At 44.0% G+C, this 57671-nt stretch carries 49 protein-coding genes and 2 tRNA genes (1 of these 51 running past the window's edge); 28 read left to right on the forward strand and 23 right to left on the reverse strand.

The features are described from left to right. The 7 genes from BCU75_RS00005 to purF form a co-directional block, all read left to right on the forward strand. Nucleotides 1–1289: FimV/HubP family polar landmark protein (locus BCU75_RS00005; RefSeq protein WP_277868890.1), on the forward strand; the 1289-nt coding region annotated here is incomplete at its 5' end. 193 nt (nucleotides 1290–1482) lie between these two features. Beyond that, nucleotides 1483–2277, forward strand: coding sequence for a tRNA pseudouridine(38-40) synthase TruA (gene truA, locus BCU75_RS00010; RefSeq protein WP_004734161.1), 795 nt, complete (start codon nucleotides 1483–1485; stop codon nucleotides 2275–2277). A gap of 176 nt (nucleotides 2278–2453) precedes the next feature. After that, entirely contained in the window at nucleotides 2454–3380 is a 927-nt protein-coding gene (gene accD / locus BCU75_RS00020; RefSeq protein WP_076674393.1) for an acetyl-CoA carboxylase, carboxyltransferase subunit beta, read from the forward strand. A gap of 42 nt (nucleotides 3381–3422) precedes the next feature. After that, complete coding sequence (gene folC, locus BCU75_RS00025; RefSeq protein ID WP_076674394.1) at nucleotides 3423–4685, forward strand: bifunctional tetrahydrofolate synthase/dihydrofolate synthase; 1263 nt, start codon at nucleotides 3423–3425, stop codon at nucleotides 4683–4685. Further along, on the forward strand, nucleotides 4686–5261 hold the full coding sequence (locus BCU75_RS00030; protein WP_076674396.1) for an SPOR domain-containing protein: 576 nt from the start codon (nucleotides 4686–4688) through the stop codon (nucleotides 5259–5261). It abuts the gene before it with no gap. A gap of 61 nt (nucleotides 5262–5322) precedes the next feature. Further along, nucleotides 5323–5814, forward strand: coding sequence for a CvpA family protein (locus tag BCU75_RS00035; RefSeq protein ID WP_009848678.1), 492 nt, complete (start codon nucleotides 5323–5325; stop codon nucleotides 5812–5814). Between the two features lie 33 nt (nucleotides 5815–5847). Beyond that, nucleotides 5848–7362, forward strand: a complete 1515-nt coding sequence (gene purF, locus BCU75_RS00040) for an amidophosphoribosyltransferase (RefSeq protein WP_017106165.1) — start codon at nucleotides 5848–5850, stop codon at nucleotides 7360–7362. A gap of 185 nt (nucleotides 7363–7547) precedes the next feature. Here the strand turns inward: purF and BCU75_RS00045 are convergent, their stop codons facing one another. Further along, nucleotides 7548–8423 (reverse strand): LysR family transcriptional regulator, encoded by an 876-nt coding sequence (locus tag BCU75_RS00045; RefSeq protein ID WP_004734167.1) that lies wholly within the window; start codon nucleotides 8421–8423, stop codon nucleotides 7548–7550. Between the two features lie 228 nt (nucleotides 8424–8651). Between BCU75_RS00045 and BCU75_RS00050 the strand changes: the two genes are divergently transcribed. From BCU75_RS00050 to recR, 7 genes are all read left to right on the forward strand, one after another. Next, nucleotides 8652–9755, forward strand: coding sequence for a response regulator (locus BCU75_RS00050; RefSeq protein WP_102472617.1), 1104 nt, complete (start codon nucleotides 8652–8654; stop codon nucleotides 9753–9755). Between the two features lie 148 nt (nucleotides 9756–9903). Beyond that, nucleotides 9904–10041, forward strand: a complete 138-nt coding sequence (locus tag BCU75_RS24305) for a hypothetical protein (protein WP_004734169.1) — start codon at nucleotides 9904–9906, stop codon at nucleotides 10039–10041. Nucleotides 10042–10143: 102 nt separating this feature from the next. Next, entirely contained in the window at nucleotides 10144–10515 is a 372-nt protein-coding gene (locus tag BCU75_RS00055) for a YbaN family protein (RefSeq protein WP_029225617.1), read from the forward strand. Between the two features lie 161 nt (nucleotides 10516–10676). Continuing rightward, nucleotides 10677–11222, forward strand: a complete 546-nt coding sequence (apt, locus tag BCU75_RS00060) for an adenine phosphoribosyltransferase (RefSeq protein WP_017072536.1) — start codon at nucleotides 10677–10679, stop codon at nucleotides 11220–11222. A gap of 18 nt (nucleotides 11223–11240) precedes the next feature. Further along, complete coding sequence (dnaX, locus tag BCU75_RS00065; protein ID WP_102472618.1) at nucleotides 11241–13523, forward strand: DNA polymerase III subunit gamma/tau; 2283 nt, start codon at nucleotides 11241–11243, stop codon at nucleotides 13521–13523. A gap of 167 nt (nucleotides 13524–13690) precedes the next feature. Beyond that, nucleotides 13691–14020, forward strand: coding sequence for a YbaB/EbfC family nucleoid-associated protein (locus BCU75_RS00070; protein WP_009848672.1), 330 nt, complete (start codon nucleotides 13691–13693; stop codon nucleotides 14018–14020). An 81-nt stretch (nucleotides 14021–14101) separates the two neighbouring features. Beyond that, a complete protein-coding gene (recR, locus tag BCU75_RS00075; protein ID WP_102472619.1) occupies nucleotides 14102–14701 on the forward strand; it encodes a recombination mediator RecR in 600 nt (199 codons plus the stop codon). A gap of 94 nt (nucleotides 14702–14795) precedes the next feature. On the opposite strand, the gene aqpZ is transcribed toward recR, so the two are convergent. Both aqpZ and BCU75_RS00085 read right to left on the reverse strand, forming a co-directional pair. Continuing rightward, on the reverse strand, nucleotides 14796–15485 hold the full coding sequence (gene aqpZ, locus BCU75_RS00080) for an aquaporin Z (protein ID WP_102472620.1): 690 nt from the start codon (nucleotides 15483–15485) through the stop codon (nucleotides 14796–14798). A 100-nt stretch (nucleotides 15486–15585) separates the two neighbouring features. Then, the gene (locus tag BCU75_RS00085) at nucleotides 15586–15834 is read right to left on the reverse strand and encodes a YkgJ family cysteine cluster protein (RefSeq protein WP_017106172.1); all 249 of its coding nucleotides are present in this window, start codon (nucleotides 15832–15834) and stop codon (nucleotides 15586–15588) included. Nucleotides 15835–15993: 159 nt separating this feature from the next. On the opposite strand from BCU75_RS00085, the gene BCU75_RS00090 reads away from it, so the two are divergent. Beyond that, a complete protein-coding gene (locus BCU75_RS00090; protein ID WP_017067609.1) occupies nucleotides 15994–16431 on the forward strand; it encodes a YcgN family cysteine cluster protein in 438 nt (145 codons plus the stop codon). 127 nt (nucleotides 16432–16558) lie between these two features. Here BCU75_RS00090 and BCU75_RS00095 read toward each other — a convergent pair whose 3' ends face one another. The 8 genes from BCU75_RS00095 to gap all read right to left on the reverse strand — a co-directional run bounded on the left by BCU75_RS00095 (nucleotide 16559) and on the right by gap (nucleotide 27539). Next, complete coding sequence (locus BCU75_RS00095; RefSeq protein WP_102472621.1) at nucleotides 16559–18136, reverse strand: alkaline phosphatase; 1578 nt, start codon at nucleotides 18134–18136, stop codon at nucleotides 16559–16561. Nucleotides 18137–18329: 193 nt separating this feature from the next. Next, nucleotides 18330–20216, reverse strand: a complete 1887-nt coding sequence (locus BCU75_RS00100) for a BCCT family transporter (RefSeq protein WP_102472622.1) — start codon at nucleotides 20214–20216, stop codon at nucleotides 18330–18332. A 170-nt stretch (nucleotides 20217–20386) separates the two neighbouring features. Continuing rightward, nucleotides 20387–20740: a hypothetical protein gene (locus BCU75_RS00105; protein ID WP_102472623.1), complete on the reverse strand. Its 354-nt coding sequence runs from the start codon at nucleotides 20738–20740 to the stop codon at nucleotides 20387–20389. Between the two features lie 269 nt (nucleotides 20741–21009). Further along, nucleotides 21010–21969, reverse strand: coding sequence for a ChaN family lipoprotein (locus tag BCU75_RS00110; RefSeq protein ID WP_102472624.1), 960 nt, complete (start codon nucleotides 21967–21969; stop codon nucleotides 21010–21012). A 75-nt stretch (nucleotides 21970–22044) separates the two neighbouring features. Next, nucleotides 22045–22860 (reverse strand): 23S rRNA (guanine(745)-N(1))-methyltransferase, encoded by an 816-nt coding sequence (rlmA, locus tag BCU75_RS00115; RefSeq protein WP_102472625.1) that lies wholly within the window; start codon nucleotides 22858–22860, stop codon nucleotides 22045–22047. 191 nt (nucleotides 22861–23051) lie between these two features. Beyond that, complete coding sequence (locus BCU75_RS00120) at nucleotides 23052–25088, reverse strand: methyl-accepting chemotaxis protein (RefSeq protein ID WP_102472626.1); 2037 nt, start codon at nucleotides 25086–25088, stop codon at nucleotides 23052–23054. Between the two features lie 298 nt (nucleotides 25089–25386). Further along, complete coding sequence (locus BCU75_RS00125) at nucleotides 25387–26271, reverse strand: D-hexose-6-phosphate mutarotase (protein ID WP_102472627.1); 885 nt, start codon at nucleotides 26269–26271, stop codon at nucleotides 25387–25389. Between the two features lie 272 nt (nucleotides 26272–26543). Continuing rightward, nucleotides 26544–27539 carry a type I glyceraldehyde-3-phosphate dehydrogenase gene (gene gap / locus BCU75_RS00130; RefSeq protein ID WP_009848658.1) on the reverse strand — a complete coding sequence of 332 codons (996 nt, stop codon included), beginning with the start codon at nucleotides 27537–27539 and terminating at the stop codon, nucleotides 26544–26546. Nucleotides 27540–27858: 319 nt separating this feature from the next. Here gap and msrB point away from each other — a divergent pair, with 319 nt between their 5' ends. Then, complete coding sequence (gene msrB, locus BCU75_RS00135) at nucleotides 27859–28296, forward strand: peptide-methionine (R)-S-oxide reductase MsrB (protein ID WP_076674416.1); 438 nt, start codon at nucleotides 27859–27861, stop codon at nucleotides 28294–28296. Nucleotides 28297–28468: 172 nt separating this feature from the next. On the opposite strand, the gene BCU75_RS00140 is transcribed toward msrB, so the two are convergent. Continuing rightward, on the reverse strand, nucleotides 28469–29275 hold the full coding sequence (locus BCU75_RS00140; RefSeq protein WP_076674417.1) for a DUF2989 domain-containing protein: 807 nt from the start codon (nucleotides 29273–29275) through the stop codon (nucleotides 28469–28471). A 113-nt stretch (nucleotides 29276–29388) separates the two neighbouring features. Between BCU75_RS00140 and BCU75_RS00145 the strand changes: the two genes are divergently transcribed. Next, nucleotides 29389–29670: a YeaC family protein gene (locus tag BCU75_RS00145; RefSeq protein ID WP_076674419.1), complete on the forward strand. Its 282-nt coding sequence runs from the start codon at nucleotides 29389–29391 to the stop codon at nucleotides 29668–29670. 251 nt (nucleotides 29671–29921) lie between these two features. Here the strand turns inward: BCU75_RS00145 and ansA are convergent, their stop codons facing one another. Together ansA and sppA are read right to left on the reverse strand one after the other, a co-directional pair. Next, on the reverse strand, nucleotides 29922–30938 hold the full coding sequence (gene ansA / locus BCU75_RS00150; protein WP_004734091.1) for an asparaginase: 1017 nt from the start codon (nucleotides 30936–30938) through the stop codon (nucleotides 29922–29924). Between the two features lie 118 nt (nucleotides 30939–31056). Beyond that, on the reverse strand, nucleotides 31057–32907 hold the full coding sequence (gene sppA, locus BCU75_RS00155; RefSeq protein WP_102472628.1) for a signal peptide peptidase SppA: 1851 nt from the start codon (nucleotides 32905–32907) through the stop codon (nucleotides 31057–31059). Between the two features lie 279 nt (nucleotides 32908–33186). Here sppA and BCU75_RS00160 point away from each other — a divergent pair, with 279 nt between their 5' ends. The 3 genes from BCU75_RS00160 to BCU75_RS00170 all read left to right on the forward strand — a co-directional run bounded on the left by BCU75_RS00160 (nucleotide 33187) and on the right by BCU75_RS00170 (nucleotide 38780). Next, on the forward strand, nucleotides 33187–35196 hold the full coding sequence (locus BCU75_RS00160) for an NADPH-dependent 2,4-dienoyl-CoA reductase (protein ID WP_198593380.1): 2010 nt from the start codon (nucleotides 33187–33189) through the stop codon (nucleotides 35194–35196). 220 nt (nucleotides 35197–35416) lie between these two features. Further along, nucleotides 35417–35965, forward strand: coding sequence for an NAD(P)H nitroreductase (locus tag BCU75_RS00165; protein WP_102472629.1), 549 nt, complete (start codon nucleotides 35417–35419; stop codon nucleotides 35963–35965). Between the two features lie 853 nt (nucleotides 35966–36818). Then, the gene (locus BCU75_RS00170; RefSeq protein ID WP_076674426.1) at nucleotides 36819–38780 is read left to right on the forward strand and encodes a DNA topoisomerase III; all 1962 of its coding nucleotides are present in this window, start codon (nucleotides 36819–36821) and stop codon (nucleotides 38778–38780) included. Between the two features lie 53 nt (nucleotides 38781–38833). On the opposite strand, the gene BCU75_RS00175 is transcribed toward BCU75_RS00170, so the two are convergent. Together BCU75_RS00175 and BCU75_RS00180 are read right to left on the reverse strand one after the other, a co-directional pair. Then, entirely contained in the window at nucleotides 38834–39835 is a 1002-nt protein-coding gene (locus BCU75_RS00175) for a DUF3080 domain-containing protein (protein WP_102472630.1), read from the reverse strand. Between the two features lie 7 nt (nucleotides 39836–39842). Next, nucleotides 39843–40529, reverse strand: coding sequence for an SDR family oxidoreductase (locus BCU75_RS00180; protein ID WP_102472631.1), 687 nt, complete (start codon nucleotides 40527–40529; stop codon nucleotides 39843–39845). A gap of 261 nt (nucleotides 40530–40790) precedes the next feature. Between BCU75_RS00180 and BCU75_RS00185 the strand changes: the two genes are divergently transcribed. Further along, entirely contained in the window at nucleotides 40791–41711 is a 921-nt protein-coding gene (locus BCU75_RS00185; RefSeq protein ID WP_102472632.1) for a histone deacetylase family protein, read from the forward strand. Nucleotides 41712–41904: 193 nt separating this feature from the next. Next, on the forward strand, nucleotides 41905–44031 hold the full coding sequence (locus BCU75_RS00190; RefSeq protein WP_076674433.1) for a methyl-accepting chemotaxis protein: 2127 nt from the start codon (nucleotides 41905–41907) through the stop codon (nucleotides 44029–44031). 75 nt (nucleotides 44032–44106) lie between these two features. On the opposite strand, the gene BCU75_RS00195 is transcribed toward BCU75_RS00190, so the two are convergent. Beyond that, a tRNA-Ser gene (locus BCU75_RS00195) sits at nucleotides 44107–44197 on the reverse strand. A 324-nt stretch (nucleotides 44198–44521) separates the two neighbouring features. On the opposite strand from BCU75_RS00195, the gene BCU75_RS00200 reads away from it, so the two are divergent. Together BCU75_RS00200 and BCU75_RS00205 are read left to right on the forward strand one after the other, a co-directional pair. Continuing rightward, nucleotides 44522–44965 carry an RrF2 family transcriptional regulator gene (locus tag BCU75_RS00200; protein WP_102472633.1) on the forward strand — a complete coding sequence of 148 codons (444 nt, stop codon included), beginning with the start codon at nucleotides 44522–44524 and terminating at the stop codon, nucleotides 44963–44965. A 38-nt stretch (nucleotides 44966–45003) separates the two neighbouring features. Continuing rightward, nucleotides 45004–46188 carry an NnrS family protein gene (locus tag BCU75_RS00205; RefSeq protein WP_102472634.1) on the forward strand — a complete coding sequence of 395 codons (1185 nt, stop codon included), beginning with the start codon at nucleotides 45004–45006 and terminating at the stop codon, nucleotides 46186–46188. 655 nt (nucleotides 46189–46843) lie between these two features. Here the strand turns inward: BCU75_RS00205 and BCU75_RS00210 are convergent. From BCU75_RS00210 to BCU75_RS00220, 3 genes are all read right to left on the reverse strand, one after another. Beyond that, nucleotides 46844–46934: transfer RNA gene (locus tag BCU75_RS00210), tRNA-Ser, on the reverse strand. 138 nt (nucleotides 46935–47072) lie between these two features. Then, complete coding sequence (locus BCU75_RS00215) at nucleotides 47073–48881, reverse strand: DUF3413 domain-containing protein (protein ID WP_102472635.1); 1809 nt, start codon at nucleotides 48879–48881, stop codon at nucleotides 47073–47075. A 28-nt stretch (nucleotides 48882–48909) separates the two neighbouring features. Further along, complete coding sequence (locus tag BCU75_RS00220; protein WP_004734063.1) at nucleotides 48910–49137, reverse strand: YejL family protein; 228 nt, start codon at nucleotides 49135–49137, stop codon at nucleotides 48910–48912. Nucleotides 49138–49221: 84 nt separating this feature from the next. On the opposite strand from BCU75_RS00220, the gene yejK reads away from it, so the two are divergent. The 3 genes from yejK (at nucleotide 49222) to BCU75_RS00235 (ending at nucleotide 53068) form a co-directional block, all read left to right on the forward strand. Beyond that, a complete protein-coding gene (yejK, locus tag BCU75_RS00225; RefSeq protein ID WP_017079528.1) occupies nucleotides 49222–50226 on the forward strand; it encodes a nucleoid-associated protein YejK in 1005 nt (334 codons plus the stop codon). A 105-nt stretch (nucleotides 50227–50331) separates the two neighbouring features. Next, the gene (locus BCU75_RS00230) at nucleotides 50332–51813 is read left to right on the forward strand and encodes an Hpt domain-containing protein (RefSeq protein WP_102472636.1); all 1482 of its coding nucleotides are present in this window, start codon (nucleotides 50332–50334) and stop codon (nucleotides 51811–51813) included. A gap of 76 nt (nucleotides 51814–51889) precedes the next feature. After that, nucleotides 51890–53068 carry a chemotaxis protein gene (locus tag BCU75_RS00235; RefSeq protein ID WP_102472637.1) on the forward strand — a complete coding sequence of 393 codons (1179 nt, stop codon included), beginning with the start codon at nucleotides 51890–51892 and terminating at the stop codon, nucleotides 53066–53068. A gap of 100 nt (nucleotides 53069–53168) precedes the next feature. Here the strand turns inward: BCU75_RS00235 and nhaC are convergent, their stop codons facing one another. After that, complete coding sequence (nhaC, locus tag BCU75_RS00240) at nucleotides 53169–54605, reverse strand: Na+/H+ antiporter NhaC (RefSeq protein ID WP_076678326.1); 1437 nt, start codon at nucleotides 54603–54605, stop codon at nucleotides 53169–53171. Between the two features lie 500 nt (nucleotides 54606–55105). On the opposite strand from nhaC, the gene asd reads away from it, so the two are divergent. Continuing rightward, nucleotides 55106–56224 carry an aspartate-semialdehyde dehydrogenase gene (gene asd, locus BCU75_RS00245; RefSeq protein ID WP_102457869.1) on the forward strand — a complete coding sequence of 373 codons (1119 nt, stop codon included), beginning with the start codon at nucleotides 55106–55108 and terminating at the stop codon, nucleotides 56222–56224. Between the two features lie 52 nt (nucleotides 56225–56276). Here the strand turns inward: asd and BCU75_RS00250 are convergent, their stop codons facing one another. After that, nucleotides 56277–57122, reverse strand: a complete 846-nt coding sequence (locus BCU75_RS00250) for an ion transporter (RefSeq protein WP_076678329.1) — start codon at nucleotides 57120–57122, stop codon at nucleotides 56277–56279. Between the two features lie 149 nt (nucleotides 57123–57271). Continuing rightward, nucleotides 57272–57671, reverse strand: partial view of a YchE family NAAT transporter gene (locus BCU75_RS00255; RefSeq protein WP_004734056.1) — the 3' portion only. 239 nt of this gene lie beyond the right edge of the window; only the last 400 of its 639 coding nucleotides appear in the window; its start codon lies beyond the right edge, outside the window; the stop codon is at nucleotides 57272–57274.

A 57671-nucleotide genomic window follows, 5' to 3' on the forward strand; every position in this document is an offset into this window, starting at 1 on the left:
AACTAGACGCTGAACCTCAAGCAGAAACGGCACCGCAAATTGAAACTACGGAACAAGCTGAAGTTCTAGGACAAGAAGATGAGTTCTCGTTTGATGACTTCGAACTGCCAGAGTTTGGTGAAGAAGACGCATTGGCGGAAGTCGTTAGTGAGCCTGATGAAGCTCAATTAGAGCAAGATCTCGCTCCTGAGGCAGAAAAGTTTGAGTTCGATGAGCTTGATCTTCCTGAATATGACGAAGAAAGCGCAAAAGCAGACTCTGTTTTAGATGATATTGAGCAAAGCAGCGCAGAGCCAGTAGCGGAAGAAGAAGGCGTCGAGTTCGATGAGCTTGATTTGCCTGAATACGGTGAAGACGAAGCCATCTCAGATGCATTTGCAGAGAAGCCGACACCACTGACTTCTTTTAGTCCTCAAGGTGAAGAGCAAGATGCGTTGCATGATTTGTTCTCAAACCCGCAAAGCTTTAGTCACGCTGACGACTTCTCCGATACAGAGGGTTTCTCGGACGAAGCAGGGTTCTCAGATGCAGAAGAACCTGAACTGGCAGCGTTCGCACAACCAGATGATACACCGAGTTCATCTTCAGGATTAAATTCAACGCCTTTAGAATCAAACTCAGCACCTACAGCGGTTCAAGACGAACCACTAGAAGGCTTTGACGATTTTGATGAAACAGCATTGGCTGAGTTGCTCTCAGAAGATGTACAAGACTCAGTCGACAATATGTTTGAGAAGCCATTAGATGCAACGTCGATTGACAGTGCAGGGCTCGATATCGATGCGATGCTTGAAGTTGGCGGTGAAGATTGGAAAGGCTTTAACTTAGCTCCAGAGCAGCAATCAAGCATGCACAATGGTGTTCCTGACGATCAACAAGAGATTTGGGCATCGGCTGAAAAACAAGCTGAACCTAAAATTAAAGAAGAGAATTGGGGTCAACAAGATAACCTAACAGAGTCAGGCAACAGTCGTGATAAGCAATACATGACGATTGACGAATTGATGGCTCAAGTAGAGCAAGAAGGCGAAGAAGCCATTAATCCAGATGATGAAGAGTTGAAGCTGGATGTTGGCCTCAATGAATTCCCTGATGTTATCGGTGATATCGGCAACTATGATGTCGACAACAATGCAGAAGCTGCTGGCAAGCTCGATTTGGCTAAAATCTATATCGAGATGAGTGATTCGCAAGGTGCAATTAAGCTTCTAGAAGAGGCGATAGTTGACGGGAGCGATGATATTCGTCGAGAGGCAAAGAATCTTATCGATACGTTAAACGGCCGATAAATTTAAAAATCATAAAGGGTAGCGTTGGCTACCCTTTATTTTTGGACGAGCCTAAGCGCCTTTGTTTTATTTAGCTTCTTAAACCGCCGTCTAGGGCGGTAGTGATTGTTTATTGCATTTTTAGCCCCATCGTATTTGGGCTAAAACTCATTTCCGTATATACTTCTCGCCCATTTTCAAAGAGAACAAAAACATGAAAATTGCTTTAGGTATTGAATATAACGGTACCCACTACTTTGGTTGGCAGCGCCAACGAGACGTGAAAAGTGTCCAAGAAGAATTGGAAAAGGCTCTTTCAGTTGTCGCGAATCATCCTGTAGAGGTTATGTGCGCGGGTCGTACAGATGCCGGTGTTCACGGTACGGGACAAGTCGTTCACTTTGAAACTAATGTCGATCGTAAAATGGTGGCATGGACAATGGGCGCAAATGCCAACATGCCAAAAGATATAGCGGTTCGTTGGGCAACAGAAGTGAATGAGGATTTTCATGCTCGTTTCTCAGCAACTGCACGCCGTTACCGCTACATCATCTTTAACCATGCACTACGCCCAGGCATTCTGAATTCGGGCGTGAGCCATTACCATGGTCATCTTGATGAGAAAAAGATGCATGAAGCGGGTCAGTACTTGTTAGGCGAGAACGACTTCACTTCATTCAGAGCGACACATTGTCAATCTCGTAGTCCATGGAGAAACATGATTCACTTAAATGTGACTCGTCATGGACACTACATTGTGATTGATATTAAAGCGAATGCGTTTGTTCACCATATGGTGAGGAATATTACGGGTAGCCTTATTGCAGTAGGTAAAGGTGAGCAGAAACCAGAGTGGATCCAGTGGCTTTTAGAGGCTAAAGATCGAAAAGTAGCCGGCGCAACTGCAAAAGCGGAAGGTTTGTATCTGGTAGATGTTGATTATCCTGAACATTTTGAGTTACCACGAGAGCCTATTGGTCCTCTATTTTTGCCGGATAATTTGAACTAAATGTGAGACTTAGGTTCAAAAATCATTACGGTTTAGTGCGTAAAATAGTCCCAGAAAATAGGTACAACCAGTTTTTTATCTACAGTCGCTGTTTTATGTGCTTTAATTCCCACGCATAATTCCCAAATTTATTTCTTTCGCAATCAAGCGGAGGAATCGAAACAAAAAGGTCTTCCATGAGTTGGCTTGAAAAGATTTTAGAAAAAAGCAACATCGTAACATCTCGTAAAGCGTCTATCCCTGAGGGTGTTTGGACTAAATGTACTTCTTGTGAGCAGGTTCTCTACCATGCTGAACTAGAGCGTAACCTAGAAGTGTGTCCAAAATGTGACCATCACATGCGCATGAAAGCACGTCGCCGTCTGGATACCTTCCTAGACAAAGGTGAGCGTGTTGAACTAGGTGCTGATCTTGAGCCACAAGATAAGCTGAAGTTTAAAGACTCTAAGCGTTACAAAGAACGTATTTCTGTTGCTCAAAAGAACAGTGGTGAAACAGACGCATTAGTTGCAATGAAAGGCGAACTGCTTGGTTTGCCTATCGTAGCGTGTGCTTTTGAATTCTCATTCATGGGCGGCTCAATGGGTTCTGTTGTTGGTGCTCGTTTTGTTAAAGCGGTAGATGCGGCGATTGAGAACAACTGTGGTTTAGTTTGTTTCTCTGCAAGTGGTGGTGCACGTATGCAAGAGGCGCTTATGTCTCTAATGCAAATGGCAAAAACCAGTGCTGCTCTAGAGCGTTTATCTGCGAAAGGTCTACCTTTTGTTTCAGTCATGACTGATCCAACAATGGGTGGTGTTTCTGCAAGTTTGGCCATGCTTGGTGATATCAACATTGGTGAGCCAAAAGCACTTATCGGTTTTGCCGGACGTCGTGTAATCGAACAAACTGTACGTGAAGACCTTCCAGAAGGTTTCCAACGCAGTGAGTTCCTTTTAGACCATGGTGCTATCGACATGATCGTTGACCGTCGTGAGATGCGCCAGCGCGTTGCAAGCCTTGTTGCTAAAATGACCAACCAGCCTTCACCATTAGTAGTTTCTGTGAACGATTCACCGAATGAAGCTACTTATGAAGTACCAGAAGCGCCAGAAAAAGGGTAAAGTACCTTCTAACAAACCAACTTAATTATGGTTATGAGTTAGATGAGTCAACAACCTATTCCTCAAGCCACATCCTCTTTGGAGATGTGGCTTGATTATTTATCAAACATCCACACAAGCGCTATTGATCTTGGATTAGACCGAGTTCAGGCCGTCGCCTCTAAGGCAAACCTCACTAAACCTGCTCAACATGTTATTACTGTTGCTGGAACCAATGGCAAAGGCTCAACATGTGCACTGATGGAAGCTATTCTATTGGATGCTGGTTACTCAGTTGGTGTTTACAGCTCTCCTCACTTAATTCGCTATAACGAACGTGTTCGTATCAACGGCCAAGATCTATCTGATGAAAAAATGGCTCAGTCTTTCGATTTCATTGAGAAAGAACGCGGCGAAATCAGCCTTAGCTTTTTTGAATATGGCACTTTAGCGGCGTTACGAGCATTTCAAACCGAAGCGGTTGACGTTGTATTGTTAGAAGTGGGTCTAGGCGGACGTTTAGACGCGACCAATATCGTTGAGCATGATGTTTCTGTGATTACCAGTTTGGCTGTCGACCATGTTGATTGGCTAGGTGATGACATCAATGTGATTGGTTTTGAGAAAGCAGGTATTTATCGTAGCGGTAAGCCGGCTATCTGTGGTCAACCTAAACCACCGGCTACCGTTGCTGCGCACGCTGACGACATAAAGGCTGAGTTCTATCAAGTGGGTATTCAATACACTTACGATGTGGACGGCGATACGTGGAACTGGCGCAGTGGTGCATTCCAACTAGAATCACTGCCTATTCCAAGCCTGCCGTTACCGAACGCAGCAACAGCATTGATGGCATTGGGTACTTCAGAACTTAGCATTAGCGATGTGAACGTAGTTAATGGTATGAAGAACGCACAGCTTCCTGGGCGTATGCAGCAAATTAGCGAGCAACCCGTGATTGTGCTTGATGTTGCGCACAACCCGCATTCGGCTGAATACTTTGCGCAGCAAGTAACGAAGAAGTATGCAGGTAAAAATTTACACGTTGTAGTCGCGATGCTTCACGACAAAGATATCCCTGCGACATTGGAAGTATTAGCACCAATCGCAACTCATTGGTACCCAGCATCACTGAATGGCCCACGAGCCGCGACAGCCGCTGAATTGTGTCAAAGCTTACCTCAAGACGTAGAGCAGTATTCAAACCCTGTAGCAGCGTTTGAAGCGGCTATAGCTTCTGTTAAAGGTGACGATGTTGTACTGGTGGTCGGTTCTTTCCATACTGTGGGTGAAGTATTGGAGCATTGGCAGAAAAAAGGAAACTAAATGGCAAGTAAATTCCAAAGCCGATTAGTCGGCACCATCATTTTAGTGGCCATTGGCGTGATTGTATTACCCGATGTGCTGGATGGTAAGAAGCTCCATTATAAAGAAGAGTTTGCAAGCATTCCGATTAAGCCAGAGCTTGATAGTAATGTAGAAGTTTTTGAAGTACTCGATCCCGTTGAAGATCAAATAGCGCTACCGGACTCTCCGGTTGAGCAAGTGGTTGAAAGTGGTGTTGGTGATAATTCAGATACGCAAACCGCGTCTGCTTCAAACAATAAAGAAGCTGACAAAGTGGCTGTGGTGGTGAAGCCTGTACCAGAAAAAAATGAATACCAAGACAGTGCTTGGATCATTCAATTGATGGCTTTGAAGAATGCTGACAACGCAAAAAATGTTGTTAAGGATTTACAAAAGCGTGGTTATCAAGCTCACACCAAGCAAGAAAAAACATTTACGCGAGTAATTATTGGTCCCGATGTCTCTAAATCCAAACTTGAGCGACAAATTAAGGAATTAGAAAAAATTACGGGTTCAAAAGGCCAATTGCTCAAATTTAAACCGTTAAATCCATAAGAAAACGTTTGCGTCAGCATTTTTTCTGTTAAAATGCGCGCCAACTTAAGATGAAGAATTCATGAATTGGTTAGATTTTGTCATTTTAGGCGTGATCGGCTTCTCTGCCGTGATCAGTTTAGTTCGCGGTTTCGCTAAAGAAGCGTTGTCACTTGTCATTTGGTTTGGAGCATTTTTTATTGCTAGCCAGTACTACGCTAAATTAGCCATGTACTTCACCAATATCGAAGATGAGATGTTTCGAAACGGAACTGCGATAGCAGCATTGTTTGTTGCAACGTTAGTTGTTGGTGCCTTAGTTAACTATGTCATCGGGCAACTAGTTCAGAAAACAGGCCTGTCGGGTACAGACAGAATCCTCGGTGTCGTCTTTGGCGGCTTACGTGGTGTTTTGATTGTTTCTGCAGTGTTGTTTTTCATGGATGCGTTTACTGCATTCCCAAGTTCTGAGTGGTGGAAGAATTCGCAATTGGTTCCGGAATTTAGTCGAATCATTGCGCCGTTCTTCGAGCATTTACAAGCAACATCTAGTTTCTTATCTGGCGCGCTTTAGCGCCAGTTAATGTCGAAAATCGAGGATTAGGACATGTGTGGTATTGTTGGAATCGTGGGTTCAACACCTGTAAACCAGTCTATTTATGACGCTTTAACGGTATTGCAGCATCGTGGCCAAGATGCCGCTGGTATTTGTACCATAGAAAGCAATCGTTTCCGTCTGCGTAAGGCGAACGGTTTAGTTAAAGATGTTTTTGAAGCAAAACACATGCAGCGCCTCCAAGGTAACGTAGGTATTGGTCATGTTCGCTATCCTACTGCGGGAAGTTCGAGTGCTTCTGAAGCTCAGCCTTTCTACGTAAATTCTCCTTTTGGTATCACGCTGGCGCACAACGGCAACCTAACGAATGCAAGTGAAGTTCGTGAGAAGTTGTTCGAAAAAGATCGTCGTCATGTCAACACAACCTCTGATTCTGAAGTTCTACTGAATGTATTGGCTCATGAGATCGATACTGTTAAAGGTAATGTGACTTCAGAAGATGTATTTCGCGCAGTTGCAAACGTGCACCGTACTATTCGTGGTGCTTACGCAGTGACAGCGATGATCATCGGCCACGGTATGATCGCATTCCGTGACCCACATGGTATTCGTCCACTGTGTCTTGGTAAGCGTGAAATTAACGGTAAAACAGAGTACATGGTTGCGTCTGAGTCAGTAGCGTTAGACGCTGTTGGTTTTGATTTCATGCGCGATGTTGCTCCTGGTGAAGCTATCTACGCAACATTCGATGGTGAGCTTTTCACTAAACAATGTGCAGACAACCCACAACTAAACCCATGTATTTTTGAGTTTGTTTATTTTGCTCGTCCTGATTCATTCATCGATAAAATTTCGGTTTACAGCGCACGCGTTGAGATGGGGGAGATGTTAGGCAAGCGTATTAAAGAAGAGTACGCAGACTTAGACATTGATGTTGTCATTCCAATTCCTGAGACATCAAATGATATAGCGCTACGAATTGCTCAAGCGATTGATAAGCCATATCGTCAGGGTTTCGTGAAAAACCGCTACGTTGGCCGCACGTTTATCATGCCGGGTCAGCAACAACGTAAGAAGTCAGTTCGCCGTAAACTCAATGCGATTCGTTCTGAGTTTAAAGGTAAGAACGTTCTATTGGTTGATGACTCAATTGTTCGTGGTACAACATCAGAACAGATCATTGAGATGGCTCGTGATTCTGGCGCAAGCAAAGTCTTCATGGTTTCTGCTGCTCCTGAAGTTCGTTTCCCGAACGTTTACGGTATCGATATGCCGAGCGCGACGGAGCTTATTGCTCATGGTCGTGACAACGAAACGATTTGTAAACAGATTGGCGCAGACGCTTTGATTTTCCAAACGCTACCAGACTTAATCTCTGCAGTAGGTATGGGCAATCAAGACATCTCTCGTTTTGATACATCAGTATTCAACGGCGAGTATGTAACGGGCGATATCGACCAAGCGTACTTAGATTTCCTAGACTCTTTACGTAATGATGATTCAAAGGTTGAGCGTGAAATCCAACAAGACCTCGCTAACTTAGAGTTACATAACGAAGGCGCTTAGCTTTTTATTAGTAATAGAACTTTTGCTAGTAATAAACTTTTTATTAGTAATAGGATGTTTTCGCTAGTAACAAAGCAGTTCGCTAACAATGAATCACTATAGTTAGCGTGCTCAGAATAAGATTTGAGCAATAAAAAACCAGAGCATCGGCTCTGGTTTTTTTGTTTGTGGAGGAGGGAGTGACTCTAATGAATGTGGTATGCGATCACAAAATCAATAAACAGTCTAACTTTCTCTGGCAGGTGGTCTTTGTGGTTATAAAGCATGTAAATATCACGAGGGTTAGCGCTCCAGTCTTCTAAGACTTGTACTAAGCTGCCATCTTCAATGTATTCACGGATCATCACGTCAGGCATCAGAGTGATACCTAAACCTTCAGAACAGGCTTGTCTCACGACATTAAGCGCATTCGCGTTGAAACGACCTTTCTCGCTGTTAACGACGGTCTCTTCATTAGAGTTACTCAGCTGCCACTTAATCAGCGGGTAGCCTTTAAGTAACGAATGGTTTGCCAACTCTTCTGCATGACTTGGTGCCGGGTTCTTCGCTAAGTAGTCAGGGCTTGCGATAAGAATATCTTTCACTTCACTGATTTTTCTTGCGATTAGGCTTGAATCACGCTGCGGACCCACTCTGAAAATTACATCCCATTCGGTTGGATCAAGCTGATCAGCTTGGTTGTTCATCATCAGCTCAATATTGATATCAGGGTATTGAGTCATGAATTCACTGAACATCGGCATCATCATGCGCTTGGTCAGGTTTGAGGGCGCTGTAATACGAATCTTACCGGAAGCTCCTTTACACACGTCTGTGAGCTCTTCTGCAGTAGAAGACAGACGTTGCAATAGCGGAGAGCATTCATTGAAAAAACGTTCGCCTGCCTCTGTTAAAGAGAGTTTACGCGCGTGTCTATTAAGAAGCCTAAGGTTCAAAGAGTCCTCTAAGGCTTGGATGCGTCGTGTGATGGTCGCAACCGGAATCATAGTCTTGCGTGATGTTGCGGTGTAGCTCCCATTTTCAACGACGAGTCGAAAGAGGTTTAAATCATCTAATTTCATAAATCCAGACACATTTGTTTACAATCTCATCTAATTTATACGTAACAGTGAGATCAATGTTTGCGTTACGTCAACTCGTTGCACTATTTACAAGTATTCCAACCCTTGTCACGAATTACCAGTAAAGAGTGCACATTTGTGTATTTAGCATTTTGTTACTAAGTTTTATATTAGTTCTTAAAACAGATAACAATAATAATTCGACTTAGTTTTGTGAGGTTAGATATTATGTACAAAACTCACAGTCAGCCAGTTATGACCTCGGCTCAGGAAGTTCTCAATCCAAAATGCGTTATGTTGGTTGATGATGATCCTATTTTTCGCCGGATAACCAGCGCGTATCTAGACAAGATTGGTTATAAAGTGGTTGAGGCTGAAAATGGACTGGACGCTCTGCAAAAACTCAGAGATTCAGCGCCAGATTTAATTGTGTGTGACTTATCAATGCCAATACTGGATGGCATTGAGCTTGTAGAAGAGCTCAGTTTAGAGTATCCGTCAATGCCTATGATCGTTGTGTCTGGCACTGATGATATGTCTGATGTGGCGAAAGCATTACGATTTGGTATCAAAGACTTTTTAGCGAAACCTCTAGAGGATCACGGTCATCTAGGAAGTGCGATTGCGAACACATTAACAGACTCGTTCGATAACATCTCAGACCAACGAGATTTTTCAAGCCAATGGTTCTGCGTTGATGACGGTGGCGAGATCCCTGAAGACCAAGAGCTGCATTGGCATCTAAATTACCTGCAAGATAACCCCAGTGCTGCAAGAGACTTATTGCACGCGCTGCTGCCAGAGAAAGACACACGACAAGGCTCATGGCGTTGTAGTTACCGTTTACTGCAATCAACAGAGATGATGCCACTCGTGTTTGATTACGCGTGGATGATGAACGGGCAGTTTGCTTTTTACCTCGTTGATTCGTCGTCTTCTGATAACGGCGGCTCAGCAACCACATTGTTGGTGAGAGCGTTATTCCACGATTACATAAGAAATAGAAAAGATTTTAACGTTGATCTCAAAGATATTGCGGAGATTTTGGAGAAGGGGATTCGTTGCTCTAAATGTTCAACCCCTGTGAATGCCTTGTTTGGTGTTGCTGATCTTGCTGTGGGAACTATCTCTATTTTACCTGCGGGTTTAGATGGACAATGGTCGAATGGCGAATTGAATCAACATATTGCAGCGGGAGAGCGCTTGGGTGAAAATTGTAAGAAGAACTTCATTACACGGGATCTTCCGATTGAACAGGGCTGCCAGCTATCATTGAGCCTGCTTGGATCGGCAAGTTTTAGTTTAGACATACACCAAGGGTCCACTGATTAACCCTATATTTCCTCGGTTTTTGTGAATAATTGATTAAGGTATAGTTGCGCAAATGGTGTGGCTATGCCTTTTTTGTTAAATGTTGATTTAGCAAAGCAGGTTTGGTTCGCCAGATACTTACCTTTACTAACAAAAACAAGAAGCAATCATGGCAGATAACAAAGACTTTCAAGACCCGTTTAATGTATTCTATTTTTTAGGATTTTTAGCCGCATTTTTAGCGATTCCATTACTACCAGCAACACTTACGTTGATCCGTGTATTCAATGGTTACGCAACATTCTAGTTAGGCGATGTTAGCTAAGCGATGTTCGTTTATCGATAATAGCTAACTGATCGTAATTAATTTAGGGAGGCCACAATTAGCGTTCGAGTTTTAAGCCTCAATATTGCTGGTGGCCTTTGTATATTTCTCGCAGTTTTAGGGATAGTTTTACCCGTTCTGCCAACCACTCCTTTTCTCCTTCTTGCCAGTGCCTGCTTCATGCGAAGTAATCCAAAAGTTCATAAATGGATGCATGAGCATAAAACGCTGGGTCCTTTGCTTAACAATTGGTATCAACACGGCGCTGTCACTAAACAAGTTAAAACGCGTGGCGTATTCTTTATTTTGTTGAGTTTTGCGTTATCCATCTACTTTGCCCCGATCATTTGGGTCAAGGCTTTCCTAATTTGCGTACTTGTTATTCTTCTCACATGGTTTATGCGACTTCCAACCCATGAGTTGGTTGCTGACAGCAAAGAAAATCACTACCATTAAGCCAGTGTGCCTGCTTGTATAGCGGGCGTTTATTATTTCAGCAATCAGAGTTATGACTCTCGTTGCAATGAATACCAATCGTACCTTTCCTTAATTCCGAGCGTTGATGTTTGATTCGTTAACAGGAATTTGGAAAGAGGCCTAATGAAGTGCATAAGATTATGAACACAGAAAAAATCTCTCTGATCAAAGCAAGCATCAAAAGCATTCCTGATTACCCGAAAGCGGGTATTTTGTTCCGTGACGTGACGAGCTTGATGGAAGATCCTGCCGCATATAAAGCGACTATCGATCTGTTAGCTGAAACTTACAAGGATATGGGCTTTACTAAGATCGTTGGTACTGAAGCACGTGGTTTCTTATTTGGTGCACCTCTTGCGCTTGAGCTAGGTGTCGGCTTCATCCCTGTTCGTAAACCGGGCAAGCTGCCTCGCCAAACTGTGGCTCAATCTTATGAACTTGAGTACGGCACAGATACATTAGAAATTCATACAGATGCTATCGTTGAAGGCGACAAAGTACTTATGGTTGACGATTTGCTTGCGACAGGTGGTACGATTGAAGCAACAACAAAGTTGATTCGTCAGCTTGGTGGTGTGGTAGAACACGCTGCATTTGTTATTAACCTTCCAGAAATCGGTGGTGAGAAGCGCTTACAAGGCTTAGGTCTAGAAGTGTTTAGCATCTGCGAATTCGACGGTCACTAATCCTTTTCGGAATTATTCATGAGCTATCTTGCGTTAGCGCGAAAATGGCGACCAACCAAATTCAAAGAAGTGGTTGGTCAAGCCCATGTTTTAACAGCATTAGAGAATGCCCTTAGCCAGAATAGGTTGCATCACGCATACCTGTTCAGCGGCACACGAGGTGTCGGTAAAACGACCATCGGTCGTTTGTTTGCTAAGGGACTCAACTGTGAAACAGGCATTACTTCAACTCCTTGTGGTGAGTGTGCAACCTGTAAAGAGATCGATGAAGGTCGTTTTGTTGACCTGCTCGAGATTGATGCGGCATCACGAACAAAGGTAGAAGATACCCGCGAGCTTTTGGACAATGTCCAGTACAAGCCTGCGCGTGGTCGCTTCAAGGTTTACCTGATCGATGAAGTACACATGCTCTCTAGGCACAGTTTCAACGCGCTTCTAAAAACCTTAGAAGAGCCGCCTGAGTATGTGAAGTTCTTGCTCGCAACAACGGATCCACAAAAGCTTCCGGTTACGATTCTTTCACGTTGTCTTCAGTTCCATCTGAAGCCGATTAGCGTTGATAATATCCACGAGCAGCTCGATCATATTCTTGAACAAGAAAATGTAACGTCTGAATCTCGTGCGCTTGGCATGATTGCTCATGCTGCTGATGGCAGTATGCGTGATGCTCTTAGCCTAACAGACCAAGCTATCGCATTAGGTAATGGCAATGTAGTGACAGACACTGTTGCTCACATGCTTGGCACGCTGGATACCGACCAAGCTATCCACTTGCTCGAAGCGATTAGCAGTAAACAGCCGCAGCAAGCGATGGCTTGTATTCAAGCTCTTGCTGAAAATGGTGTGGAGTGGGATGGATTGCTGAGCCAACTTGCGACTCAACTGCACCGTTTGGCGATGTATCAAGCTCTGCCGTCTACTTTAGACAAAGCTCAGCCTGATGCTGAAAGGCTAGAACTGCTTAGCAAAGCGTTAAGCCCACAAGATATCCAACTGTACTATCAGATTGTGCTGAAAGGGCGTCAAGATTTACCATTATCACCAACCGCTCGTGTTGGTATTGAGATGGTGGTTCTGCGTATGTTGGCATTCAGACCTGCTGAGCAAACTGTTGCTACGGCTATCTCGACTGAGTCGACTAGCCCAGCGCCTGCAGCTCAGAATCCGGTTCAGAACCAGGTTCAGAGTGTTACTCAGCCTGTGAGCCAGCCAGCGCCAATGGCAGCTCCGAGACAGTCAGTTCAGGCTCCTGTGGTTTCACAGCCTCAAGTGCAGCAACAAGCGCCTCAACAAGCTCCTGTTCAGCAGCCTGTGCAACAGCAACAACAGAACCCGGCACAATATTCAGATTCGCAAGGTTACGCTGAGCATTCAGGCAACCAAGGTTATCCAGAACAGGATTACCCGCACAGTCAGTATGATGCGCCACCTGCTTATGACGAACGTCCTAGCTACGGTGCAGAGCAAGCGATGAGTCCTGCGACTCAGCAAATGCCACCACAGCAGAATCAAGCGACGAATCAGAGTCACCCTCAACAGGCCAGCGCTGAACCGACACAACAAGAACAGCCAACACGTTCTTCATCGCCAGTGAGTGGTTTACGTCACCAACTGCGTTCTCAACGCAGAGGTAACGCAGCACCGGAAAGCAAAGGTTCAACGCCAAAAAAGGCTAAAGCGACACCAGCTAAAACTTCAGTTCTTGACCGAGTTGCTCAGCAACACGGTGGTTCTGAGCGGGTGTCGCCAGCTTCTTTAAAGACCTCTTCGACAGAAAATGTTACCAATGATAATGAACCTTATCGTTGGAAACCGTCTAAACCTGTAGTAAAAGAAGTCAGCAAAGAGCTTACACCTACTCAGATCAAGCGCGCGCTTGAGCATATCAAGACACCAGAAATGGTCGAGAAATTGCTCAAAGAATCTATTGCTCAAGATGACTGGTCTGCCACGATTCAAAAGCTAGAGACCGCGAAGCTTGTTGAACAGTTAGCGTTGAACTCAGTGTTCGATAAAAATGGCACTTCGATTGCCTTAACGCTGAGAGCAAGCCAAGCTCACTTGAATACCGACCGTGCACAAAGCGAACTATTACAGTCGCTTAATGCTGTGCTAGGAGAAGAGTGTCATTTGAGTGTGGAAATCGGTGATGGTGGGGAAACACCACTAGAATTAAGAGAAAGACTGTATCAAAGTAAGTTGAAAGACGCGTTTTCCAGTTTGGAAAATGATGCCAACGTACAGTTTATCGAAAGACGTTTTGCTGCCGAGCTTGATAGAGATAGCGTTCGTCCAATATAGCGCTCTTCTAAGATAGAATCTCTTTCATTTAGTGATGGGCATATCATCCTTGGAAAGTAAATCAGAGAACTGAACTCGTGGGGTTGAATCACAGTGCTTTAACCCCCATTTAAGCCCTTAGTAGCTTAAATGATTTTAATAAACCAATTAGACCAGAGAGTAATAACATGTTTGGTAAAGGCGGTATGGGCAACATGATGAAGCAAGCCCAGCAAATGCAAGAGCGCATGCAAAAGCTTCAAGAAGAAATCGCAAATATGGAAGTTACAGGTGAGTCAGGTGCTGGCCTTGTAAAAGTTACGATTACTGGTAGTCACAGTGTTCGTCGCGTTGATATCGATGAAAGCTTAATGGAAGACGATAAAGAGATGCTTGAAGATCTTATCGCAGCTGCTTTCAACGATGCAGCTCGTCGTGTTGAAGAGACTCAAAAAGAGAAAATGGCTGGCGTAACTGGTGGGATGCAACTTCCACCAGGTATGAAAATGCCTTTCTAAGCGACTTGTTTATAAGAGACTTGTCTCTATCAACGGCCTATTTTGAATAGGCCGTTACTTTAAAAGTTAGAACGGTTAAATATGCGTACCAGTCATATGCTGGAGCATTTGATGGAGGCCTTACGTTGTCTACCTGGGGTTGGTCCCAAGTCGGCGCAGCGTATGGCCTTTCATATGTTACAGCGCGATAGAAAAGGCGGCTTACAGTTGGCTGAAGCTCTTAGCCAAGCAATGACTGAAATTGGTCATTGTAATGAGTGCCGTACTTTTACTGAGGAAGAGACCTGCCACATTTGTACCAATCCTAAGCGTCAGGATAACGGTCAAATTTGTGTAGTAGAAAGCCCTGCAGACATTGCAGCTATTGAAGCCACTGGTCAATATTCCGGTCGTTACTTTGTGCTTATGGGGCACCTTTCGCCACTTGATGGCATTGGTCCAAGTGATATCGGTCTTGATGTCTTGGACTATCGCTTACGTCGTGGTGATATCAACGAAGTTATTCTAGCGACCAATCCAACCGTCGAAGGTGAAGCGACTGCGCATTATATTGCTGAACTGTGTCATGCACATGAGGTGAATGCGAGCCGTATTGCTCACGGTGTTCCTGTTGGTGGAGAGTTAGAGCTAGTGGATGGCACCACGCTTTCGCACTCTTTACTCGGTCGTCATAAGATCTAAAAAAGCCGCTTGGTGAGTTATCACTAAGCGGCTTTCTCTTTTTTGTCATAAAGCTCTATTCTGAAACGCGTTACTCTAAAACCTTTTCAAACGACTAATCAGAGCCACGCACGGCGTTGTATATCGCAGCTCCAATTACGGCACCAACAATCGGTGCAACCCAGAATAGCCATAACTGTGACACAGCCCAATCACCGACAAACACAGCTACGCCGGTACTTCGCGCAGGGTTTACAGAGGTATTCGTCACGGGGATACTAATAAGGTGAATTAGAGTTAAACAAAGACCAATCGCGATAGGTGCAAACCCGGCTGGTGCTTTTGAATCGGTTGCGCCCATAATCACGAACAGGAACACCATGGTCATGACCACTTCACAGACGAGTGCAGCGGTAAGTGAATAACCACCAGGTGAGTGTTCACCATAACCATTGGCCGCGAAACCAGAGCCAACTATGTCGAAACCAGCTTGCCCAGATGCGATAACGTATAAAACTCCCCCAGCAATAAGGCCGCCAATCACCTGAGCGATGATGTAAGGGGCAACGTCTTTGGCATCGAAGCGTCCGCCGCTCCAAAGTCCAATAGTAATAGCTGGGTTTAAGTGGCAGCCTGATATATGCCCAAGGGCGAAAGCCATGGTGAGCACGGTTAAACCAAAGGCGAGAGAAACGCCAAGTAAACCGATACCCACATCGGGGAAACCGGCTGCCAAGACGGCACTACCACACCCACCTAACACCAGCCAGAATGTACCAAACATCTCTGCGATATATCTATTCATAACAATCCTTATTAATCTTTACCAGTATCAATAAGATAGTTGAGATTTAGCGAAGTTGTGAAATCTTGGGCATATAGGTGATAGAAAAGGGCAAATACTCTTAGGTAATGGCTTCTAATTCGATCAAGTTATCAAGTGCTTCTTGATCTGTTTTTCCACAGATGACAGGACAAGCTTTAAATTGGTGACACACCTTAGGGCGTGAAGACTGACCAAATAGCTTACAGAGGTTTTGCTCATTTAATTGAATGCAACGCACCCCAGCTGGCTTGCCATTTGGCATTCCAGGAATAGCAGATGTAATACTTGGAGCGACACAGCATGCTCCACAACCTAGGCGACATTCCATCAAATTAAACTCACTAAATAACAGGGTGCGCGATAGTAGCAAAAAATGATGAGAGTGACAGCTGTTGATTGAATCAAAGAATGAACAATTATTATCCTTGAACTTTTTATGGGCTAGCGGTATAACACGCACCCCAGTAAAAGAGTAAGAAGTAATCCTATGACGAATCCATTTTGGCAAGAAAAGACACTAGAGCAAATGACCGAGAATGAGTGGGAATCACTGTGTGACGGTTGTGGTAAGTGTTGCCTGCATAAACTAATGGATGAAGATAGCGATGAAGTTTACTACACCAACGTGGCGTGCAGCTGGTTAAACGACAAAACATGTTCGTGTAAAGACTACCCGAACCGCTTCACTTCAGGTGAAGAGTGTTTGAAGCTGACTCGTGACAAGATTCATGAATTCCATTGGCTACCAGATACTTGTGCTTACCGTCTTCTATCAGAATCTAAGCCGATTCCTGAGTGGCACCCATTGATTACGGGCTCTAAATCAGAGATGCATGCTGCTGGTGAAAGTGTTCGTAACAAAGTGGTATACGAAATCGATGTTGTCGATTGGGAAGACCACATCTTGAATCATCCGAATCGCTAGTTATTCTAAAACAGCCGCTCTTGAGCGGCTGTTTTGCTATTCGATGGCACTAAAAACTAAACCCAACAACTAGAACAAAAAAACGCCCCGGAGGGCGCTAAAGTTAAACGAGCAAAAAAGATTCAGGCTAGTTTACTTGTTGTTTAATGTACTCACCCAGTTCTGAGTGGTGCATAATTTTCGAAACTGGCAATACCTTTTCGGCAGGGCCCCAAGCAAACATGTTCACTGGTGTGTGAGTATGTGTACCTGTACCCCAAACGATGTTTTGACCTGTTGCTTGTTCTCGAGCAAGTAGGTTGCCACGATCGTTATATGGGAAGAAAGCATCGAAATCGTTGATAGCAGGCACCTCTTCTGCCGATAGGTATTTGTGCTGAGCCAATCGGTATGGGTTCGGCTTACTGGCTAATACGTTTTTCGCTTGTTCAGCTGTGATCGGGAACTCACTATTCTTGTTGACGATCTCAGCCAGTTTTTCAGGTGTTTGCAGCGCTTTATCTAACTTCTGAAATTTGCTAATCATGCCGTAGTAGCTTTGCTTCTGATTGTATAAACCATCAAGAATATCGAATGCGCCAAAGTTAAAGTTGGGTGCATAGTCGCGATCAGCGAAGGCTTCGCCAGAACGTTTCTGTGGTTTAGGTAGGTTATTAGACGAGTAGCTGAAACCGAAAGAGCCTGTTTCGTGGTCTGCAGTTACAATCACGATCGTATCTTCACGATCTTTCGCCCATTCGTACACAGTTTGGATTGCTTCATCAAACTTAAGCAGTTCATGCAGCATGGTTCCTGCATCATTACTGTGGCCTGCCCAGTCAATTTGGCCGCCTTCGACCATTAGGAAAAAGCCGTCTTCATCTTTGGATAGAACGTTGAGTGCTTTTTGTGTCATCTCTTTTAAGCTTGGCTGAGTTCGTTCGCCATTCTTTTTCTTGTTGCTGTATGCAATGCCGTCGTCCATGCCTGAGTAGGCGAACAAGCCAAGTAGTTTATCGCCCTCAGCGTCGTCTAGCATGTTGCGGTTAAATGCCAGTTGATAGCCGTTTTTCTCTGCTTCAGTAAGAAGGTTACGGTCGTCCTTACGCTTTGATTTTAGGTAAACGTCACCTTGAGTCAGTTTCTCAAGTTGCTTATAGGTTTCACCTTTGTCGTTGGTCGATTTAGGAATCCAATGACGTAGCCCTCCAGATAGCATCACATCAGCGCCAGTTGCAAGCATATCGGATGCGATTTGATTCTCTAAAGATCGGTGAGGTTGGTGAGCGGCAAAAGAAGCTGGAGTCGCGTGAGTTAAGCGCGTGTCTGAAACTAAGCCGGTCGCTTTGCCTGCTTTTTTCGCTTTCTCAAGTACTGTCTCAACATGGTTACCCTGAGAGTCGATACCAATCACTTCTGAACCGCTGTAAATACCCGTTGCAAGCATGGTTGCAGAGCAAGCCGAATCCACCACAATCGCATCTTCTGGGTGAGTCAGGGATGAACCAATAACCCCTTCTTGAGCAAGTTGATAAAGGGCAGTTTTGTTCCCTTTATAGATAGAATTTGGCGCTTGGTTTGCGTAGGTTTCCAATAAGCCAACTTGCTGAGGTCCCATGCCATCGCCAATCATCAGAATGACATTTTTGATTTCTGCTGAAAGTACGTTGAATGAGAGTGTAGAGGTTACCACTGCGGTAATAATTGGTTTCATAAGGTGCTTCATTAGTTATCCCTTTTTATATAAGCGGGATGATTAGAACACCGATTTGTGTCAAAGTCGTTTCATATTTGTTTCATCAATATGAATTTGAGCAATAACTCAAGTTTTCAGAAAAGCATAAAAAAAGGCTCACATTTCTGTGAGCCTTTGTCGTATTAAGGAGAGTCCAAATAAATGGACTGTGTCATGGCTAATGTCAAGCAAGTGGCAGTTCAGCAACCACCTGATTGAACGCGACTCGAGCTTTCTGAGCTTGCTCTGATAACTCTACTTTTTTCGCTTGAGCAGTGCTTAGGTTGTTTTCAGCCTGCTCAAGGGCTTGTTGTAGGTTTTCAGGAAGCTCATGTGTTTCCATTTGTGCACCCTGTTCAAGAACATAAGCGCGGATTTCTTTTTTCACTACGGCAAGGGCTTTGTAAGCTTTACGTTCAAGCTCTGCGGCATCTTGTGCTGCGTCTTTCTCTTTCTCGAACTGTGCCAGTGCCATACCTTCTGCCGACCATGGATCCATGTCCGGCAGCTCTTCGATGTTAATCGTTGGCTCGATGTAACTCTCTTGGTGACGTAAATCGAGGCTTGTTGCACGAACGGCTGAGATCATCAACATCACAGAGATAGCCAGTAGAGGTAAACCACCAACAATCGCAGCTGTTTGAAGCGTACTTAAACCACCAAGGAACATTAGAATCGTCGGTAGGAATGATAGGGTAAATGCCCAGAACAGACGGTTCCAACGCATTGGCTCTTCCGTTACGTTGTTTTGTACTACTGACGCTAGAATGTAAGAAATCGAGTCGAATGTAGTCGCAGTGAAAATAATACACAGCAAGGTAAACACAGCGATAACTAGTGTGCTCATTGGCAGTTGTGCCAGCATTGAGAAGATAGCTTTGGTTGCGCCTTCTTCGTTTAGGATTGCGACGACATCTAACTCACCAGATAACTGGAGGGATAAACCGTAGTTACCTAAGATCATGAAAAATAAGAAACAACCTAATGAGCCGAAGAAGATTGAGCCTGATACCATTTGTTTAATGGTTCTGCCGCGAGAGATACGCGCAACAAATAAGCCCATGCTTGGTGCAAAAACTAGCCACCATGCCCAGTAAAAAATGGTCCAATCTTGTGGGAAATGCGTGTTTTCGAACGTACCGTAGCCGCCGAATGGTTCAGCCCACGTTGCCATCACGAAGAAGTTAGACAATAGGCGACCAATCGAGTCTAAGCCCGTTTCAAGCATGAAAATCGTTGGGCCAGCGATTAATACGAATACCAATAATCCCATGGCACCCCAGAAGTTGATGTTACTGAGGATCTTGATGCCTTTTTCCAAACCAGCATATGATGAGTAAGCGAATATCGCAGTACAAACCAGAAGCACCATAACTTGAGTTAGGTTATTTTTCGGTAAGCCGAATAGGTGGTTAAGACCTTCAGTAATAAGAGGGGCAGCTAAACCTAATGTTGTCGCAGCACCACCTAATAGACCAAAGATGAATAGGATATCGACAACTTTACCGGCAACACCGCGGCTATGGTGTTCACCCAATACTGGCATCAATGCGCTAGAAATTTTTAGTACAGGTTGTTTACGTACATAGAAAAAGTAGGCAATAGGAATGGCAGGGATTAGGTAAATAGACCAAGCGATCGGACCCCAGTGGAACAAACCATAGGTTGCAGCCCAACGAACGGCTTCTTCACTGCCAGGTTCTAGCTGGAAAGGTGGTGATTGATAGTAGTAAGCCCACTCAATACAACCCCAGTACAAGATACTTGCCCCGATACCACCACAGAAGAGCATTGCTGCCCATGATGCGGTTTTGAACTCAGGTTCTTCATCAGCTTCGCCCAGTTTAATTTGTCCCATGTCACTGAACACAACGTAAACCATGAAGGCACAAGCTGCGAGTCCAAGCGCTAGGTACAAGAAACCGAGTTGGTCTGTCATAAATGTTTTAGCTACCGCAATCCAGTCTGCTCCTTGCGTCGGGAACATAATCAGCGGGAAGACGATCGTGAGTAGGAGTGCTATCGCACCAAAAAAGGTTGGCTTATCAATAAGCGCAAAGGAGTTTTTCACGAGTATTATTCCATTAAAATGAGAGCGGAATTATGTCGTGAACTCGTTTTTTAGGACAAATCGGGTCTGTTGTCGTGACGACAAATCGATTTTTTGCAATGAAAGAGGCTCAGTGCAATAGGGGAAATGCACTTGGTGTAGTGAAAGGAATGCAGCAAAGGAAGGTAAAGTTAAATCAGCGCGAGGAGGATGCCACCAACCGTTGCCGCTGCGGATAAGTATTGCCCTGCTGAATAAGAGTTATCTTCCTCTTCTTCAATCTTATCTGGGTGATCCATACCAAGCGCACCATGAGCAAATGACTCAACCTTATCCGTTACGGTTTCATTCTCCGCTGCAACTTTCTTCGCTTCTTTATCTATTTCTTCAAGGGCAGATAATAGGGCTTTGCCTTCATCGGAAAGCTTAACGGTATTTTGCTCAACCTTAAGAGGTGCAGGCTTTTCAGCTTCAGTGCTTTTAGCTTGTGCGTTCATTTGCGAAGGTGAATACAGCTGAGTGTTACTCGTTCCTACTGGCGTCATATCGCTCTCCTTACCTATCCTTAAATATAGTATCGGCAGAGGTGTGAAAAACTTGTGCAATTAATCATCGTGGTGATGATTTTTTATCCGCACATTACATTTTCGTCTGCTTAGTCAAACTGCTTGGTAATTAAGCAATTCCTATGCCGATAACAATATTTATCTTAGGGCGCGATTGAAGAAGCCTTTAGCGGACTAGGTTTCTCGCTTACCAGGCTTCTAGCTTACCAGACTTCAACTCAAACAAAGCTTAAGTATGGAGAGCGAGTTTAATCGCATTTGATATCGGATCCGCGCTTAGATAGGTGCTTGTATGCTTTCATTCGGTTCTTTTTTTGAACAAAGCGAGTCGGTGGCGAAAGCACTTCAAGCTGATAGTCACTACTATTCGATGAGATTTCTTCAACTGGGCTGATGATGGCAATTTTCAAATCAGGATTACGACGTAGAATCGATGCTGCAGTGCCTAAACCACCTTCGGTATGGAATTTACCAGCTACATGGATCACCTGTTGTTCAGGGTTCGATGCTAGGTAATCAACAATCGATTCAGCCATAGTTTCGTCCCAGGTGACTTGAGCCGCAAACTGCTTTTCTGTTTGCTCTGGCGTGCCGTGATGCATCGAAGCCATGAACTTTTCTTTGTAAGGGCTATCTCCAGTATCGACTTCGGATGCAACCCAGTTTCGTTGCTCTGAAGATAGCTGATCTAGATAAGTTAAACCTTTACGGCCGATACACTGTACAAAGGGTTTTGGTGCGTTTGCAGCGATGACATCGACGTCGTTGGTTTTAGCGAACTCCACTAATGCGCGGTAATCACTTTCGTAATTTGGCCAAGCAGCCGCTTGAGACATAAGAACTTGTTCGCCAATCTCATCATTTAGATATTGGTTTAATGTGTTTTGATGCTCTCGAGTGAATTGTTCCATTGAAAGCGCAATGTTTGATGTGGCATTGCGGCGCGCTTTTAAGAAGTCGGTTTGAAAGCGATGGATTGCCGAGTGAGTGTGCCATTCGCCAATAAGAACCACATCAGCGTCAATCAGCTGTTTAGGTAATGCATTGAGAGAAAGCGCTTCGCCTTGTGGAGACGCGAATTGGTAGTCGTAGAATGTGGAAACGGCTTGCGTTTGCGTGTTAGCCACTTTTTGAGAAGTGTTGTTTGAAGGTTGATTAGCACAAGCTGTAAGCAGGGTAGCTAATCCGATAAGAATAATACGTTGCATGAAATACCTCCTTGAAGAACACGCATACTAAAGGAGGCAAGATGAGATTTCAATGCAAACGATAATCAATATCAATTAAATTTGTTTGCGGTACACTCGCAGCATAAAGTTAGCTTCACAGTTGAATTGCTCAGCATTAGTGAGTTGTTGTTTAAACTCTTCACTCGCTTTCCAAGCAAACGGCGTCATCTGTAACAGGTCGAATGCGTCTGACCCCGATAGTTCCATCGTATAGTTTAGTTGTTCTTGGTGCTCAAGAGTAAAACCTTCGATCATTTCTGGGTCTTCATCGTGCAAGCGAACGCCATTATAAATCGCATCACGTAGCTGATACAGGTGTCGGCTGGCTGGTGTCACGGTTATCACCACACCATTGTCTTTGATGGTGCGCTGTAACTCTTCAGCCTTACATGGTGCATAAATGCGCAGAATGCCGTCTAAGCTATTTTCAGCAAAGGGTAGGCGATGACTCGAAGCAACAGAGAAATCGACCGCAGGGTAGCGTTTAGCCGCGTATTTGATAGCAATCTTAGAAATGTCTAGGCCAAAAGTAGCGCCGTTCTTTTCTTGAAGATTTACCGCAATTTCGTTGGTGTAGTAACCTTCGCCACAACCAATATCTAATAGGCTAGGGGCTGTTTCTGGCAGATAGCTAGAGCATAAACCAACAACGGCTTGGCGCATTGGATCGTAGTGGTTGCCTTCGAGGAAGCGACGACGTGCCTGCATCATCTCTTTGTTGTCACCTGGATCTTTTGAGCGTTTGTGGTGCGCTGGCATCAAATTAACATAGCCTTCTTTCGCTAGGTCGAACTGATGGTTCTTTTCACATTTAAACGTGCGATCGTTTTGAGATAAAGGTTGGTGACACAAAGGGCATTGGTAAGTCATTGCGAACTCGAGATAGAAATTTCAAGTCCAAAATTTTAACAGGAAGCATAGTGGGGCGCTAGAATAAACGCAGTTGTCTTAGCTAACGGCAATCCGTGAATAATAGAGCCAGTCAGTGAACAGATAGAGCCAACGTATGGTTGGCTCTATTGGTTATGAGCAAGTCACTGATAAAATAGTAAACTCAGCTTCTAGCTAAAGAAGTTAACTTGATTTTTCAACGACTCCGCTTGTTTTTGAAGCTCGTCTGCACTGTGAGAGGTCTTAGCACTGGTTTCACGACTCTGCTGATTTAGATCGCTGATCGCATGTGCGTTGGCTGCTATCTCTTGAGAAACCTGAGCTTGCTCTTCTGATGTCGCAGCAATGGTTTCGGCTTGAGAAGCAATAGATTCAACTTGAGAGGCAATCGATTCTAGAGCCGTTCCTGCTTCTTGTGCTTTATCGAGTACTTGGTTGGCATTCGATTGACTTTGCGTCATCAGGTTCACGGCATTGTTAGTGGAAGATTTTAACTTCTCGATGATGCTCACTACGTCTTGTACTGATGTTTGTGTGCGATGAGCCAATGTTCTTACTTCGTCAGCCACAACGGCAAAGCCACGTCCTTGATCACCCGCACGTGCAGCTTCTATCGCAGCGTTCAACGCAAGTAAGTTGGTTTGTTCTGCGATGTCATCAATCATCTTGGTGACGGTTTGAATGCTTTCGCTATCAGAACTCACTTGCTCGATGGCCGATGCTGATTTGTCTAATTGATCATTCAGTTGGGCAACATCAATACACACACCTTCAACCACTTCTAAACCTTTCTGGCTGTCTTCATTTGCAAGGCGCACATTTTCAGCAATGCTGTTTACTTGTTGCGCTACAGACTCTGCAGAGGTGGCCATTTCTTCAATGGCGGTAACGACTTGCTCTACCTGCGCTTGCTGGCGGTCAGATTGACTCAAGTTGTGGCTGGCATCTTGTGACACACTGCTTGAGCTATTCTGTACTTGATCACTGGTCGCACGAATCTCACCTACTAATGTATTCAACTGGGCTGCCATGTTCGCAACGCCGGTATTTAGGTTGCTGATCTCGTTTTTCGTCTGCTTGCCATTATTTGGAATATGTAAGCTGACTTCGCCTTTTCCTAAACGCAGCATGTATCCGTTCAAGGTGGTAAGCGGCGTCAATGTGCGGTTTAACACGAAGGTTAATACGACGATGGTAGCGGCAGCAATCAAGGTGGCAATAATAGCGATAAGTTTCAACAGTTCGTCACTACCTTTGGTCACTTCCTTGATAAAAGTGCCGCCAAGCAGTTTCCAGTCCCAACCTGGAACTTCGGTGTATACAAGGTATTTTTCACCAACCGTTTCTTGAAATTTGTATGGGTATCGAATTAGCCCAGATGATTGTTCAAAGATCTGATTGAAAGGTTTGTTGCCGTCGTAGTCAGCCACATCAACAATCGATTTACCACCGCCAACGTTAGTTGGGTGCAGTAAGTATTGGCCTTGATGCTCTTTCTCGTTGTCAACAATGATAGTGTATCCCGTATCCCCCCAAGAAACAGAGCGTAGAGATTCAAACAGGCTTTGAGTTGCTTCTTCTACTGGCAGACCAATGAAAGAGACACCGTTTACTTTGCCTTGAGCATTGGTTAAAGGCGCATAGTAGGTGATGTAACGTTGGCCGAAGAGCTTAACTTGAGAGTAATAAGGCTGGCCACTTTTGAGCTTGTTATAGCCTGGATGATTTTTCCCTAGCGTGGTCGCAACGACTCGTTCGCCAGACGGTCTTTTAAGAGAAGTAGACACACGAATAAAGTCGTCGCCAAATGGGGCAAATAGGGTAGCTACTGCGCCGGTGTCGCGAGTAAAGCTATCGACGAGCTTGGTGTCATTGATTAGGCTCTCACCATACTGAGTCATGTTAGGAATTGAATGACCGTTGAACTCAATGTCATAACTTTCAACATAAACACCTGCTAGGTAACCGTTACGAAAGGTGGATTCTAAAACTTTGGCGGTATGCAGGTAGGCATCAAATTGACCTGAGATGGTTTTGGCCATCGCTTCTACTTTGGATTGATGTTCTTTTAACGTGTTGTCTAATAATACCTGTGAGGCATTGCGGTACACGAGTGTTGCAATGGAGCCAAAGGCGATAAGCAAGCACAGTAAAATGACCAACTTAAGTTGGAAGCCAACACTTTGATTTTTGTATTTCTCGAACATTAATTCACTATCCTGTCTTTATTGAGGTGTTGTTAAGTGGTTTAAAGGACGTTTGTTATTGATTTTTCTATCATAGGTACTTATGTATCGGCGGTAATTGATAATAATTAATGTATTGGTGGTTTTATTTATAAACTAGATTGATGAGAGCTAAGTGGTGTGGATTTTAACGAAGAGGCGATGGGCTATGAGCTTGTGTGAAGATGTTGACTGCTGGGCGGTTCGTGTGAGGTTAGGGACAATAAAAAATGCAGCTCGGTTAGCTGCATTTTTGATTCTAATTAAATTCGCTAGACGACTAGTTTGAGGTGATCACCGTAATTAGCTGGTGGCTTTCGCCGGGTTGCAACGTTTTGCCCGCTTCTAGGCTTGGTGCATGCAGTGTTGACTCGACACACATCATGGTTAGATAACCGTCGTCTTGCATGTCGCCCATAGCTGTTGCGCCCTCTGCCCATGGGTTCCACAGTACTGCAGAATTATGACCGTGGTTTTCAACCGTTAGTGTGCGATCCAGCTTTTTGTCAGCAACAAAGATCTGCGCTTCTGGTTGTGTGTAAACACGGTCAATCGTGTCGGCCAGGACAAGTTCAGAACCACCTTGGCAGATCTTGCCGCCTTGTAGGCTGTCTATGTACTCAGCGCCCATACCTGTTGTGGTTGTGCTGTGAATATCACCAACATTTAGGTAAGTGTGTAGTGCTCCAGAGAAAGTCCATGGTTGCGAATCAGTGTTCTTTACATCCAAGGTAACTTTTAGTTGATCGCCAATCTCAACATTCAAACGTGCATCGAACTGATGCGGCCATACTGCCAGGGTCGCTTCGCTAGGCTTTAGACCTAGGCTTACAATAACGCCAGATTCGCTCTCACGGTGCTCAACTAGTTGCCATTCGCTTGAACGTGCAAAGCCATGTGCCGGTGCTGCAATGCGACCAAACCAAGGCCAACATACTGGAATACCGCCACGTAGGGCTGTTTTCCCGTCGAATTTAGCCTGTTGGCTCATCCAAATCAGGTCTTCTTGACCTTGAGGTTGGAATGACACCACATGGCCGCCAAACAATGAAATCGCTGCGTTTGCTTTATCGTGGATAACGCGAACCAGTTTTACACCTTCGTGTTCAACGATAGTGATGTTGTCAGAAAGTACTGTCAGTGTAGGTAGAGTAGATAAATCCATTACATGATCCTTCTAAGGAAATTGAATTCAAATGCTGACTAGAATGATGCTTGCGATGGGTATGACAAGCAAAGCCAGAATTGGAATTGAATCTTGCGTTTTGACTTAAGTTTTAGGTTAAGTGTTTGACTAGCCAAGGCATTGTGACGAACGAGATAGACGTTGTTTAAAAGATAGCAGGTATTAAAAAGGCGACACTAAGGTCGCCTTTTTCAAAGTCTGCTCAAAACAGTCTTCGCTAATGCTTATCTAAAGCGATTTCTAAAAAGAAATTACTTAGAGATGTGAGCGATTAGGTCAAGAACTTTGTTTGAGTAACCGATTTCGTTGTCGTACCAAGATACAACTTTAACGAATTTGTCAGTTAGAGCAACACCAGCTTTAGCATCGAATACTGAAGTTTGAACTTCACCGATGAAATCTTGTGATACTACTTGGTCTTCAGTGTAACCAAGAACGCCAGCCATTTCGCCTTCAGAAGCTTCTTTCATTGCAGCACAAATTTCTTCGTAAGATGCAGCTTCTTTTAGGTTAACAGTTAGGTCAACTACAGATACGTTAGCAGTTGGTACGCGGAAAGCCATACCAGTTAGAAGGCCGTTTAGTTCTGGAAGAACAACGCCTACAGCTTTAGCAGCACCAGTTGAAGATGGGATGATGTTTTGAGAAGCACCACGGCCACCGCGCCAGTCTTTAGCAGAAGGGCCATCTACAGTTTTTTGAGTTGCTGTAGTAGCGTGAACTGTAGTCATAAGACCAGACTCAATGCCCCACTTATCGTTAAGTACTTTAGCGATAGGTGCAAGACAGTTAGTAGTACAAGAAGCGTTAGAAACGATGTCTTGACCAGCGTAAGATGCTTGGTTAACGCCCATTACGAACATTGGAGTTGCATCTTTAGAAGGACCTGTAAGAACTACTTTCTTAGCGCCAGCAGTGATGTGCTTACGTGCAGTCTCGTCAGTAAGGAAAAGACCAGTTGCTTCAGCAACTACGTCTACTTCGATAGCATCCCACTTAAGATCTTCTGGGTTACGCTCAGCTGTAACACGTACAGTTTTACCGTTAACGATTAGGTTACCGCCTTCAACTTCAACAGTACCGTTGAAACGGCCGTGAGTTGAGTCGTACTTAAGCATGTATGCCATGTACTCTACGTCGATTAGATCGTTAATACCTACTACTTCGATGTCTGCACGCTCTTGAGCTGCGCGGAATACGAAACGGCCGATACGGCCAAAACCGTTAATACCTACTTTGATAGTCATTGTAGTTGCTCCACAACTTAATTTCTGATTAAAGATAACTGGTAGTAAAATTACAGAATCCAGTATACATCTGCAATAGATAATCCGACTTAACTTGTTTAATGTCAAAAAAAAGCGACGCTTTTCTTAACAATTGGGCGTAAGTGGTTGAAAATTGACCATTGCAAGTGGCTCTGTACCCTTCCAGTTGGGTAAAATACCCCTAAATGATGATTCACTTATGAGTGTATATGTACAATGTTTCCTGGTGAGAAAGTATGTGCTACAAAACGACTCATATGCAAGCCTTTATAGAAAAAAGTAAATATAATAACTGAGAATGTGGAGATATATTAACGTGGTTCAAAAGGGAGGAAATATGATAAAGCCTGATGAATACTGGCGTGAGCGCCTAACGGACGACGAATTTGCTGTGTGCCGTGAACGTGGTACTGAAGCCCCATATAGCGGTAAGTTACTGCACAACCATAAGACGGGTGTCTATAGCTGCACATGCTGTGAAAGCCCTTTGTTTCTGTCGGATAACAAATATGATTCTGGGTGCGGTTGGCCAAGCTTTGATGCCCCAGTAAGTGATGAAGCGGTACGCTATATAGAGGATCTAAGTCACGGAATGAAGCGTGTGGAGATCCGTTGTACCGCATGTGATAGCCATTTAGGTCACGTTTTTCCTGATGGTCCACAGACAACAGGTGAGCGATTCTGTGTTAATTCTGTGTCGTTAATTTTCAACAAAAATGACAAAAGTACGAAATAACTTGTAACTATTGTTTAATCCTTACAGGTCGTACTTGTCGATTAAGGACTACAGAGCAACCCAAGATTTCAGAATTAAATCTAGTACAAATAAAAACAGCTACCAGAAAGGTAGCTGTTTTTTTTAAGCTGATGGATCGGAAGCTTAGGTTAGAAAGCAATACATGGTGCGATCAGTAATTAGGGACGATTGAAGGGCGGTAAATCCCATCCTCTATAGCTCCGACGATGTTGTCTGCGTCTTTATTCAGTTTTTTGTACATCGACTTGTCGAAACGATACAACACAGTGAGCTCAGCTTCAGAAGCTATGGGTACATCAAAGTCTTTGGCAACCATTGCCCACACGTACGCTTTTTCCATATGTCCAAGGCTGTGGTTGATACTGGCCATCGACTTGAAGATTTCAGTATTGACGACCGAACCATTAGAAAGCGTTAACGCATTATTGAGTAGCTTAAGCGTTTTTGCATGATCGCGAGTGGTATAGAAGGTGGCTAAGGCATATTGCATTTCTGCAGTATTTAACGCTTCTTTACCTTCTAGTTGTAGGAAACTGCGTCTGGCGTTGGTGTCCCCGGTTTGTGACCACAAGAAGTAAAGCGTTTCCGGTGTATTGGTTTGAGACAATTCATCTACAATACGTTCAGACTCTTCGATGCTGTGCATTAAAGAGGTAAAGCGACGCTCTTGCAGCTTAGATTGGTCAATCGTCTCGATCTGCGCCGCAAGCTCTAGGCACTTTTTGTAGGCCGAGATTAATTTGAACTCTTTAATCTTATTGGTTTCGGAGGGTTGCTTCTGAACTTCAAATCGATGCCAGATGAGATCAGTACGGGCGACGCGACATTGTCCATCGTTCATATTCAATTGTTCACACTGCAGCCCAGGATTACTTTGGCAGAGTTGATCGGTATTTTTATTTCCTTCAAGACACCCAACCAGAGTGAAAGGTAATAGGCTAATCGCCAACCATTTCATAATTTTCATATTCCTTCACTTGTGATCAAATGCACTTATTATCGGTCAGGTTCTTGACTCAATTCTGTTACGGGTTATTTTCTGGTGAAAATTGTTAAAACTAAGGCTTTATCATGGATGCAGAACAACTTCTTAGCGCAATGACACCTGAGGTCTACGACCGTCTAACTTTCGCAGTTGAAACTGGAAAATGGCCAGAAGGTACAGCGCTCTCTAAAGAACAACGCGACTCGTGTATGCAAGCTGTTATGTTATATCAATCTAAACATAACTCTGAAGCTCAACATATGACAATTGCAGCTGGTGGTGAAATTAGCTTTAAATCCAAGTCTGAACTAAAAAAACAGTTTAAATCAGACCAAGACGATATTGTTAGGGTTAACCCGAATCATTGAGCTTAAATTACAACAAAGGGGTGGCACTGTGCCACCCATTTTATTGTTAAGCTGTTTATTTATAAGCAATTAAACGATTCAGCTCACGTTAAACCTTTTGATTTACGTGAGGGTTCAGCTCATGCGAAGGCTTTGCTAATGATGAAAGCTCTTGTTAGCTATGAACATTATTACTAACTACGAAAGCTCCGGTTAACAACGCAAATTATTACTAACACGAACATCTTGGTTCAATGAATAGCAAAACAAGCTTATAAGCTCATCTCACCGCGCAACACTTGTTGCATTTGATCCTTCACTTGTTCGTAGCTTAAGTTTTGGCTCAACAGGTAATGTAACTTCGCCAGTGCCGCTTCTGGTGTCATATCGTAACCACTGACAACTCCCGATTCTGCTAGTGCACAACCCGTCGCGTAACCACCCATGTTGACTTTACCCGCCAAACACTGAGTTAGGTTAACTACAATGACACCTCGTTCTGATGCATCTTTTAAGTGCTGAAGTAGCTCTTGATTTTGTGGTGCGTTACCAACACCAAAAGTAAGCAGAATCATTGCGTTAACAGGCTGAAGTAGCGTGTTGCGAATCACCTCATGTGAGATACCTGGGTACATAGTGATTACACCGATCGGTTGTGGAGTAATGTTATGAACCTTGAAAGCACCTTCAGGTTGCTCGTTTACCTTTACGTTATTGCTGATCTGGATATTGATACCCGCTTCTAGCAATGGGGTTAGGTTTGGTGAGGTAAATGCATTGAAGCCATCAGCGTGTGATTTTGTGCTGCGGTTACCACGCATCAACTTGTTGTTGAAGAACAGTGTCACTTCGTTGATCGGGTAGTTCGCTGCAATGTGCAGAGCATTTAACAGGTTTGCTTGTCCGTCTGAACGTAATTCTGCTAATGGGATCTGAGAGCCCGTAACAATCACAGGTTTGCCGAGGTTTTCCAACATGAATGACAGAGCTGAGGCGGTGTAAGCCATTGTGTCTGTACCGTGTAGGATAACGAAACCATCGTACTTATCGTAGTTCGCGCGAATATCATCAGCGATAGTCTGCCAATCAAGTGGTGTCATATCTGAAGAGTCCATTAATGGAGAGTATTCATGAATGGTGTACTCAGGCATTTCTGGGCGATGGAATTCAGGCATGCCAGCTAGCTGCTTATCCATAAAACCTGCGACTGGGACATAGCCGTGGTCCAAAGACTTCTGCATGCCAATTGTGCCGCCGGTATACGCGATATAGATGTGTTTTCTTTCCATGGCGATTAATACTTAGTGTGATATAGGGAACAGGGGGGCGATTATAGCGAATTATCATGCAATAAAAAGAGGCGCCTCACACAGAGGCACCTCTAGATAACAAAGCGTTGAGCTTATCTTATTGAACTTGGCAATTTAAGCAAAAAGCGTATCGGCCTTGTGGGTCGTTAAAGTTGCCTAACAGCTGGCTATCTTGAGCTAACTGCTGAGTAACAGGTTGTAAACTGCTTGGAATCATTGATTGAATATCAAAGCCTATCGACATCTGAACTTGATTCATAAATTCTTGAATAAATTGTTCAGTCGTTGAAAGTGGTTCTTCTACCCAGTAGATGTTGTAGGTTTCAAGCTCTGCAAGTGAAGCAGCAGCTGCAATCGCATCATCAAAGTCACCAATTTCATCGACTAGACCTTTCTGGATTGCATCTTGGCCAGTCCATACTCGACCTTGAGCGATCTTGTCGACAGCATCGACTTCCATGCCGCGATTCTCTCCAACTAGGCTGATGAAACGGCGGTAACCGTTTTCAATACCCATTTGGAACGCATCTTTCGCGCCGTCGCTAAGCCCAGTTGTAATACCAAGACCAGAGAAAGGTGACGTACCAACGCCATCAGTGTAAACACCAATATCGTTCAACCCTTTTTCGAAGGTAGTGATAACACTGAAAATACCAATCGAACCAGTTAAGGTCGTTGGTTGAGCCAGGATCTTGTCCGCACCCATCGAGATCCAGTAACCACCCGAAGCGGCAAGGCTAGACATCGATACAACAACCGGCTTACCGGCTTCTTTAAGCGCTTCGACTTCGTTGCGAATCACTTCAGATGCAAAGGCGCTGCCACCTGGGCTGTCTACACGAAGTACAACGGCTTTTACTTGATCGTCGTTACGAGCTTGGCGAAGTAGTGCTGCTGTGGTATCGCCACCAACGGTGCCACGTGGCTGCTTACCATCCATTATCGCGCCGCTGGCAACAATTACAGCAACATCGTGCGATTCACTTGTTAGGTCAGGAAGCATGGTTGTACGGTACTCGTAGTACCCAAACGCGTTATAGCTGTCTTGACCATCACTGCCGAAGACGTCAGCCAGTTCTAGTCGTACTTGCTGGCGAGTTGCCAGTTCGTCAACTAAACCAAGCTTCTCTGCCAGTTTTGCGATATCGCCATCAACCGACTCAAGGTCTTTTAAGAAAGAGTCCATGCTTGGGTTCAAGGTTTTAGCGTCGATCTGACGGTTGTTGCTCACGTCATCGACATACGCACCCCAAAGTTGGCTTAACCAACGAGAAGCGGATTCTTTCGCTGCGTCTGACATATCGTCACGAATGAAAGGTTCGATTGCAGACTTATAAGTGCCGACACGGAACACATGTGTGTTCACGTCTAGCTTCTCTAATAAGGTTTTGTAGTAAAGCGAGTACGCGCTGTAGCCTTTAAGGAGAACACCACCATCGGGTGATAGGAAGACTTTATTGGCGTAGCTGGCTAAGTAATATTGGCTTTGGTTGTAAAAGTCACCCACAGCATAAATTGGTTTGCCAGTTGCTTTGAACTCGTTGAGTGCTTTAGCAATGTAGCGAAGCTTGGTCAGATTGGTTTCTGGCAGTTCTTTGAGTGCTAAAACGATACCAGTAACGTTGTCATCGTCTTTGGCGTAGCGAATCGTTCCAACAATATCAAACAGGACGTTCTCTTTTGGAAGGTCTTTGCCAAGCAGCGAACCCGTGACCGAATCCATCGGGTTGATGTAGCGACTTTGCTCCACGATAGGACCAGACAAGTTAAGTACTAAAGCCGATTCCTGTGGAACAGTGGGCTGAGTTGTGTCTGAGTGGAAGTATACAAAGTAGATGATGGCGATACTGAGTAAAAAGAAGAGGTTAACGAGCGCAAGACGCACAAACGTGATGAGCTTCCAAATCCCTTTAAAGATCATACCTATAAATTTGAATATCTTTTTCATTATGTCTCCGCAGTGAGATCACGTGGCTTTAACAAGCAACAGTACTATTAATCTCAATAATATGAACTGCTTAGTATCCTACGATAATTCCCTAGCTCAAACTACACCAAGAATTGTTAATCGATATATATTCTCATTAAGTGTAGACAAATTAAGGGTTTCTGAACGATTAATACCTTCAGCATTATGATCGGTGTTACAAAAATGTAAACGGTTGTTTGAACTTTTGGTGATTGAGTTATATTGTGGTCAGACCACAAGGATATAATAATAGAAGTGATGTCTGCCATGTACCCACATTTACTCGAACCACTCGATCTTGGATTTACTCAGTTACGTAACCGTGTATTGATGGGATCAATGCACACGGGTTTAGAAGAAAATAAAGAAGGCCTCCACAAGCTTGCCGCGTTTTATGAAGAGCGAGCAAAAGGAGGCGTTGGCCTTATTGTTACCGGTGGTTTCTCTCCTAATTTACGTGGCAGATTGACCCCATTTAGTGCTGAATTCAGTAAAGTTAAGCACGCAAAAGCTCACCAAGTTGTTACCGAAGCCGTGCACAAGCATGGTGGTAAAATTGCCCTTCAGTTGCTACATGCTGGCCGCTATGCAATGCACCCATTCGCGCAAAGTGCTTCGGGTATTAAAGCGCCAATTGCTAAGTTCGCGCCGAGCGAGATGAGCCCGCGTCAGATTAAAAAAACCATTGGTGCCTTTGCCAATAGTGCAGAACTAGCTCAGGTTGCTGGCTATGACGGCATCGAAATCATGGGCTCTGAAGGCTACTTGATTAACCAATTTATCTGTAAACGTACCAACATGCGTTATGACGAATGGGGCGGTTCTTATGAGAAGCGCATGCGTTTCCCATTAGAGATCGTTAAATCGATTCGCGAAGCGGTGGGTAAAGATTTCATCATTATTTTCCGCTTATCGATGCTGGATTTGGTTGAGCAAGGCAGCACGTTCGAAGATGTTGTGCTTCTGGCTCAGAAGCTAGAAGAAGCTGGCGTGACCATTATCAATACTGGTATTGGTTGGCATGAGGCTCGTGTCCCTACGATTGCGACTCAGGTACCACGTGGCGCTTTCTCTTGGGTGACGGAAAAAGTTAAACCATACGTGTCGATTCCAGTGGTGACATGTAACCGCATCAACACGCCAGAAGAGGCCGAACGTATCCTCAGTTCAGGACAAGCTGATATGGTGTCTATGGCTCGTCCATTCTTGGCTGACCCTGATTTCGTTAATAAAGCCGCTCAAGACCAAGCTCAGTTCATTAATACCTGCATTGGTTGTAACCAAGCTTGTCTTGATAACGTATTCAAAGGCAAAAGAGCGAGCTGCCTAGTTAACCCTAGAGCTTGTTACGAGACTGAAATTGTTGTTCAACCTGCGGAAGCGACCAAAACTATTGCCGTTGTTGGTGCTGGGCCTGCTGGTTTAGCCTGCGCGACGACATTAGCACAGCGTGGTCATACTGTTGACTTACTAGAGAAAAGTGACCGTATCGGTGGGCAATTTAGATTGGCAATGCAGATCCCGGGTAAGGAAGAATTCAGAGAAACGATTCGTTACTTTGCTAATCAAATTGATGCATCCGGCGTGAACTTAAAACTGGATACTGAAGCGACGTTTGAAATGTTGTTGAAGTACGATGAAGTCGTGATGGCTGCCGGTGTTGAACCCCGAAAGCTTAATATTGAAGGGATTGACCAAGAAAACGTAGTCGATTACCAAACCTTGATTCGTGAAAAGACACCTGTAGGCGAAAAAGTTGCGATTGTTGGCGCTGGTGGTATAGGTATTGATGTGGCAACCATGCTGACAGAGCCGACTTCTCACGGCTTGGACGACTGGCTGCATGAGTGGGGTATTGATAAGAATATGGAACACCCAGGTGGACTTTATCCTTACCCTGATTCGTTCAGTGATAAAACGGTTTGGGTGATGCAACGTAAAGCAGGTCGTGTCGGTAAAGGTCCGGGTAAGACTACAGGTTGGATTCATAAACGCACATTAGAAAAACGTGGTGTGAACTTACTTGGTGGCGTGAGCTACAACAAGATTGACGACCAAGGTCTGCACATCAGCGTTGGTAAGAAAGATCAGGTACTCGATGCCGATTCCGTTATCGTGTGTGCGGGCCAAGTTTCGGTTCGTCCATTCGAAGACATGTGGCAAGAGTTTGGTGGCAAACTGCACGTGATAGGCGGTGCTGACTATGCCGGTGAACTGGATGCCGTGCGTGCGATTCGCCAAGGTGTTGAGCTAGCTATTAAACTGTAGAGCGGATTATCAAGCCTTAGAACATAGTTAAATGTTTTTGCTGAACTAGCTTGAAGTGGAAAAGTAAATAAGGCTCCTAAGTCATAGATTTAGGAGCTTTTGTTGTTTCCGGTACCGTTTAAAACATTGCTTCAAATGGATAGCCGTTGAGATTTATTATCGTTTGTAATCTGTGCTACAGTTCAACTATACAAACAATAAAAATTAGTAAGGACTTCAAATGGATGCTTTGGATCTATTGCTCAACAGACGCTCTATTGCAAAACTCTCTGATCCAGCACCTGAAGGTGTGGCGTTAGAAAATATCATCAAAGCGGGCTTACGAGCTCCAGACCATGGAGCTCTAACACCATGGCGCTTTGTTATCGCGCAAGGTTCTGGTCTACAAAAGCTTTCAGACATCTTGGTGCGCGCCGCACAAGCCGATGAAAGCGAAGAAGCGGTGATTGAGAAAGTAAAGAAAGCGCCGTTTCGAGCACCTATGGTTATCACTGTCATCGCAAAAGTGACTGAACACGACAAAGTGCCGGCATTCGAACAACATCTTTCTGCAGGTTGCGCTGCACAAGCAATGCAAATGGCCGCAGTCGCGCAAGGTTTCCAAGGCTTTTGGCGCTCAGGTAAATGGATGTTCCACCCAGAGGTTCACCAAGCATTTGGCCTAGAAGGCGATGATGAAATTGTTGGTTTCTTATATCTAGGTACGCCGGGTTGTACTCCAATGAAAGCCCCAGAGCGTGACTTCTCAAAGTTCGTCGAGTTCTTATAGATACTTTGAAAGCAGCCCAACAAAGAGCTGCCCGATTCGACTTACAAACTGAATCTTGCGATAAAAGCTATAATAGCCGTAGGTAGTTGAAATTCATCAGCAACTAAGAAATCTATAATTGCTAAGACTGATTCGATAAAATCTAACAAATTAGTTAGTTTTTGAAACATATTTTATGCTCTCGCTTTGTGTCAAGAATTGCACATTGTCTTTAACTCAAACTTTGATATGATTCGTCGTGAAATTAGTAATCGTAATCATTGTTCAGAAGTCTGTGCCCTTTGTAGGAGAAGGATTCAAACTTTGTTAATGCAACGTGCGTGATACTGATAAATAAGTCCACATTAATGTGGACTTTTTTATTGCCTGTGTTTTGTCATTCTATTCCTCTCTTAAGTTGACTTTCCTTTACCACGATATGTTGTGCTTGCTTGATTTTAACTGAACAATATAGCGTGCTTTTCTATACTATTTACCTGCTATATTTTCTCGTATTTAACGAGAACCACCAACTTTGAGTATTGATTTAGGTCAATAAAATCCTCAGGCTGACCAAGATAAATTCATTATTATTACGTTAGTTCTCTCTTTAGGAAAAATAAATAAAACCAATAATATAGTGTCAAAATCGTTGCTTTTTATAGAGTCATTGCAGGTAGTAGCCGAATAGTTATTGGAAGACTCAAAACAAGGAAGCTAGTAACGAAAGCTTATATCAGGCAAGTATTTAGCAATGCATACTTACTAGTCAGTAGTTTTTTGAATGCTAACTGTATAAACAACCAGTTTTCCTTGATTTCTAGGGGCCACATTAGATAATGTGGCCCTAATTGTTTGTAGCGTCTGGAAAAACATGTCTCGTCTTATTATTGCTGAAAAACCAAGCCTAGGCCGCGCAATTGCCGCCGCATTACCGAACCCACAGAAGAAAGACCAAGGGTTTATCAAATGTGGCAATGGAGATGTGGTGACTTGGTGTATTGGACACTTATTGGAGCAGGTTGAGCCAGACGCTTACGATGACCGTTATAAGAAGTGGAACTTAGCCGATCTTCCTATTGTGCCTGAGCAATGGCAACTAAGACCTCGTAAGACGTCAAGCAAACAGCTCACGGTGATCCGAAAGCTATTGAAAGACGCAACCCAAATTGTCCATGCCGGAGACCCAGACAGAGAAGGGCAGCTGCTGGTTGATGAAGTGATCGATTACTGCAAGGTGTCTAAGGCCAAGAAAGAGTCGATGGACAGGCTACTGATCAGCGACTTGAATTTACCAGCCGTGAAGCGTGCGCTCTCTCAAATGCGCAGTAACCGAGACTTTATTCCACTGTCTATTTCTGCTTTAGCACGCTCTAGAGCCGATTGGCTGTATGGCATGAACATGACTCGTGCTTATACCTTGCTTGGTCAGAAGGCGGGTTACCAAGGTGTGTTGTCGGTAGGGCGAGTGCAAACGCCTGTACTTGGTTTGGTTGTAAGACGTGATGAAGAAATTGAGAACTTCATTCCTAAAGATTACTTCACTCTGCACGCTTTGATCCCTTATCAAAATAACGGCCAGAGCTTTGATATTCGCGCGCGTTGGAAACCGAGCGAAGCGTGTAAGCCATGGCAAGATGAAGAAGGTCGCGTGCTCAACCGAAAGCTGGTTGAGAACGTGGCTAACCGGATTACGAATCAACCCGCGACGGTGACGGAATCAGAGCAGAAGCAAAGTAAACAAGCCGCACCACTGCCTTATTCGTTGTCAGCTTTGCAGATTGATGCGTCTAAGCGATTTGGCATGAGTGCTCAACAGGTGCTCGACACTTGTCAGTCGTTGTACGAGAAACACAAACTCATCACTTACCCGCGTTCTGACAGCCGCTACTTACCTAAAGATCATTATTCACAAAGAGAGTCGGTAGTGGATGCTATCGCTAACAATGCGAAAGAGCTGCAAAGTGGTGCTCAAGGTGCGGATCTTTCTCTTAAATCCAAAGCATGGAACGACAGCAAGGTTGATGCTCACCACGCGATAATTCCTACTCCGAAAAAGTCATCGGTGAACGGCCTGTCTGCCAACGAGATGAAAATCTATCAGCAAATCGCTCGTCAGTATTTAATGCAATTCTACCCACCTGCGATTTTTGCCGATGCCAAGTTAGTCTTTGATATTGCTGGTGGCGTATTCATCGCAAAAGGGCGTCAGCTTATCAACCCAGGTTGGAAATTGTTGATGGGGAAAACGGATACTGAAGAGAAAGGTGATGGCACAGATACGGTTCCTCCATTGGAAAAAGGAACTGTGTTGACGTGTCGTGAAGGCATTATTGGTGATAAGAAAACCGAACCACCAAAGCACTTTACGGAAGCGACGTTGCTACAAGCGATGACTGGTATTGCGCGCTTTGTAGCAAATAAAGATCTCAAAGCTATCTTGAAAGAGACCGATGGCCTTGGAACCGAGGCAACTCGTGCGGGTATTCTAGATACTTTGTTCAAAAGACAACTGTTAACGCGACAAGGCAAGAGTATTCATAGCAGCCCTGCGGGAAGAGGTTTGATTAATGCCTTACCTGAGGACTCGACTTTTCCAGACATGACGGCTCACTGGGAGCATCAGTTGCAAGGTATGGCTGAACGAAACCAAGCGTATCAACCCTTCATGCAAGCGCTAGAAAGCAAGATCGACGGCTTGATGGGCAAGGTAAAAACGGGTGAAGTTCCTGAGTCTCTGCGTCATCTTCCTAAAGTCGAAAGGCCAGCGTTCAAGCGCCGTAAAGGCGGTAGTGCTAAAAAGAAAACGTATGCTAAGAAAGGTACGAAAAGCTAATTGCTAAGAACTAAGAACTAAGAACTAAAAGCTATCCATTGGAGGTATCGGAATTACCGTCCGACTTTACGCCCACAACGCTTAAATAGTTGCTGCCAGTAATCTACATGGCGGCGCGTGGATGACCGAAAGGCGTGATGTGCATCTTTGATGGGAAAGTAATAACTGTGTAGTTCAGGTTGTGCGTCAAACATCCCAAGTTGCGGGGCTAACTGCTGATAGTAGCCATCCAATTGCGCCATGTAGGGCTGAACTTTGTCTATGTATTGCTGTTCGAACACATTGTTGAGATAACGAAACTTGGTCGTGTCTCGTTGTTTACCACAGATGATATTGTGATCAAAAGTTGTCAGCTGTTTGGTGATGGTATCAAGTTCGGCCGAAGCTCGCGTGAGCGAGTAGTATAAATCCCCGAGCGTAGAGCTCTTTTCTAAGACTTCTTGAACCTCAGTAGTCTTTCCCGAAACGAGCGGAACGTTTAACGCTTGATTGATATGTTCTAAGGCATCACTGGTTTGTCGTACCTGATCGCCTATATCAGCACGTAACCACTGACTACCACGCATCTGAGACTGCATCGCATCGCTGGCATAGATTAGATTCCACTGGTGCCGCGGAAACTGTGCGAGTTTCTGCTGCTCGATTTCTTTCAGTAGTTCTACGACCTCAGGGTCTGATTCGCTACCGGATAAACATTTCCCAACACCTGCAAGTAGGGCGACTTGATAATCGTAATTACGAAACTCATCCGCGACCTTCCCCAGAACCGAATTTTTTTCTGCAATTAGGTTGAATAATCCGCATTGTCGAAGCTGGTAACTGTCGATGAGACCGATAGAAAGCGAGGGCACGTCAAGCAGCAGTTCTCGCTTTCTCGGTAGGCTTTCAAATTCCCATTCATCTTTTATCTCGTCGGCACCTTGTACTCTGGCTATCTTAGTTTGGTAGTCGTCGAATAAGCCTCCGGGGCCATCACTGAAACAGCCCGCTATCATCACCGTCAGACAAAACAGTGTTGAGTGTTTAACTAGGTTTGAGAGAGGGCCATCATTCATCTACGGGTTACCAGTCTATTTCGCTGCCATCGAAATTGAAGAAGTGACCACTTACTTCAGTATTCGCAGACTCGATGACTTTTATAAGACCAGAAGCTGAGGTGTCGGTGTCGATCAGAGCATTAGGGCCGCCCATTTCGGTCTGTACCCAACCAGGATGCAGAGCTAGCACCGTAACGCCGTTATCGGTTAAGTCGTTACTTAAGCTCTTCACAACGGAGTTTAGAGCGGCTTTGGAGGAGCGATAGATGTAGCCGCCTCCTGAGGTGTTCTCGGACATGCTACCGACTCTGGAAGACAGGCAGGCGATCTTTTTGACGTCACTAATTTGTATAAGAGGTAATAGAGCCTCGACAAGCTTCAGTGGAGCAATGGTGTTGACTTCGAATACACGGCGCCACTCTTCGACATCGGTATTACCCAGTCCGTAGCCTTTAGGGCCATAGTAGCCAGCGTTGTTGATCAAGATATCAATCGATTCTATTTTCGAAGAGAGTTGGGTTACTGCTTGGTAATCGGTTATCTCCAATTGAATGCAGGTCAGGTTGGTGTTGTGGCCTGCGAGTGAAAGCAGTTCTTTTGCTGAATTGGCATCACGATAGGTCGCGTATACCTTGTGATTCCCTTTTAAGTATTGCTGAGTCAGGCTTAAGCCAATACCGCGATTTGCTCCAGTAATGAAAATAACGTTCATGGTGGTTCCTTTTTAGTTCAATTAGTTAAGTCTGATGGCTTAACACGAGAAAATCAACGCTCCACCAACTGGCCATTAGCATTCCTACAAAAATCATTACTGCTGCCATTGAGCCGCAGATCACCCCAAAGATGAGTATTAGGTTTTTCATTGCTGTCTCTTTTTGAAAATAAAGCTAATGATAATTATTATCATTAATTAAGGTTGTCGCCAAGTCTGAGACTGTTATGATTTTGAGAAAGCTACGCAATTAACTTGATTATGATCCCTTTAATTTACCATCCAATTTATTCACAGTTACCCTTACCTGAAGGGCACCGTTACCCGATTAATAAATATCAGTTGTTACACAGTGCTGTTGAAGCGTTAATGGATAGCGATCCTCTATGGAAGAGTCAGTTTGAAGTGTTCCAACCAAAGCCTGTTTCGGTTGAACAGGTAAAACAGGTTCACGATAGTGAGTATGTGGATTTGCTTGTTTCTGGTAATTTGCCCGCAGCAAAGATGAGACGCATCGGGTTCCCCTGGAGTGAACAACTTATTGAGAGAACACTCTACTCAAGTGGTGGAACCTGCTTGGCCGCTGAAGTGGCAATAGAGAGTGGTTTAGCGATTCATTTGAGTGGTGGTTATCATCACGCGCATCATGATTTTGGTAGCGGCTTTTGTTTGTTGAACGATCTGGTGTTAGCAGCAAAACATGCGCTGACCTTTGAACATATCGATAAAGTGCTGATCGTCGACAGCGATGTTCATCATGGTGATGGTACAGCGACTCTTTGCCAAGAGAATGACGACATCATTACTCTGTCATTCCACTGCGACAAAAACTTTCCTGCACGAAAACCGTTGTCTGATTTAGATGTTCCGTTAAGTCGTGAAACAGAAGATGAAGAGTTTTTGCGTTGTTTTGAACAAGTCACTAAGTTAGCGATTGCTCACCATCAACCTGATCTGATTATTTATGATGCAGGGATCGATATCCATCAAGATGATGAACTGGGCTACTTGAACGTTTCGACGCAAGGGATATTTAAACGCGACTGTTTCATGATTGAATTAGCGAAATCAGAGTCTATTCCAATGGCGTGCGTAGTGGGCGGAGGGTATCGTACTCAGCACCAAGATCTGGTTCCGGTTCATATGCAGCTGTTAAAAGCGGCTTATCATGTTTACGGTTAACCTCTCAAATTAGCGCCTGATAGCTCATTGAAATGATGGTGTGAAATAAGCGCCTCTTGCACCATAAAAGACACGATTGCACCATTGTGATTTATATAAAGTACTTTTTTATTAATTAGTTGGGTATTTGTATGATTAATTGTGGTCTGTAAATTGCTTTACCCATGTGTATATAAAAACACAAGGGATAAAAATGAACCTGACGGACAAGGAACGTAGTTGGCTTAATTGGTTTGGCGTAACAGGAAAACTGGCTATGCGCAGAGCTTGTTTCCTCAATCGAAGTAGGACGAAGGAACTTGAACAAGCTTTTGAAAGTATTGCTCACACGCGAGTTCAACTTCTGCATAACTGGGTCAAGAATCAATGGGATTTTTTAGAAGACTCTGCTGTTTATTTGGCAAGTCGAACGGAAGAGCAAGCTCAGGGGACGTTAGCTAGCCTTCTTAAACGCAGTACGGATTTTTCTGAGTTGGCGATCGTCGATTCTAAAGGTATCGCGCAAGCATCGAGTTATCACGACCATATCGGAGCCACTCTCGCAGATAAGAAGGCTTTAGCCGAAGGTGCTTCAAAGCGTTATCTTCATGGGCCGTATATGGATCCACGCACGTTGAACGTAGGGGCCTCGAGTTCATCGTTCCATGACCAAGTGACGCTGATGTTTTATGTCCCCTTTTCTCGGGATGAAGGGCCACAGCAGTTCTTATGTGGCCGGGTTCCAAATGATGTTATTGGTGACATTATTCAGAGAGAAGCGGGGCATATTTATAGTGAGTCGGGTGATAACTATATCTTTATGGTCGACTCCATTCATGATCCTCATACTCAGCCGGGTGTTGCGCTCTCTCGTTCTCGCTTTGAAGATAATACCTTTTCACACGGCGAGAACTTAAAGCAGGGGATTCATACTGATTGGGGAACGGTTAAGATTCAGCAGCACACCGAATTTGAGATTCGCTTTACAGATCCAGCCACTAATCAACTTCACCCAGGCGTAAGAGAAACCATTAAAAATGGCAATAACTTGTTTATTGGTTATCCGGGGTATTCTGACTATCGCCACATACCCGTTATTGGCAAAGGTATCACTTTTCAATTGGATGGTTCACCAGATACCTTTGGCATGATGTGTGAGTCCGATTTAGAAGAGGTCTACAGAGACCGAAGCCTAAGTTATACCTTATCTAAACACTTCATCAGCTGCATGCTACTGCCTCTATTTATTCCATTACTGTTTGCCAACCTTTATACACTCACACCTTTTATGCAGAGTGGCATTATGTTCGCTTGCGCGTTGCTTTCATTGGGCTTATTCCGTTTAGTTAGCGCCAAACCACTAGCGAAGAAGATTCACGAAATGACCGGGGTAATGCAGACCTTAGCCGAAGGTGATGGCAACTTAAGTCGGAGACTTGATCCCACCACATTCAGTCATAATGAACTTGGCAACTTAGGGCGCTGGACTAACAGTTTTATCGACAATTTAGATAACACGGTGAGTGAGTTGATCCATGCGAGTCACGAAGTTAGAGAGGTTTCGGAATCGATGTTTCGTCGCAGTGTCGTGATGAAGCAAACCAGCGATGATGCATCACAAGCGTTAAGCAATATGCTTCAGTTGAGTCAGTATCAACAGAGTGAAATTACTCATGCGAGTGTTTCAGCAACGCAAATGGACACGGTGATGAAACAAGCCGTCCTGAGCGCGGAGAAGGAGTACAATCAGTCCGTCGAAGGCATGGAGATTGTTCGCAATATCGTAGAAAGCTCGGCACATAGTGTGAATGAGGTGAATAATGAAATGACCAAAGTGTCTGACATTATAGATATCATTACTGACATCACCGCGCAGACTAACCTTTTGGCCTTGAATGCGGCAATCGAGTCGGCAAGAGCAGGTGAACACGGGAGAGGGTTCTCTGTCGTCGCTTCTGAAGTAAGAACACTGGCTGACCGCACCTCACAAGCTGCGAACCATATTAGTGACCTAATGAAAGAGTTGCATAGTAAGTCTCGCAGTGCTGTTGAGTCTATGGAGCGAGGCGTGGAAAATGTGAGTAAGGGAAACTTAACAGTAGACTCAAACGCCCGCAGTGAACAAATTCAAGCAGCGGTGAGTGACCTCTTTACCACGATGTCTAATCTAGATGAGAACAGTCAGAAAAACGGACAAACGGCAGATAAAGCCCAACGTTCAATATCTGACTTACAACTGTCTACTAAGCAACTCGCACGTCGAGTTTCTTTGATGGGCAATGCATTGAGCCGCTTAGACCAATTGATTGGACGCTTTGAAGTGAGCCGAAAGGTGGCGTAGTAGAAACTACGTAAGCTCTTTACGTAAACGCCAGATACAAAAAAGCCGCTGATTTCTCAGCGGCTTTCTTTAATGTGGTGGAGGGATAGGGATTTGAACCCTAGAACCGCTATTAACGGTTGCCGGTTTTCAAGACCGGTGCTTTCGACCACTCAGCCATCCCTCCAATGGCGCGAATAATATAGGGGTGTGATTCGCTTGTAAATACCCTTATGAACTGACTGCTTTTTTTATGAACAAGTTTGTGCATTTTTATATGGTTAGAGTGAAAATACATCGAAAAATGTTCCTGATCGTTTCGACTTAAGGGATTAGGTATCGTTTGAGGAAGGAAAATGGAGAAAGGATCTAATACAACTGATGTGAGGAACGTAATTAGGACCGAAGCCTTAGCTTTTGGTGTGTAGCCACCATTCCTCATTAGGGTTAACTTGCCTTTGCTGTCTATAAGATTCATAATGAATGCATCTTATAGAGTGAAATATCCACCATGCATATCACACGTTACACTGATTATTCCCTACGAGTTCTGATCTATTTAGCGATCAACAACCAATCTCTTAGCACCATCGGCGACATTGCTAACAGTTATGGTATTTCTAAAAACCATTTAATGAAGATCGTTCAGCAACTCAACCTCAAAGGACATCTGATCGCCACAAGAGGAAAAAATGGTGGTTTGAAACTCAGTTGCCATCCAAGTCAGATCAACATAGGTACGTTAGTTCGAGAGTTAGAAGACAAACGTAATTTGGTTGAATGTTTTGGCGAGGATAATAACTGTGTCATTACACCAAATTGCCAATTGAAAACTATCTTTGCTGAAGCTCAAGAGTGTTTTTACAAGAGCTTAGACGCTTATAGCTTGCAAGATCTCCTCGGTGAAGGGCACAGCTACAAGCTAGGGCAACTCTTGGCGGTTGAAGTTATTTAAAAGTAAGCAAGTTTTGTTTACTCACTAGGTTTACGATGATGAAAGATTTAAATCAAAACCCCAACAATGGCGTTTCAATGACGGCATTTTTCGAACTCGCGTTTCGACCATTTTTCTTGTTTGCATCACTTTTTAGTATTGCAGCATTAGTTGGTTGGGCTGCTTTTTGGAATGGCAGCACAAGCCTAAATGTTTATGGAGGTGCAATGTGGTGGCATATTCATGAAATGTTATTTGGCTTTGCAGCCACTGTAGTGGTTGGTTTTCTACTGACGGCCGTACAAAACTGGACGGGTGTCCGCAGTATTAACGGACGTGGGTTAATGATACTTTTGGCTATCTGGTTGTGTGCGAGAATAGCGATGCTCCTACCTGATGTGCTAAGCCATTGGTTGGTAGCTGGACTCGATTTACTGTTTTTGCCTATCGCTATAATTTATCTTGCTCACAATATTGTCAGCGTGAAGCTTTGGCGAAATCTGCTGTTCATTCCTATTCTGCTGCTTATGACTTTTGCCAATGCCGCTATGCACTATGGTGTTCTATTTCAGCAGCCACTCTTAATTTCACAAGCTAGCACAAGCATGGTGTTATTGGTCACTTTAGTGATGTGCATTATGGGTGGACGAGTCTTTCCTATGTTTACCGCGAATGGCACACAGACGCCACGAACCCCTGCATTACCATGGCTCGAAAAGCTGAGCATTGTGAGTACCATTTTGGCTGTTGTGTTGAGCTTTCAGATACTTCCAGTCCCCCAAAATCTTGTTGCTTTCGTGTTTATTGTCAGTGGCTTGGCAAATGCGATTAGGGCGGTAAGGTGGAAAGTATGGGTGGCTTTTAAGACTCCCCTTGTGTGGTCTTTACATTTAAGCTACTGGGCAATTTCGTTAGGATTGATCTTATTTGGCGTTTCGATCATTTCGCCATTGGTCACGCAATCACAAGCCATTCATGCCTTAACCGTTGGTGGAATGGGTGTGATGATCTTATCAATGATCTCACGTGTGTCTTTAGGACATACCGGTCGAACTATTGCGATTGGTAATATAATGACTGCGGCGTTAGTCGCCATTATTTTTGCCTTTATTGTTCGAGTGTTTGGTGGATACTTTACCAATAATATTGTCTCTATCATCACCTTATCCAGTGCTCTGTGGGTTGTCGCGTACAGTTGTTTCGTTGTGTTGTACTTACCAATTCTAATAAAACCAAAGGCTTAAATACTCCAAGATAATAAGTAGGTAATTCGACCAATATTAAAGTTGCATTTAAAATGCATCTTTAATATTATGACCTGAGTGAGTTATTTAAATACAATCAAAGAGAGCATGATTATGAGCTGTTGTGGCGGATGTGGTGGTTCAAACCACGAAGAAAAAGCAAAAGAAGCTGAACAAAAGAAACAAGCAGAGCAGCAAGAGACTAAGCAAGAAAACGCTTAATTAAAGCAACGCTCAAGCAAAATTTAAGAATCCAGAGACTTCGATGAAGCCTCTGGATTTTTTTTGTTTTTATGGCTTCATGACGAGAGTTTAGACACGACTAAATCACGTCATTGAATTCGACCCTTTCAAGTGAACTTCTGTGCTTGAATGACATTCATCGCTAGCTTGCTCATACCTTTCAGTACGTAGCGCCGAATTGCTTAATGCTTAAGTCTGTGGTTTGAATACGAAGAGTATTTATTACGTTGGAGTTAGTGATATTCAAATAATAATATATTGATGAAAGGTTTCAGGTAGTGGGGAACAGGCTTCAATCAGTTAACTAAAATGCGGTTTCGGGAATGGTTAGTGGTTAGACTCAAACGTTAGGTTCGATGACCATACGCTAGATACAAAAAAGCCGCTGATTTCTCAGCGGCTTTCTTTAATGTGGTGGAGGGATAGGGATTTGAACCCTAGAACCGCTATTAACGGTTGCCGGTTTTCAAGACCGGTGCTTTCGACCACTCAGCCATCCCTCCAGTGGCGTGCATAATATAAGGGGGAGAGTTCCTTGTAAACCCTTTATTATCATAATCTTGTTTGGTTGCTTATTTTCTAGTCATTAGCGGCAATAAAAAAGGGAAGCAATGAGCTTCCCTTTTTTAACTGATGATCATTTAGTCATTTTTTGTGTAGAAACGCTGTAGCTCAGTCAGGCCTTGCATTAATACAGGTAAGCGAGGGCTTACATCTTTTAGGCGTTTGTAGTTTTGGTCGTACAGCTTGTAGTTTCCAAATTTATCTAACACCGTCGTTTGCTTCTCGGTAACAAGCGCCAATTCACGAGAATCGCCCGCTAGTATCCATTTTCTCTTACGTTCATCAAACAGGCTACGACCGCTGCTGAAGTCTGTTGGGTTTGAAGATACACCCAGCAGTTCTTGCATCAGTGTGACAGATACATCTAAGTGACTCGAACGGTGAGTATATTCAGAAGCAGACTTACCAGGCCAGTTGATAAAAAGTGGCACTTGTAACTGATAGCGACTGTAGTTGGAGTTTGCGCCCCAGCTGTTGGTTTTAGTTTCGTTAAACTCAGTACCGTGATTAGAGGTAATGATAACCACCGTGTTGTCGGTTAGCTCTAAGCGTTCCAGTTCAGCGTAGATTGTTGCTAGCTGAGTATCGGCTGCGTGAGCTGACTTTTGATAGTCTGCAGCAAAACGTTCCGCTATGGTTAACGTTGAGTCTGACTCTGAACTTGAATCGTAGCTAGCGAAGTTATCCAGTGTGGTCAGTTCAATAAAGTTAAACCAAGGGCGTTTAGCTTGCGGTGATTGAATCCAGTCAGACCAAGCCTTGATTGCACTCTGGTCATCATGCGTTGCTTGCTCTGGCATCACATCACGGCCTCGGAAGATGATATCCGAGTAAAGTGTGTCGTCAAAGTTATCACCACTGAAAGCAGCAAACTTATAATTGTGATTATCTAATACATCTAACAGTACTGCACTTGACCCTTGTGCTTCGATGCTACTCGCGTAGCTGCTCGGCAGGCCGTAAAACAAGCCGAAAATACCAAACATATCGTTACTTGAACTGTAGTGATTGGTGAAGTTGGTCGATTGTTGTGCGTAGGCATAGCTGTTTGGCATCGCTGTGGCATTGAGTGCATCAGAGCGAAGGTTGTTCACACTCACCATCAGAATGTTAAGATCGTCACTGCGGCGGTTGTATTGAATTTTTTCGAGCGGGTAGCTAACTAAGTTTACGTTCTCTTTGTTGGCTTCTAAACGCTGTAAATATTCTTCACGGTCTAATAGGCCATGTTTTTCCATAAAGCTTTTCGCTGTCATTGGGTATGACAGTGGGAAGTTCGCTTTCTGGCTAGTAATTGGGTTGTAGAAATACGCATCAGCCCACATGTAGGTCAAGTGGCTACTGATAAAACACAAGAAGAAGACGGCAGTAATTGGACGGCCAATGTGTTTATGAGACAGTTTACGTTGCTTACGCCAAACCCACTCAGACAGACCTAGCTGTAACAAGAAGATAAGCGGCATAACAATGAAGAGGTGTTGCAAATCAGACGTGAATGCAGACTCCTCTCCACTGAATAAAACCTCCCACACGACAGGTGTCAGGTGGAGGTTTATATTTTGATACGTTTGGGTATCAATCAGTAGGACAGTTAAACCTATGGTTGCAAAGCAAACGGCAACCAAACGTAATAACTTCCTCGACGGAAGAACAAAAGTAAGCGGAAACAGCACTAATAGATAAAGCGCGAATACTAAAAAGCCGAAATGACCAACCCATGATGCAGCCAAATAAAATTGACCCAATAGGGTTTCTGGCCAAGCAGATTGAGTAATATAACGAGTACCAATCAACATCGCAGCAATGATGTTGAAAAATGCAAACCAGTGACCCCAACCAACAAGTCGAGATACGCGATCGCTATATGAGTTTGCGCTGTCTACCATTTATAATTCTTTTATCCGTCAATCAAATTTAGTGAGACTTTTTATCTTCAAGAGAAGAAATTAAAGCTTCGGCAAATTTTTCAGCAATTCCTTTGCGTTGTGAAGCAGCAACATTCTGATTTAAGACATTGGTTGCGATATTTCCAGCGATCATCAGCGAAAGTTCTGGTGAAGCTTTGTGCTTTGTTAGTACAGCACCTACTTCAGCTAGGATTTTTTCAACTTGATCATCTGTGTATTTAGATATAATCGGCATAAGGACTCTAATAATGATAGTAAAAGCGGCTTATGATAACCTACTATGCACGACAACTGAAACCTGAACGGTAATATTTTCACTATGAGCCTTCACCTTTCCAACGTAATTTTACACCAGCTGAGCAAGAACGATCAGGATGAACTGATTGTTAACTATCGTGCTGAATCTCTAGAGAACGATGCTTCATCTGAAAGCCTAGTTGCTGAACTTCACCGTGTTTTTAATTCAAAAGCAGGCAAAGGGTTTGGTTCTTTCAAATCCGACAGCGAATTCCAGCAGTCGTTGCATGAATTTCGAGCGGGAGAGCAAAGTTTCTATGATTTCTCTCAAAAAAGTGCGCTACGTCTAAAAGATGAGTTATCGAAATACCCATTTGCTGACGAAGGCACTTTGGTACTCGCTGAATACCAATCACTGGCGACAGACTACCTTTTCATCGGTTTACTGCCTTCGAACCAAAGTTTGAAAGTGACTGAAGGGCTAGACATCAGTGCGACTGATTACCTTGATATCTCAAAGATGGATATTGTGGCGCGCCTTGACCTTTCAACATACGACACAGACAAAGAGTCAAACCGTTACTTAACTTACATTAAAGGACGTGTTGGTCGTAAAGTCGCGGATTTCTTCTTAGATTTCTTACAAGCTGAAGTCGGTTTGGATGCGAAACAGCAAAACCAAGTACTGATGCAAGCGGTAGAAGATTTCGTTTCAGACTCTAAGTTAGAAAAAGAAGAAGCGATCAGCTATAAAAAGCAGGTTGCGGATTACTGTAACGAACAGCTAAAAGCGGGCGATGAAGTTCAAGTTCGTGAACTTTCTGGAGAACTGCCAGCAAGCACTGATGGTACAAGCTTCTTTGACTATACTAGTGAGCAAGGCTACGAGTTAGAAGATAGTTTTCCCGCTGATCGCGCAACTATGCGTAAACTAACAAAATTTGTTGGTGCTGGTGGCGGTTTGAATGTTAGTTTTGATAGTCTGCTTCTAGGCGAACGTATCTTTTACGACCCGGAGACAGACACGCTAACGATTAAAGGCACACCGCCTAACTTACGTGACCAACTGACTCGCAATAAGTCATAGTCCGAAGTTAACGAGTAAAAGCGGCAGCAAGATGCTGTCGCTTGTTTTGTGCTTAGTCTTTTAGCAAGTGTCATGGCTTCAAGTTAACACGCACAAGGAATATAGATGGAACAATCAGTAACAAAGCCCAAACGTTTTAAAAAACCGGCCACTTTCTTGGTTGTTATCTTGGCTCTGTGGCTACTTCCTTCATTGGCTCTTCTTAATCTAAGCCGTTCCTACACTAATTCTCTTGCTCAAATTGAAGAACTCGGTATTCGCGTCAATGAATTAAGGCAATCGCTTTACTTCTCTGAGCCGCTGCGAGTCTCTCGTATCAATGAATTAGCACTTGATGCTCAGTTGGTTTATTCGATCCGACTGCAGATCGAATCTGATTTCCAACACGCCTTGTTTCGCCCTGATGTAAACCAACTGCTTTACGTGGCTGATCAATTTCTAGAAAAATTTGATGAATTCATTCCTATAGAAAGTCAGGTTCAAGATATTGTCGATAACATTAAGGTATTACGCGCGGATACCGAACTTTCCCCTAAGCTAAAGCCGCTACTCAACGAATTCGGAGTCGTTATTTTTGAAGCGATGTATTCCGATAACCAAAGCTCATCAGCCACTTATCGTGCGTTTGATTCTATCTTAGAAAAATCTTATTCATTGAAGAGTGAAGAGCAAGACGCACTGCAACAGTTATTAGCTGATGCTTCAGCGTTGTTGAGTGATTACGCTCAGCTCAATTATTTGGTCGATAAAATCAAGAAAAACTCGGTGAACGAACAGATTATTGAACTTGAAGCTGAATTTCATGACCGTCAGTTTAACCTATTGCTAGTGATGCTAGGTTTAAGCTTGGTCACGATGATCACATTAGTGTTGTGGGGCGTTAGATCGAAAAAATTGGTTCAACAAGCAGACAAAAAACAGAGTCCTGAATCAGTAACCGATTCAAGTAGGGAAAATGCTCTCTCTGGTTCTCGTAGCAAAACTGGTTCTCGTAGCAATAATGGTTCTCGTAGCAATACTGCTTCTCGCAATAAAACAGCTTCTCACTACGACATTGCTTCTTCTGCGGTGAAACAATCAAGTAATGACGCTTCCGTATCGAGTGTTACGCCAATGAGCACACATTCCGCCTCTCAATCTCAATCTCAACCTCAAAAGAGCGTGAACGTTACAGTTCAGCAAATTGTTAAGCGGAACACTGAGGAAGCTCCAGTGGCAGAGAAACACATCCCCAGTGTGACAGATTCAAAGCCTGCGATAGATATTGAAGACATGTTAGAAACGCTCGATGGTGATGCTGAGTCTGTTGAATTGCTGCTCGGCGTCTTTGTACAAGATCACGCTGATGACTACACGAAGTTCAAATCTCTTCTCATTAAAGATGAAACCTCTGCTGCTCGTATTGTACATAGCTTGAAGGGCGTAGCTGGTAGTATCAAAGCGTCTCGATTAGCTATCATTGCAGCGACTATAGAAATGACAATGAAACAGTCGAGAGCCATTAGTGAACACGATTTAAAAGAGCTAGAGGCAGCAATAAAAGCTTCTATAGATGCCGCGTTTGAATATTTAGATAAGCAGCGTTAACTTTTGTAGGAATTTTGACAATACTCTGACGAAGTGCTCATACAATCCGCGGCCTTAGTCTTTGTCAGAGGTTTACATGTTACGAGTTTCGAGTCGAAGTTGGATGGTGTTGGTGCTTAGTATCTTGCTAAGTGGTTGTTCTCTCTTAGAAGTTAAGTTAGATAGTCAAACGACACCTCTTAGTCAACAAGAGCTGAATGCTCGAATCATGACGCGTGAATACGCGAAAATGTTTTTTACGCGAGTAGAAGACTCCGCAGATCTCATCGCTCAATCTTACCCTGCCGATGACACCTTACATCAATCTTATGTGTTGCTTTGGAAGATTCATTCAGAGCAGGGCTTACAGCAAGCTGCTTATCAAACTTCACCGATGTCTGCCTTAATCGACTCGTGGGTGTTCACTGCCCAAATGAATCAGTTTTATCGCCAAGGTGATGGTGCTGTCCTGTTCGCGACGGATGATGCGGTAAAAACGGCTCACTTTCTGGAACAAGAAGCAGAGAAACTGGCAAAGGGTGTATTGAGCTCGAGTGATTTCAAGAACAGCAAAGCGTTCGTTGCGCAGTTTGCTGCTAGCCACCCATTTAAAGATCTCACATTCAGAAGCACACCCGCTTACCGTGAATGGCTGACCTATCTTGGTAAAGACGAGTCACAAATCGTCCAGAGCTTAGGAACCATGCCAGAGGCGATGAACGATGCATCAGACCGTTTAAGCTTGATGGCAGATCAAACACCAAAATTGATGTCTTGGAAAGCGGAGTTAGTCGCTCTGAACAGCTCACTAACGGGTGAAGACTTGTCTATGACATTAGAAAGCCTTCGTCAAACGTCGGCAAGCATGCAAGACTTCATTGAAAATAATCCGGAGTACATGCAAACGCTGGCTTCTATTATGTCGACAGAAATGCAGCCATTGCTAAACGACCTTAGCGACAAGACAGACCAAAAATTAGCGATGCTCACTGAAGAGCGTGTGGCGTTAGAAAAAATGGTGACACGTGAAAGAGAAGCTCTGGTAGATATGATTGCGAAAGAGCGCATCGAGATTGCAGGTATCGTGACTTCAGAAAGGGAGTTGTTTACGCAAGACCTTGACCGCGTATCTCAAGAGGTGGTGGTACTCGCGATTGATAAACTTATGGACTTAATCAAAGGTGTGATTATCTACTTCATCCTGTTTATCTTAGTGGTGTTCTTTGCACCGTTAGGCATCGGTTACTGGCTGGGTAAGCGAACCATAAATAAATAGATGAACCAGTAGATCAAAAAAAGAGCGCTCTAGGGCGCTCTTTTTGCATTTATATCATTAACGTCTTTGTACTTACTTTCTAAAGCTCTGAGGCATTAACTTATGCTTGCTGCTTAGTAAGCTCTGCCGCTTCTTCAGTTTCAACTGCTGGTGCCGTTGGCTCACACTTATCAACGAACCAACCCATGTAAGACGTTACGATAGTCACGAGGATACAGATGAAGCTCAACCACATGAACGGTGCATAAGAGAGCGTTGCAACGCCTAGAATACTCGCCATGTAGATACCGTTATCACTCCAAGGAACCATGCCTGACGTTAACGTGCCACCAAACTCAGCATTACGAGATAGGTTCTTACGTTTGTAGCCCAAGCGGTCGTAGTTCTTCGCACAGATTTTTGGCGTAAGGATTAACGATACGTACATCGCAGAACCGAACACGTTACCCATGAAAGCCGTACCAATTGTGCTCGTTGCTAGAGAACCTGCGCTGTTTACACGGCGCTCGAACACTTTAGCAATTGTCTCTAGTACACCCACTTTATCCAGTAAGCCACCAAAACCTAGACCAAATACGATAACCGCAACCGAACCAAGCATTGAAGACATGCCACCACGGTTAAGAATTGAATCAATGAATTCTACGCCAGATGAGATAGAGAACGGTGCCCAAGCAGTGTTGAATGCCGTTAGGAAGTCGATCTCTTGGATCATGACTGCCCAGATAATACCCAGCAGAGAACCAAAGCTGATTACTGGGAATGAGGGCATGCGGAAAGCCAATAGGCCAAGCACGATAAGTACTGGAACGAATGAGTAAGGCGTGATGTAGAACTGAACTTCCATTGCTTTGATGACAGAATCTACTTGGCTCATGTCAACATTACCTGCGTAGTGGAAACCAAACGCAGTAAACATGATGCCAGTAATAATGTAGCTGATTAGCGCAACAGGCAGCATGCCTTTGATGTGTTCAACCACTTCGACACCAGACATTGAAGAAGCCAGAATCACTGAATCAGAAAGTGGAGACATCTTGTCACCGAAGTAACAACCTGATAGCACCGCACCCGCTGTAATTGGTGCTGGAACACCTAAGCCTTGGCCAATACCCATCATCGCGATGCCTGCAGTACCCGCAGCACCCCAAGACGTACCGGTCGCCAATGCGGTTAGAGAACAGATGATCATGGTCGCTAAAAGGAAGATAGAAGGGTGGATAGCTTTCAGACCATAGTAAATGATAGTAGGTACGATCCCGCCTGAGATCCAAGTACCAACAAGAGCGCCAACGGCTAAAAGTATTAAAACTGCGCCTAAGCCATTGGATATTCCTTTGAGTGCTGCTTTTTCTAAGTCTTTGTATTCGTGGCCAAGACGAATACCAAGAACCATGATAATGAACCAACCAATATACAAGGCAAGTTGAATTGGAAGGTCAAGCTTTGCTGTAAAGGAAAAAGCAAGGGATAGAAATAGTCCTAACGCGATGAATACCTGTAATAGGTTCGGTAGGCGAGTTTTACTCTGCTTCATAAAAGCCTCTTGTTAATTCGAGCATTTATAGTGCTTCGTTATAGTGTGTGGTGCAAAACGGACACTACAGTAATTAGTTTATTATATCGAAAAAATACGCCCAAGTTGTGATATTTGACTGTTAACTCAATCAATTGTGGTTTCATAATCTGAAATTTTGTTAAATTCATGATTGCTACATGTTGAGGTTTGTCGCGTGTTGTTTTCGTTTTGTAAAATATAATTCTGATTAACCTTGGTTTAAAAGTGGGATTTACTGTTTGTGATGAGTGTCGATTCAAGCGGTTTTGGCGATGTAAATGTTTGAATTTGACGATAATGGGTGTTTTAACAATGGTCCAGACATTGAATGTCGATACAGAGATAACTGCACGATTCATTACGTTCACTTAAAAGAAACGAAAAAGTTACACTTTTTGACAAAAAGCGCTTGAGTTCTGTTTCTGAAAAACTTATAGATGGGGGAGAGCAATTTTTAATTTATACATGGAGAGTGAGCGATGAGAGTAGGTCTAGTTGGTTGGCGCGGTATGGTTGGTTCTGTACTAATGCAACGTATGGTTGAAGAGAAAGACTTCGACTTGATTGAGCCTGTTTATTACAGCACATCTCAGATTGGTATTCCTGCCCCTGTTCTAGGTGGTAAAGATGCGGGTCTACTTCAAGACGCTTTTGATATTGATAGCCTAAAACAGCTTGATGCTGTGATTACCTGTCAAGGCGGCGATTACACATCAAAAGTATACCCAGCATTGCGTCAAGCAGGTTGGAAAGGTTACTGGATTGATGCGGCTTCTACCTTACGTATGGACGCTGATTCAATCATCACTCTTGATCCTGTTAACTTGGCTCAAATCCAGCAAGGCATTCACGGCGGTACTAACACTTTCGTTGGTGGTAACTGTACTGTGAGCTTAATGCTTATGGCTTTGGGTGGCCTTTACGAGAAAGGTATGGTCGAGTGGATGAGTGCCATGACTTACCAAGCGGCTTCTGGTGCAGGTGCTAAGAACATGCGTGAACTGATCTCACAAATGGGTGTGATCAACGATAGCGTAAGTTCAGAACTAGCAAACCCTTCAAGTTCCATCCTTGATATTGATAAAAAAGTCGCTGATACCATTCGTTCATCTTCATTCCCAACAGACCAATTTGGTGCTCCGCTTGCGGGCTCACTAATCCCTTGGATCGATGTGAAGCGTGAAAATGGTCAAAGCAAAGAGGAATGGAAAGCAGGTGTTGAAGCGAACAAGATTCTTGGCCTAGATGGTCAGCCAATCCCGATTGATGGTACTTGTGTACGAATCGGTGCAATGCGTTGTCATGCTCAAGCACTCACTATTAAGCTTAAGCAAGACGTTCCAATGGACGAAATTGAAGAGATCATCGCGACTCACAATGATTGGGTTAAAGTGGTTCCTAATGAGCGTGACATTACTGCTCAAGAGCTGACACCAGCGAAAGTAACAGGCACTATGTCTGTACCAGTAGGTCGTCTGCGTAAGATGTCTATGGGTAACGACTTCCTAAACGCGTTTACTGTTGGTGACCAATTACTTTGGGGTGCTGCAGAACCACTACGTCGTACTTTACGCATTATCCTTGCCGAGAAAGCGTAACTGCCTCATTTTTTAGAATAATTAACGAAGAAGCGCCTTAGGGCGCTTTTTTTTATTCTATCTCGTCGGTCACTACTCGTTTGTCTGGATCTGCTAACTCACTTGCACAGTGCTTGCAATACATGGCATCCGAATCATGGCCGGCTCGGTTGCAGTTCGGGCACTTAACCAACTCTTTGTGTGAGTTCATCTCATTACTGAGTTCTGCGGTAATGATCCCGGTTGGCACCGCTAAGATAGAGTAACCCAATAGCATGGTAAGCGAAGCGATCGCTTTACCCAACGCGGTTTGGGGGATCATGTCACCGTAGCCAACTGTAGTGATGGTTACAATTGCCCAATAAATACTGTGGGGAATACTGGTGAAGCCATTTTCTGGCCCTTCAATAACAAAGATCAGAGCGCCGAAGATAACGACCAAGATACCCACTGTACTGAAAAAGATCAGTATCTTTCGTCGTGCCATCAACAGTGAGCGCAACAAGATATTAGAATCTTGCAGGTAGCGAACCAGTTTCAGGATTCGGAAGATACGCATCACACGCAGCAGTCTCACCACACCCATAAATGAAGCTCCTGGGAAGATGATCGCTAGGTAGGTCGGAAGAATCGCCAATAGATCAACGACACCGTAAAAGCTGGTGGCGTAGGATTTTGGTTTTGGAGAGCAATAAAGTCTCAACAAATACTCGAGAGTAAAGAGGGCTGTAAAAGTGTATTCGATATAACGCAGCTGTTGTGACCATTCGGTCATCACATTAGGGATGGACTCTAAGATAAGAACCAACAGCGAAGCCAAGATTGCAACGATCAGTGATATATCAAACGCACGCCCAGCTGGAGTATGGGTACCAAAGATAATAACGTACAAATGATGTTTGAGTGGCTTGCGTGACATAAGGAGAGGTTCATCTTTTGTTAAATGCATTAACAGTCATTATACAAGCTTCATAATAACGAGGCGAGTGAAAGCCTAATTGCTTTACTCGCCTCGCCTATAGTTCAGTTTGGTTACCTTTTATAGAGCAACCGAAATGGACTTAAACGTTATGCCAAACCTGGGAACAGGTTACGTAGGCCATTGGCGATGAACTCGATGCCCAATGCACCAAGAATCAAGCCCATGATACGAGTGATCACGTTGATACCTGTTTGACCTAAAAAGCGAACGATAACCGGCGCAGAACGGAACAGAAGCCAAGAGCACGTTGCAAACGCGATGATGCTAATGCCGATTCCTACGGTATCAATGGCTGCTGGATAGCGAGACCCATAAACAATGGTCGAGCTGATTGCACCCGGACCTGCCATTAGCGGCATAGCCAGTGGAACAACACCGATTTGCTCTTTGCTGATGTATTCAGATTTCTCTTGTTTGTTCTGTTTATCTTCACCGAGCTTACCGCTCATCATTGAAAATGCGATGCTCAGTAATAGCAAACCACCT

Source organism: Vibrio splendidus (genome assembly GCF_002873455.1).
GTDB classification, from domain to species: Bacteria; Pseudomonadota; Gammaproteobacteria; order Enterobacterales; family Vibrionaceae; genus Vibrio; species Vibrio splendidus_J.

Coding starts and splice junctions, on each gene's coding strand:
- truA (WP_004734161.1), top strand. CDS start 1,483: ATGAAAATTGCTTTAGGTATTGAATATAACGGTACCCACTACTTTGGT.
- accD (WP_076674393.1), top strand. CDS start 2,454: ATGAGTTGGCTTGAAAAGATTTTAGAAAAAAGCAACATCGTAACATCT.
- folC (WP_076674394.1), top strand. CDS start 3,423: ATGAGTCAACAACCTATTCCTCAAGCCACATCCTCTTTGGAGATGTGG.
- BCU75_RS00030 (WP_076674396.1), top strand. CDS start 4,686: ATGGCAAGTAAATTCCAAAGCCGATTAGTCGGCACCATCATTTTAGTG.
- BCU75_RS00035 (WP_009848678.1), top strand. CDS start 5,323: ATGAATTGGTTAGATTTTGTCATTTTAGGCGTGATCGGCTTCTCTGCC.
- purF (WP_017106165.1), top strand. CDS start 5,848: ATGTGTGGTATTGTTGGAATCGTGGGTTCAACACCTGTAAACCAGTCT.
- BCU75_RS00045 (WP_004734167.1), bottom strand. CDS start 8,423: ATGAAATTAGATGATTTAAACCTCTTTCGACTCGTCGTTGAAAATGGG.
- BCU75_RS00050 (WP_102472617.1), top strand. CDS start 8,652: ATGTACAAAACTCACAGTCAGCCAGTTATGACCTCGGCTCAGGAAGTT.
- BCU75_RS24305 (WP_004734169.1), top strand. CDS start 9,904: ATGGCAGATAACAAAGACTTTCAAGACCCGTTTAATGTATTCTATTTT.
- apt (WP_017072536.1), top strand. CDS start 10,677: ATGAACACAGAAAAAATCTCTCTGATCAAAGCAAGCATCAAAAGCATT.
- dnaX (WP_102472618.1), top strand. CDS start 11,241: ATGAGCTATCTTGCGTTAGCGCGAAAATGGCGACCAACCAAATTCAAA.
- BCU75_RS00070 (WP_009848672.1), top strand. CDS start 13,691: ATGTTTGGTAAAGGCGGTATGGGCAACATGATGAAGCAAGCCCAGCAA.
- recR (WP_102472619.1), top strand. CDS start 14,102: ATGCGTACCAGTCATATGCTGGAGCATTTGATGGAGGCCTTACGTTGT.
- aqpZ (WP_102472620.1), bottom strand. CDS start 15,485: ATGAATAGATATATCGCAGAGATGTTTGGTACATTCTGGCTGGTGTTA.
- BCU75_RS00085 (WP_017106172.1), bottom strand. CDS start 15,834: ATGGAATGTCGCCTAGGTTGTGGAGCATGCTGTGTCGCTCCAAGTATT.
- BCU75_RS00090 (WP_017067609.1), top strand. CDS start 15,994: ATGACGAATCCATTTTGGCAAGAAAAGACACTAGAGCAAATGACCGAG.
- BCU75_RS00095 (WP_102472621.1), bottom strand. CDS start 18,136: ATGAAGCACCTTATGAAACCAATTATTACCGCAGTGGTAACCTCTACA.
- BCU75_RS00105 (WP_102472623.1), bottom strand. CDS start 20,740: ATGACGCCAGTAGGAACGAGTAACACTCAGCTGTATTCACCTTCGCAA.
- BCU75_RS00110 (WP_102472624.1), bottom strand. CDS start 21,969: ATGCAACGTATTATTCTTATCGGATTAGCTACCCTGCTTACAGCTTGT.
- rlmA (WP_102472625.1), bottom strand. CDS start 22,860: ATGACTTACCAATGCCCTTTGTGTCACCAACCTTTATCTCAAAACGAT.
- BCU75_RS00120 (WP_102472626.1), bottom strand. CDS start 25,088: ATGTTCGAGAAATACAAAAATCAAAGTGTTGGCTTCCAACTTAAGTTG.
- BCU75_RS00125 (WP_102472627.1), bottom strand. CDS start 26,271: ATGGATTTATCTACTCTACCTACACTGACAGTACTTTCTGACAACATC.
- gap (WP_009848658.1), bottom strand. CDS start 27,539: ATGACTATCAAAGTAGGTATTAACGGTTTTGGCCGTATCGGCCGTTTC.
- msrB (WP_076674416.1), top strand. CDS start 27,859: ATGTGGAGATATATTAACGTGGTTCAAAAGGGAGGAAATATGATAAAG.
- BCU75_RS00140 (WP_076674417.1), bottom strand. CDS start 29,275: ATGAAATGGTTGGCGATTAGCCTATTACCTTTCACTCTGGTTGGGTGT.
- BCU75_RS00145 (WP_076674419.1), top strand. CDS start 29,389: ATGGATGCAGAACAACTTCTTAGCGCAATGACACCTGAGGTCTACGAC.
- ansA (WP_004734091.1), bottom strand. CDS start 30,938: ATGGAAAGAAAACACATCTATATCGCGTATACCGGCGGCACAATTGGC.
- sppA (WP_102472628.1), bottom strand. CDS start 32,907: ATGAAAAAGATATTCAAATTTATAGGTATGATCTTTAAAGGGATTTGG.
- BCU75_RS00160 (WP_198593380.1), top strand. CDS start 33,187: ATGTCTGCCATGTACCCACATTTACTCGAACCACTCGATCTTGGATTT.
- BCU75_RS00165 (WP_102472629.1), top strand. CDS start 35,417: ATGGATGCTTTGGATCTATTGCTCAACAGACGCTCTATTGCAAAACTC.
- BCU75_RS00170 (WP_076674426.1), top strand. CDS start 36,819: ATGTCTCGTCTTATTATTGCTGAAAAACCAAGCCTAGGCCGCGCAATT.
- BCU75_RS00175 (WP_102472630.1), bottom strand. CDS start 39,835: ATGAATGATGGCCCTCTCTCAAACCTAGTTAAACACTCAACACTGTTT.
- BCU75_RS00180 (WP_102472631.1), bottom strand. CDS start 40,529: ATGAACGTTATTTTCATTACTGGAGCAAATCGCGGTATTGGCTTAAGC.
- BCU75_RS00185 (WP_102472632.1), top strand. CDS start 40,791: ATGATCCCTTTAATTTACCATCCAATTTATTCACAGTTACCCTTACCT.
- BCU75_RS00190 (WP_076674433.1), top strand. CDS start 41,905: ATGAACCTGACGGACAAGGAACGTAGTTGGCTTAATTGGTTTGGCGTA.
- BCU75_RS00200 (WP_102472633.1), top strand. CDS start 44,522: ATGCATATCACACGTTACACTGATTATTCCCTACGAGTTCTGATCTAT.
- BCU75_RS00205 (WP_102472634.1), top strand. CDS start 45,004: ATGAAAGATTTAAATCAAAACCCCAACAATGGCGTTTCAATGACGGCA.
- BCU75_RS00215 (WP_102472635.1), bottom strand. CDS start 48,881: ATGGTAGACAGCGCAAACTCATATAGCGATCGCGTATCTCGACTTGTT.
- BCU75_RS00220 (WP_004734063.1), bottom strand. CDS start 49,137: ATGCCGATTATATCTAAATACACAGATGATCAAGTTGAAAAAATCCTA.
- yejK (WP_017079528.1), top strand. CDS start 49,222: ATGAGCCTTCACCTTTCCAACGTAATTTTACACCAGCTGAGCAAGAAC.
- BCU75_RS00230 (WP_102472636.1), top strand. CDS start 50,332: ATGGAACAATCAGTAACAAAGCCCAAACGTTTTAAAAAACCGGCCACT.
- BCU75_RS00235 (WP_102472637.1), top strand. CDS start 51,890: ATGTTACGAGTTTCGAGTCGAAGTTGGATGGTGTTGGTGCTTAGTATC.
- nhaC (WP_076678326.1), bottom strand. CDS start 54,605: ATGAAGCAGAGTAAAACTCGCCTACCGAACCTATTACAGGTATTCATC.
- asd (WP_102457869.1), top strand. CDS start 55,106: ATGAGAGTAGGTCTAGTTGGTTGGCGCGGTATGGTTGGTTCTGTACTA.
- BCU75_RS00250 (WP_076678329.1), bottom strand. CDS start 57,122: ATGTCACGCAAGCCACTCAAACATCATTTGTACGTTATTATCTTTGGT.